Source organism: Bacillus sp. PK6-025 (assembly GCF_056530265.1).
Genome location: NZ_CP096509.1, coordinates 2209959 through 2267629 on the forward strand (window position 1 = coordinate 2209959; position 57671 = coordinate 2267629).

52 protein-coding genes and 1 pseudogene (2 of these 53 cut by a window edge) are annotated in these 57671 nt (G+C 45.5%); 19 read left to right on the forward strand and 34 right to left on the reverse strand.

Translation table 11 applies throughout. The features are described from left to right. Nucleotides 1-3276, reverse strand: partial view of a glutamate synthase large subunit gene (gltB, locus tag M1D67_RS11310; protein ID WP_479831303.1) — the 5' portion only. The gene continues 1290 nt to the left of window position 1, outside the view; only the first 3276 of its 4566 coding nucleotides appear in the window; the start codon lies at nucleotides 3274-3276; its stop codon lies off the left edge, out of view. A gap of 148 nt (nucleotides 3277-3424) precedes the next feature. On the opposite strand from gltB, the gene gltC reads away from it, so the two are divergent. Continuing rightward, nucleotides 3425-4327: a glutamate biosynthesis transcriptional regulator GltC gene (gene gltC / locus M1D67_RS11315; RefSeq protein ID WP_020451722.1), complete on the forward strand. Its 903-nt coding sequence runs from the start codon at nucleotides 3425-3427 to the stop codon at nucleotides 4325-4327. 157 nt (nucleotides 4328-4484) lie between these two features. Here the strand turns inward: gltC and M1D67_RS11320 are convergent, their stop codons facing one another. Beyond that, on the reverse strand, nucleotides 4485-4649 hold the full coding sequence (locus M1D67_RS11320; protein WP_023855739.1) for a hypothetical protein: 165 nt from the start codon (nucleotides 4647-4649) through the stop codon (nucleotides 4485-4487). A gap of 69 nt (nucleotides 4650-4718) precedes the next feature. Next, nucleotides 4719-6635: a di-heme oxidoredictase family protein gene (locus M1D67_RS11325; RefSeq protein WP_079289115.1), complete on the reverse strand. Its 1917-nt coding sequence runs from the start codon at nucleotides 6633-6635 to the stop codon at nucleotides 4719-4721. Between the two features lie 130 nt (nucleotides 6636-6765). On the opposite strand from M1D67_RS11325, the gene M1D67_RS11330 reads away from it, so the two are divergent. From M1D67_RS11330 to M1D67_RS11350, 5 genes are all read left to right on the forward strand, one after another. Next, nucleotides 6766-8340: an alkaline phosphatase family protein gene (locus M1D67_RS11330; protein ID WP_026579594.1), complete on the forward strand. Its 1575-nt coding sequence runs from the start codon at nucleotides 6766-6768 to the stop codon at nucleotides 8338-8340. A gap of 139 nt (nucleotides 8341-8479) precedes the next feature. Further along, nucleotides 8480-8953: a MarR family winged helix-turn-helix transcriptional regulator gene (locus M1D67_RS11335; RefSeq protein ID WP_026579593.1), complete on the forward strand. Its 474-nt coding sequence runs from the start codon at nucleotides 8480-8482 to the stop codon at nucleotides 8951-8953. Continuing rightward, a complete protein-coding gene (locus M1D67_RS11340; protein ID WP_023855736.1) occupies nucleotides 8950-10677 on the forward strand; it encodes an ABC transporter ATP-binding protein in 1728 nt (575 codons plus the stop codon). Before M1D67_RS11335 ends, M1D67_RS11340 begins: the two co-directional genes overlap by 4 nt. Continuing rightward, nucleotides 10674-12497, forward strand: a complete 1824-nt coding sequence (locus M1D67_RS11345) for an ABC transporter ATP-binding protein (RefSeq protein ID WP_026579592.1) — start codon at nucleotides 10674-10676, stop codon at nucleotides 12495-12497. Before M1D67_RS11340 ends, M1D67_RS11345 begins: the two co-directional genes overlap by 4 nt. Before the next feature lie 236 nt (nucleotides 12498-12733). After that, nucleotides 12734-13948 (forward strand): cytochrome P450, encoded by a 1215-nt coding sequence (locus M1D67_RS11350; RefSeq protein ID WP_020451728.1) that lies wholly within the window; start codon nucleotides 12734-12736, stop codon nucleotides 13946-13948. A 46-nt stretch (nucleotides 13949-13994) separates the two neighbouring features. Here M1D67_RS11350 and M1D67_RS11355 read toward each other — a convergent pair whose 3' ends face one another. Continuing rightward, complete coding sequence (locus tag M1D67_RS11355) at nucleotides 13995-14711, reverse strand: 3-ketoacyl-ACP reductase (protein WP_020451729.1); 717 nt, start codon at nucleotides 14709-14711, stop codon at nucleotides 13995-13997. 342 nt (nucleotides 14712-15053) lie between these two features. Between M1D67_RS11355 and ppsA the strand changes: the two genes are divergently transcribed. From ppsA to M1D67_RS11370, 3 genes are all read left to right on the forward strand, one after another. Then, entirely contained in the window at nucleotides 15054-17648 is a 2595-nt protein-coding gene (gene ppsA / locus M1D67_RS11360) for a phosphoenolpyruvate synthase (protein ID WP_479831304.1), read from the forward strand. A gap of 438 nt (nucleotides 17649-18086) precedes the next feature. Continuing rightward, nucleotides 18087-19511, forward strand: coding sequence for an MDR family MFS transporter (locus M1D67_RS11365; protein ID WP_026579590.1), 1425 nt, complete (start codon nucleotides 18087-18089; stop codon nucleotides 19509-19511). 146 nt (nucleotides 19512-19657) lie between these two features. After that, the gene (locus tag M1D67_RS11370; RefSeq protein ID WP_479831305.1) at nucleotides 19658-21697 is read left to right on the forward strand and encodes a molybdopterin-containing oxidoreductase family protein; all 2040 of its coding nucleotides are present in this window, start codon (nucleotides 19658-19660) and stop codon (nucleotides 21695-21697) included. A 40-nt stretch (nucleotides 21698-21737) separates the two neighbouring features. Here the strand turns inward: M1D67_RS11370 and M1D67_RS11375 are convergent, their stop codons facing one another. Further along, nucleotides 21738-22214 carry a MarR family winged helix-turn-helix transcriptional regulator gene (locus tag M1D67_RS11375; protein WP_023855731.1) on the reverse strand — a complete coding sequence of 159 codons (477 nt, stop codon included), beginning with the start codon at nucleotides 22212-22214 and terminating at the stop codon, nucleotides 21738-21740. A gap of 201 nt (nucleotides 22215-22415) precedes the next feature. On the opposite strand from M1D67_RS11375, the gene M1D67_RS11380 reads away from it, so the two are divergent. After that, on the forward strand, nucleotides 22416-23873 hold the full coding sequence (locus M1D67_RS11380) for an MDR family MFS transporter (RefSeq protein ID WP_051303789.1): 1458 nt from the start codon (nucleotides 22416-22418) through the stop codon (nucleotides 23871-23873). Between the two features lie 4 nt (nucleotides 23874-23877). Here the strand turns inward: M1D67_RS11380 and M1D67_RS11385 are convergent, their stop codons facing one another. The 7 genes from M1D67_RS11385 to abc-f all read right to left on the reverse strand — a co-directional run bounded on the left by M1D67_RS11385 (nucleotide 23878) and on the right by abc-f (nucleotide 32027). Continuing rightward, entirely contained in the window at nucleotides 23878-24975 is a 1098-nt protein-coding gene (locus M1D67_RS11385; RefSeq protein ID WP_411202520.1) for a spore germination protein, read from the reverse strand. 39 nt (nucleotides 24976-25014) lie between these two features. Next, entirely contained in the window at nucleotides 25015-26211 is a 1197-nt protein-coding gene (locus tag M1D67_RS11390) for a Ger(x)C family spore germination protein (protein ID WP_128823660.1), read from the reverse strand. Further along, nucleotides 26198-27298, reverse strand: a complete 1101-nt coding sequence (locus M1D67_RS11395) for a spore germination protein (protein WP_128823590.1) — start codon at nucleotides 27296-27298, stop codon at nucleotides 26198-26200. Before M1D67_RS11395 ends, M1D67_RS11390 begins: the two co-directional genes overlap by 14 nt. Nucleotides 27299-27328: 30 nt before the next feature. Then, nucleotides 27329-28435: a spore germination protein gene (locus M1D67_RS11400; RefSeq protein WP_095292022.1), complete on the reverse strand. Its 1107-nt coding sequence runs from the start codon at nucleotides 28433-28435 to the stop codon at nucleotides 27329-27331. A 22-nt stretch (nucleotides 28436-28457) separates the two neighbouring features. Further along, on the reverse strand, nucleotides 28458-30026 hold the full coding sequence (locus tag M1D67_RS11405; protein ID WP_479831306.1) for a spore germination protein: 1569 nt from the start codon (nucleotides 30024-30026) through the stop codon (nucleotides 28458-28460). A gap of 1 nt (nucleotide 30027) precedes the next feature. Further along, nucleotides 30028-30153 carry a hypothetical protein gene (locus tag M1D67_RS11410; protein ID WP_023855724.1) on the reverse strand — a complete coding sequence of 42 codons (126 nt, stop codon included), beginning with the start codon at nucleotides 30151-30153 and terminating at the stop codon, nucleotides 30028-30030. A gap of 146 nt (nucleotides 30154-30299) precedes the next feature. Beyond that, the gene (gene abc-f / locus M1D67_RS11415; RefSeq protein WP_479831847.1) at nucleotides 30300-32027 is read right to left on the reverse strand and encodes a ribosomal protection-like ABC-F family protein; all 1728 of its coding nucleotides are present in this window, start codon (nucleotides 32025-32027) and stop codon (nucleotides 30300-30302) included. Between the two features lie 609 nt (nucleotides 32028-32636). On the opposite strand from abc-f, the pseudogene M1D67_RS11420 reads away from it, so the two are divergent. Continuing rightward, nucleotides 32637-33485: pseudogene (locus M1D67_RS11420) on the forward strand (cache domain-containing protein); the annotation flags it as partial. Nucleotides 33486-33527: 42 nt separating this feature from the next. Then, nucleotides 33528-34478, forward strand: coding sequence for a methyl-accepting chemotaxis protein (locus M1D67_RS11425; RefSeq protein ID WP_411202562.1), 951 nt, complete (start codon nucleotides 33528-33530; stop codon nucleotides 34476-34478). A gap of 44 nt (nucleotides 34479-34522) precedes the next feature. Here the strand turns inward: M1D67_RS11425 and csaA are convergent, their stop codons facing one another. After that, a complete protein-coding gene (csaA, locus tag M1D67_RS11430) occupies nucleotides 34523-34855 on the reverse strand; it encodes a chaperone CsaA (protein WP_023855721.1) in 333 nt (110 codons plus the stop codon). 222 nt (nucleotides 34856-35077) lie between these two features. On the opposite strand from csaA, the gene M1D67_RS11435 reads away from it, so the two are divergent. Then, complete coding sequence (locus M1D67_RS11435) at nucleotides 35078-36406, forward strand: S8 family peptidase (RefSeq protein WP_023855720.1); 1329 nt, start codon at nucleotides 35078-35080, stop codon at nucleotides 36404-36406. A 140-nt stretch (nucleotides 36407-36546) separates the two neighbouring features. Here the strand turns inward: M1D67_RS11435 and M1D67_RS11440 are convergent, their stop codons facing one another. The 3 genes from M1D67_RS11440 to M1D67_RS11450 form a co-directional block, all read right to left on the reverse strand. Further along, nucleotides 36547-36867 carry a hypothetical protein gene (locus tag M1D67_RS11440; RefSeq protein ID WP_479831307.1) on the reverse strand — a complete coding sequence of 107 codons (321 nt, stop codon included), beginning with the start codon at nucleotides 36865-36867 and terminating at the stop codon, nucleotides 36547-36549. A 6-nt stretch (nucleotides 36868-36873) separates the two neighbouring features. Further along, on the reverse strand, nucleotides 36874-37473 hold the full coding sequence (locus tag M1D67_RS11445; RefSeq protein WP_479831308.1) for a TetR/AcrR family transcriptional regulator: 600 nt from the start codon (nucleotides 37471-37473) through the stop codon (nucleotides 36874-36876). 100 nt (nucleotides 37474-37573) lie between these two features. Then, on the reverse strand, nucleotides 37574-38059 hold the full coding sequence (locus M1D67_RS11450) for a MarR family transcriptional regulator (protein ID WP_041817221.1): 486 nt from the start codon (nucleotides 38057-38059) through the stop codon (nucleotides 37574-37576). Nucleotides 38060-38208: 149 nt separating this feature from the next. Here M1D67_RS11450 and yqeK point away from each other — a divergent pair, with 149 nt between their 5' ends. Continuing rightward, nucleotides 38209-38823 carry a bis(5'-nucleosyl)-tetraphosphatase (symmetrical) YqeK gene (gene yqeK / locus M1D67_RS11455; RefSeq protein ID WP_023855716.1) on the forward strand — a complete coding sequence of 205 codons (615 nt, stop codon included), beginning with the start codon at nucleotides 38209-38211 and terminating at the stop codon, nucleotides 38821-38823. A gap of 69 nt (nucleotides 38824-38892) precedes the next feature. Here yqeK and M1D67_RS11460 read toward each other — a convergent pair whose 3' ends face one another. The 9 genes from M1D67_RS11460 to M1D67_RS11500 all read right to left on the reverse strand — a co-directional run bounded on the left by M1D67_RS11460 (nucleotide 38893) and on the right by M1D67_RS11500 (nucleotide 45932). Then, nucleotides 38893-39378 (reverse strand): DinB family protein, encoded by a 486-nt coding sequence (locus M1D67_RS11460; protein ID WP_020451748.1) that lies wholly within the window; start codon nucleotides 39376-39378, stop codon nucleotides 38893-38895. A 30-nt stretch (nucleotides 39379-39408) separates the two neighbouring features. Beyond that, the gene (locus M1D67_RS11465) at nucleotides 39409-41055 is read right to left on the reverse strand and encodes a YndJ family protein (RefSeq protein WP_479831309.1); all 1647 of its coding nucleotides are present in this window, start codon (nucleotides 41053-41055) and stop codon (nucleotides 39409-39411) included. Next, nucleotides 41052-41669: a DUF4166 domain-containing protein gene (locus tag M1D67_RS11470; protein ID WP_479831310.1), complete on the reverse strand. Its 618-nt coding sequence runs from the start codon at nucleotides 41667-41669 to the stop codon at nucleotides 41052-41054. Before M1D67_RS11470 ends, M1D67_RS11465 begins: the two co-directional genes overlap by 4 nt. Before the next feature lies 1 nt (nucleotide 41670). Beyond that, complete coding sequence (locus M1D67_RS11475; protein ID WP_020451751.1) at nucleotides 41671-42570, reverse strand: DoxX-like family protein; 900 nt, start codon at nucleotides 42568-42570, stop codon at nucleotides 41671-41673. Between the two features lie 243 nt (nucleotides 42571-42813). Next, nucleotides 42814-43386 carry a TetR/AcrR family transcriptional regulator gene (locus M1D67_RS11480; protein ID WP_020451752.1) on the reverse strand — a complete coding sequence of 191 codons (573 nt, stop codon included), beginning with the start codon at nucleotides 43384-43386 and terminating at the stop codon, nucleotides 42814-42816. 7 nt (nucleotides 43387-43393) lie between these two features. Further along, the gene (locus M1D67_RS11485; protein ID WP_035338584.1) at nucleotides 43394-44107 is read right to left on the reverse strand and encodes an MBL fold metallo-hydrolase; all 714 of its coding nucleotides are present in this window, start codon (nucleotides 44105-44107) and stop codon (nucleotides 43394-43396) included. 81 nt (nucleotides 44108-44188) lie between these two features. Further along, nucleotides 44189-44662 carry a GyrI-like domain-containing protein gene (locus tag M1D67_RS11490; protein ID WP_023855709.1) on the reverse strand — a complete coding sequence of 158 codons (474 nt, stop codon included), beginning with the start codon at nucleotides 44660-44662 and terminating at the stop codon, nucleotides 44189-44191. Further along, nucleotides 44659-44943, reverse strand: coding sequence for a zinc ribbon domain-containing protein (locus M1D67_RS11495; RefSeq protein ID WP_023855708.1), 285 nt, complete (start codon nucleotides 44941-44943; stop codon nucleotides 44659-44661). Before M1D67_RS11495 ends, M1D67_RS11490 begins: the two co-directional genes overlap by 4 nt. A gap of 53 nt (nucleotides 44944-44996) precedes the next feature. Then, complete coding sequence (locus M1D67_RS11500; protein ID WP_020451756.1) at nucleotides 44997-45932, reverse strand: helix-turn-helix transcriptional regulator; 936 nt, start codon at nucleotides 45930-45932, stop codon at nucleotides 44997-44999. Between the two features lie 208 nt (nucleotides 45933-46140). Here M1D67_RS11500 and M1D67_RS11505 point away from each other — a divergent pair, with 208 nt between their 5' ends. Further along, on the forward strand, nucleotides 46141-46620 hold the full coding sequence (locus tag M1D67_RS11505) for a CcdC protein domain-containing protein (RefSeq protein WP_189396870.1): 480 nt from the start codon (nucleotides 46141-46143) through the stop codon (nucleotides 46618-46620). 40 nt (nucleotides 46621-46660) lie between these two features. On the opposite strand, the gene czrA is transcribed toward M1D67_RS11505, so the two are convergent. The 3 genes from czrA to M1D67_RS11520 form a co-directional block, all read right to left on the reverse strand. Then, nucleotides 46661-46993, reverse strand: coding sequence for a Zn(II)-responsive metalloregulatory transcriptional repressor CzrA (gene czrA, locus M1D67_RS11510; RefSeq protein ID WP_003182557.1), 333 nt, complete (start codon nucleotides 46991-46993; stop codon nucleotides 46661-46663). Between the two features lie 85 nt (nucleotides 46994-47078). Further along, complete coding sequence (locus M1D67_RS11515) at nucleotides 47079-47903, reverse strand: MBL fold metallo-hydrolase (protein ID WP_479831311.1); 825 nt, start codon at nucleotides 47901-47903, stop codon at nucleotides 47079-47081. Between the two features lie 140 nt (nucleotides 47904-48043). Continuing rightward, complete coding sequence (locus M1D67_RS11520) at nucleotides 48044-48295, reverse strand: YnfE family protein (RefSeq protein ID WP_479831312.1); 252 nt, start codon at nucleotides 48293-48295, stop codon at nucleotides 48044-48046. Nucleotides 48296-48447: 152 nt separating this feature from the next. Between M1D67_RS11520 and M1D67_RS11525 the strand changes: the two genes are divergently transcribed. Further along, the gene (locus M1D67_RS11525; protein WP_026579574.1) at nucleotides 48448-49785 is read left to right on the forward strand and encodes an APC family permease; all 1338 of its coding nucleotides are present in this window, start codon (nucleotides 48448-48450) and stop codon (nucleotides 49783-49785) included. Nucleotides 49786-49875: 90 nt separating this feature from the next. Continuing rightward, complete coding sequence (locus tag M1D67_RS11530; protein WP_224146223.1) at nucleotides 49876-50526, forward strand: lysozyme family protein; 651 nt, start codon at nucleotides 49876-49878, stop codon at nucleotides 50524-50526. 133 nt (nucleotides 50527-50659) lie between these two features. Here the strand turns inward: M1D67_RS11530 and M1D67_RS11535 are convergent, their stop codons facing one another. The 6 genes from M1D67_RS11535 to M1D67_RS11560 all read right to left on the reverse strand — a co-directional run bounded on the left by M1D67_RS11535 (nucleotide 50660) and on the right by M1D67_RS11560 (nucleotide 56136). Beyond that, complete coding sequence (locus tag M1D67_RS11535) at nucleotides 50660-51646, reverse strand: polysaccharide biosynthesis protein (RefSeq protein ID WP_411239410.1); 987 nt, start codon at nucleotides 51644-51646, stop codon at nucleotides 50660-50662. Nucleotides 51647-51684: 38 nt separating this feature from the next. Beyond that, nucleotides 51685-52332: a DUF1796 family putative cysteine peptidase gene (locus M1D67_RS11540; protein WP_479831313.1), complete on the reverse strand. Its 648-nt coding sequence runs from the start codon at nucleotides 52330-52332 to the stop codon at nucleotides 51685-51687. Nucleotides 52333-52524: 192 nt separating this feature from the next. Further along, nucleotides 52525-53082 (reverse strand): hypothetical protein, encoded by a 558-nt coding sequence (locus tag M1D67_RS11545; RefSeq protein ID WP_101560981.1) that lies wholly within the window; start codon nucleotides 53080-53082, stop codon nucleotides 52525-52527. Between the two features lie 13 nt (nucleotides 53083-53095). Then, on the reverse strand, nucleotides 53096-54301 hold the full coding sequence (locus tag M1D67_RS11550) for a glycosyltransferase family 4 protein (protein WP_479831314.1): 1206 nt from the start codon (nucleotides 54299-54301) through the stop codon (nucleotides 53096-53098). 168 nt (nucleotides 54302-54469) lie between these two features. Continuing rightward, the gene (locus tag M1D67_RS11555; protein WP_020451765.1) at nucleotides 54470-55003 is read right to left on the reverse strand and encodes a DUF420 domain-containing protein; all 534 of its coding nucleotides are present in this window, start codon (nucleotides 55001-55003) and stop codon (nucleotides 54470-54472) included. A gap of 152 nt (nucleotides 55004-55155) precedes the next feature. Then, the gene (locus M1D67_RS11560) at nucleotides 55156-56136 is read right to left on the reverse strand and encodes a hypothetical protein (protein ID WP_020451766.1); all 981 of its coding nucleotides are present in this window, start codon (nucleotides 56134-56136) and stop codon (nucleotides 55156-55158) included. Between the two features lie 229 nt (nucleotides 56137-56365). On the opposite strand from M1D67_RS11560, the gene M1D67_RS11565 reads away from it, so the two are divergent. Both M1D67_RS11565 and M1D67_RS11570 read left to right on the forward strand, forming a co-directional pair. After that, on the forward strand, nucleotides 56366-56875 hold the full coding sequence (locus M1D67_RS11565) for a GNAT family N-acetyltransferase (RefSeq protein WP_224146218.1): 510 nt from the start codon (nucleotides 56366-56368) through the stop codon (nucleotides 56873-56875). Nucleotides 56876-56919: 44 nt separating this feature from the next. Further along, nucleotides 56920-57671, forward strand: the 5' portion of a protein-coding gene (locus M1D67_RS11570; RefSeq protein WP_020451768.1) for a S66 family peptidase. 214 nt of this gene lie beyond the right edge of the window; only the first 752 of its 966 coding nucleotides appear in the window; its start codon is at nucleotides 56920-56922; the stop codon falls past the right edge of the window.

Sequence of the window (57671 nt, forward strand, 5' to 3'; positions counted from 1 at the left end):
CATGACAACGTCTCTGCCGGTCATTAATTTGCCGTCTGTTTCCAATACGACGCGTTCGCGCAAACCGTTCATCATCAGTGTTTGATGTGCTTCTGCGAGTCCAAGCTCCCACGGAAGGCCGGTATGCTTAATGCTTGTTTTCGGTGAGGCTCCAGTGCCCCCGTCATAGCCGCTGATGACGATGACATCGGCAGTCGCTTTGGCGACTCCGGCTGCAATCGTGCCGACCCCGGCTTTAGCGACAAGCTTTACACTGATCCGTGCATCGCGGTTGGCGTTTTTCAAATCGTGGATCAACTGCGCCAAATCTTCAATCGAGTAGATGTCGTGGTGCGGCGGCGGTGAAATCAAGCCGACCCCAGGCGTAGATCCGCGTACATTGGCAACCCATGGATACACTTTGTTGCCAGGAAGCTGTCCGCCTTCCCCAGGTTTTGCACCCTGAGCCATCTTAATTTGCAGCTCATCGGCATTGACGAGATAATGGCTCTTCACACCGAAACGGCCTGAAGCGATTTGCTTGATCGCGCTGCGGCGGTTATCGCCATTTGCGTCAGGCGTAAAGCGCGCCGGATCTTCTCCGCCTTCCCCGCTGTTGCTTTTTCCGCCGAGACGGTTCATTGCAATCGCCAGCGCTTCATGGGCTTCCTTGCTTAAAGAGCCGAATGACATCGCCCCTGTTTTAAAGCGGCGCACAATCGATTCAGCGGATTCGACCTCTTCAAGCGGCAGCGGCTTCCGGTTTTCATCAAATGAGAAGAGATTGCGGAGAAAACCGATTCTTTCTTCATCAGCTGCTTTCGAATATTGTTTAAACAGGCTGTAATCACCTTTGCGGCATGCCCATTGCAGCGTGTGAATCGTTTTCGGGTTAAAAGCGTGGTGCTCCCCGCCTTTTCTCCATTGAAAATCGCTTCCCGAATCAAGCGTTTCGCTGAATGTATCTTCATACGCTTCCCTGTGGCGGCGCTTCGCTTCTTCGGCAATCGTATCCAGACCGATTCCGCCGAGCTGTGATGCCGTTCCTGTGAAATAGCTGTCTATGACGTCTTTGCTGATCCCAACCGCTTCAAAAATCTGTGCGCCCCTGTAGCTTTGAACAGTGGAAATACCCATTTTGGACATCACTTTTACGACGCCCTCTGTCACGCTTTTGCTGTATTTTGTAACGGCTTCTTCATAGCTGATGGAAAGTGCTCCGTCTTCAATCGCCTGCTTGTATGTCGCATACGTGAGGTACGGATGAATGGCATCCGCTCCGTAGCCGATCAAGGCGGCAAAATGGTGAACTTCGCGCGCTTCACCGGATTGGGCGATAATGCTGACTTTCGTACGTTTTCCCGCGCGGACTAAATACTGATGCAAGGCACTGACGGCTAGCAGCGCAGGAATCGGCGCTTTCTGACCGTCCATTTTGCGGTCGGATAAAATAAGGAGAGTCACGCCTTCGGCGATCGCTCTGTCCACTTCTTTAAACATATCTTCGAGGCCGCTCTTCAAGTCGTCTGTAAAGAGCGTATGAATCGTCTTGCTTTTGAAATCCTTATGCACAAGTCCTTTTAAAGAATTGAACTGTGCGTTTGTCAAGACCGGTGTATACAATTTAATCCGGCGGCAGCTGCTTTCATTCGGATGGAGAATATCGCCTTCCGCTCCGAGCCATGTCAATGTCGAAGTGACGATCTGCTCGCGGATTGCATCAATCGGCGGATTTGTAACTTGTGCAAACAGCTGTTTAAAATAGTTGAACAGCGATTGCGGACGGTCTGACAACACCGCCAGCGGGACATCGTGGCCCATTGAACCGAGCGGGTCTTTGCCTTCTGTAATGACAGGAATTAAATATTTGTGAATATCTTCGTACGTAAAACCGAATGCTTTTTGGCGGGTCAATAGGTCAGGCACAGATTTTTCTTCGGTTTCCTCAATATCGTTTGAGACATGAACCAGTTCTTTACTGAGCCATTCCTGGTACGGAAACTCCCCGGCGATTTCGGATTTGACTTCTTCATCGGAGATAATCCGCCCTTCTTCAAGATCAACAAGAAGCATTTTCCCGGGATCCAGCCGGTCTTTATATAAGATGTTTTCCTGTTCGACATCAATCACGCCGACTTCGGAGGAAAAAATAAGGTAGTCGTCTTTAGTGACATAATAGCGAGCGGGTCTGAGCCCGTTCCGGTCTAAAATGGCTCCGATCTGTTTTCCGTTTGTAAATGAAATCGCAGTCGGGCCGTCCCATGGCTCCATTAAAGAGCTGTGATATTCGTAAAATGCCTTCTTTTCTTTTGACATGTACGGGTTCTCGTTCCACGGCTCCGGAATCAGCATCATTGCAGCATGGGCCGGATTCCTTCCAGCCAGAACAAAGAATTCAAAAGCGTTATCCAGGATCGAGGAGTCGCTTCCGTTTTCATCGAGGATTGGCAAAACCTTTGGCAAGTCTTCGCCGAACGCTTCGGAAACAAACTGCTGCTCCCTCGCTTTCATCCAGTTCATATTGCCGCGCAGCGTATTGATTTCCCCGTTGTGGATCAGATAGCGGTTCGGATGTGCCCTTTCCCAGCTCGGAAACGTGTTTGTGCTGAAACGGGAGTGAACCAATGCAAAAGCTGAGACGAAGTCCTCGTCCTGTAAATCTTCATAGAAAGCATCAACCTGCTCGGGTGTTAGAAGTCCTTTATATACGATGGTATTGCTAGAGAGGCTGACAAAATAGAACGTTTTGTCGTGTTCTTTCGCCCAATTTTCGGCCTGTTTGCGAATGATGTACAACTTCCGTTCGAATGCCAGATTGTCTTTCATCGCTTCATTTGCTCCGATGAATACCTGGCGGACGATTGGCGCGCTTTTCTGTGCGACTGTTCCGATTTTTCCGACATTTACAGGTACAGTTCGCCAGCCGAGCACTGTCTGTCCTTCCTGTTCGATCAGCTCGTTAATGCGCGCTTCGGTTTTTTCGCGCCCGCTGTCATCCTTAGAAAAGAAGATCATCCCGACGCCGTAGCGTCCTTTTTCAGGCAAGTTGAAACCGGCGCAGACTTTTTTGAAAAAAGCATCCGGAATCTGCATCATGATGCCTGCTCCGTCTCCGGTATGCGGGTCACTGCCCTGACCGCCCCGGTGGTCTAATTGGCAAAGCATTTGTAATCCTTTTTTGACAATATCATGAGTAGGAAGGCCCTTCAAATGAGCGTAAAGGCCGATTCCGCATGCATCATGTTCAAATTCAGGACGGTAGAGACCTTGTGCCTTTGGTAGTTGATTATAAGTCATTGTTCCTCTCCCCCGTTCATTTTTCCCGTTTGTCCCCGGTCATAAAATCTTACAAACTCTAATCCTATTGTAGGTTTTCAAATCTATACAAACAATATATAATTTAGATTAAAACTATCTCATTTTGAGATGAGCAGGTGAAACAACGATGGAATTACGCCAATTGCATTATTTTATGGAAGTTGCAGAAAGAGAGCACGTATCGGAAGCGGCCATGCACCTTCATGTCGCTCAGTCGGCGATCAGCAGGCAGATCGCCAATCTCGAAGAAGAGCTCGGTGTTGATTTGTTTGAGCGCGAAGGCCGTAATGTGAAGCTGACTCCGATCGGGAGACAGTTTTTAGACCATATTAAAACAGCGATGAAAGCGATCGATTTCGCGAAGGAACAAATCGATGAGTATTTGGACCCGAATCGCGGGACCGTTAAAATCGGTTTCCCGACAAGCCTTGCGGGCCAGTTCCTCCCGACGGTTATTTCCGCTTTTAAAGAGGAGCATCCTCATGTCGCTTTTCTTTTAAGGCAGGGATCTTATAAATTTTTAATCGAAGCGGTGAAAAACAGGGATATCGATTTGGCTTTTCTCGGTCCTGTTCCGTCAAATATCGCTGAGATTAAAGGGGACATTTTGTTTTCGGAAAGCCTTTTGGCACTCGTGCCGATCAATCATCCCCTATCAGGCCAGCAAAGCCTTCATCTCGGCGATCTCAGAAATGATCAGTATGTGCTGTTTCCAGACGGATACATCCTTCGAAAAATGGCTGTTGATGCATGCAAGCAAGTAGGATATACGCCTAAAATTTCCTCAGAGGGCGAAGATTTGGATGCGATCAAAGGGCTGGTTTCTGCTGATATGGGTGTGACGCTTTTGCCGGAAAGCGCCTTTAATGAAACGGCTCCCCGTTTTACAAAGAAGATCCCGATTGATTATCCTCAAGTAAAGCGCACAGTCGGAATCATCACCCCTAAAAACAGGGAGCTTTCCCCTTCTGCAAAAGTCTTTTATCAGTTCGTAAAGAAGTTTTTTTCTCGCCTTCAGCAATACCAATAGCCAGTATGACAACGAATTCAGCCGGGCGCAAAAGCTTGGCTGTTTTCATTTTATCATAAACAATGATTAATGTCTGAATTTTCTGTCCATTTATTCTCTGCGCATCTCTTCTATTGTAAAAAGTACATCTTATATATGTATGTTTATCCCCTTTTTTTTATGCTGATTTTTCATACTGACGCCAGTTTTTTCTGTCTGGAAACGGGCTCGCCTGCACTGGCTGCAGCCTGGAACCGGCCTTTGACTCGTCAAAACCGCTGAAGTGAATGACATATTCCGTCAGCCGGATCGCGCCGTCACAAAGGACCGAAAAGGCGATCATATCGCCGCTCCCGTGATGAAGTTTTAAAAAAAGCCGCCATTCAGGCGGCTTATCGTTTCATTTTATTCCTTACTTTTTCGGCATATCGGCATGGATTAAATAATGAATCAACGCTTTTTGCTCTTGTTCGGAAAAGCCGCTTTTGGCGTCGATCCAGAATTCATGCCCTTTGCCGGTTACCCTGACCGCTTTTAAGTCGGGCGATTCCGAATTGCTTTTGACGACCTGCTGTCTTAAATCTCTGTCGATCATCGCCAGCAAACTGTTATAAGGATCCGCCTGCTTACCTTTTATGACCGTCTTTGGTAAGCCTGTCTCTTTTAATGAGCTTCCCACTGCAACCCCTCCGTCGTGCAAATAAGGAGCGCGCCAGTAAACGCCGATCAGACTCGGCACTTTGTACCCGCCTTTGGAATCTCCCTGCGCCCAGGAAAGCTTGATCTGTTCGGGGTCAAACCCGGCTGTCGGGACTTTCAGGATCTTCGGTTTGCGCGGCAGAGGCACCGGTGTGTCAGGCGAATGAATAAGGCTTTTCCCGAATATGTTTTCCGTTTTCTTAAAAGACCGGGCCCTTGTCGGCTCGGTTCCGATTTTTTCAACCGAGATGACCTTGTTGTTCGTCAAATACCGGCCGGCATGACAGGATATGCAGCCCGCTTGTTCAAAAACACGCCTGCCGCGCCTGACGGTTTGGCTGTCGGTTTTTTGCCGCGGATCAGGAGGTCTAAGTGTATTTTGCCAGGCGGATACAGCGTTGTTTTCTTCATTCACTTTTCGTCCGGGTGAGCTCACAAGTACGCCGTCGGGCGCCGCCAATGTGATGTTAGGATAGTTTGGCGGCTTGACCATTTGGTTGACGCCCGGTACTCCGGGAGTGGGATCGGCTTTTTTGAAAAACGCAGTCGGACTTTCCTTTTTTTTCGGCTGATACCTGTATGTTGAGACGGGAGCCCTTTGCAGGATCGTCCCGATATAAACATCTTCGCTCATGCCGAAAAGCGCCCGGCTTGCCGGGGCTTGCGAGAGGCTGTCCGAATTTTGCGCATGAACATTATTGCTGAACACAGTCAAGCCTTTAAAAGGACCGGCCATTGCCGAACCGCTCCAGCTGTACGGATGGTCGCCCAATGTATAGGCATCCGGAATCTGCGTGGGATTGCTTTTCATATCGATCGTCGAGTCGAAAAAACCTCTCGGCCACTTCAGGAAAATGCGATCGACCGCATCTTCGAGGCGGTCCGGATCGGGAAGGCGTTCTTTTTTGCCGTTTCTGGCAGTGATCACAGGGCTTTTATCATTCATAAATTGTTGAATATTATCAATTTCGGCATGTGTAAAATAAGCCGCTGAATTTGTCGCCAGCGCCAGCATCAGCCCTGTATTTAAATCAGAGTTTGTCACGCCTTCCATCACCTTCATCGTTTTCGGATCGACTGCGGCGTGGCAGGCCGCACAGCTGATGCCGGCTTTGATTTTTCCGTCAGCGTATTTGAAAGGCATGCCGAGCGGTGCGTATGCCCCTTTTGGAACATCAATGCCGGTGTCGATCTTCTCGCCTTTTTTAAAGATTTTCCCGCCGACCTTAACTGTTTCAGCTAATTCGATGCGCAAGTTCGTCGTCCCTTTCCCTTTCAATCCGGCAATGGCTTTCGTCATGTTGGCTGCTGTAATGGGACCGTCAAGGAGTCCGATGATATCTGTCAAAAACACTTCGTTGCCGAAAGTTTCCTTATAAAATGTCTCCCGTCCCAAGTCGAGAAGGCGGTCATCAACCTTTACAGCTCCCTCCTCTGCGGAGGCGGGCTTGTCCGGTGTAAATGCTCCCCATAGATCGTATCCGTGCACTCGTTTTTCTTTTGAGATGACTTTTTCTTTAGGAGGCATATATACATATTCCGGTTCAAGATGTCTGACCGTGATATAGCCAATTACGGCTAAAATCGCGATGATAGCAAATGCGGCTAACCATTTATGCTTTTTCATCATTGACCCTCCTTTCTAATTGAATAGGATTCCCCAGAGCTGCCGTGAATCATTTAGAACGTATTACCAACTATAACTTCCGGCGTCCCATGCCAGAATATGCATATGATGGGATTAAAGGAATGAGGCCATTTTGAAAAAGCTAAGCATTGTTCTTGCCATTTTTATATGTGCGCTAATTTCATTTATTATATGGCTGAATGCCGGGAATGAAAAATTGGGACTCCCGGATGAAGAAGCAGAGGCCGTCAAATCCTCCAAAAAACCGGTCATTGTCCTGATCATCGACTCTTTGATGGATCAGCCTTTGAAAAAAGCGATTCAAGCAGGCCGCGCCCCGGCATTAAAATTCTTTCTTGAAAACGGTCATTATGAACCTGAAGTGGTAAACGCGTATCCGACCATGTCGGTCTCGATTGACAGCACCCTGCTCACCGGAACTTATCCGAATATCCACCGCGTTCCCGGGCTCGTCTGGTATGATCAGGATGAACAGAGAATCGTGAATTACGGGAGCGATAAAAAAGAAATCGCCACACTCGGCATCAAACAAACGATCGAAGACGGGATATTTTCTCTTAATCACCGCCATTTAAGCCGGAAGGTGACAACGGTCCATGATGATTTGCAAGTGCGAGGAAAACAGTCGGCATCCATCAACGGGCTCATATACAGAGGGCCTGACCGCCACGAATTAAATATCCCGCCCCCGCTCAAAAAGCTTAAATTGATGCCTGAACATATGATGGTAAACGGGCCGGCTCTTTTTTCGTTCGGCCGCTTTGCCCAGCTCGATCCCGATAACCCCCACCACCATATTTGGCAAAGTTATGGCGTTAACGACAAGTTCACAGCACAGGAAGTGGCCTATTTAATTAAAAAGAGGAAGCTTCCTGCGCTGACTGTCGCCTACTTGCCCGATTTTGACCATGATGCACACAAAAAAGGCCCGATGGATATGAAAGGCCTCGAAAAAATGGACCAGCAGCTGCAGCGTATATTGAATGCATATGATTCTTGGCGCGATGCGGCCGAAAAAGCGGTATGGGTCGTCATGGGTGATGGCGGGCAGACAGCGATCGGACGCGATAAAGACAAGGCCGCCATCCGGCTTCATTCGCTTTTTAAAGGATACCGGATCGCTAAAATAAACGAAGCCCCCGATCGAAACGCCCAGCTTCTTTTTGCAGTAAACGACAGAATGGCATACATTTATGTCACGGATCGAAACATGCCGCTGCAAGGTGCCGTCAATGAATTGAAAAAAGACGAACGAATCGCTTTCACAGCGTGGAAAAAAAGCGGCTGGATATATGTTGATTCGAAGCGTTCTTTAAAACCGCTTCGGTTTCGTCCAAAAGGCGGCTATCAAGATCCTTACGGGCAGTCATGGACGATCAGCGGAGATTTTTCTTTATTGGACATTAAAGCAGACGGCGTCTCGATCCAATACGGCGATTACCCGGATGCTCTTGCCCGCCTATACAGCGCCATGCATTCGCATCGCGGACAGTTTGTGATCGCCGACGCGAAACCCGGGTTCCAATTTGCCGGCGAAAAGTCTCCCCTCCATTTTGGCGGAGGCGGCCATGGCTCACTTTATAAAACGGATAGCTTGGCTCCGATGATCATCGTCGGTTCGGAAAAAGTTCCGGAACATCTTCGCCACCTTGAAATGAAAGATTTTTTTATGAAGCTCGTACAATGACCCGGTCATGTCATCAATGATCGGGTTTTTTCTTTTTTATAAGTTTCTTCTTTGACAATCTTTTGTTGTTCTATGTATGATAATACCGTGTTTTAGTTTATTTACTTAATTAATTAAAATGGAGAAGCAGGTGCTTTTTATGAAACAAGATAAAGTCAGCCGCAAGACCGTTGTGCAGTTGATCGAAGCTTTCAACCGGCTGCGGTATGCGGAAATGAAGCAGTCTTTTCCTGCGGTTGAATGGAAAAAGACTGAGGCAAAAGCGCTGATGTTTTTAAATGAAGCAAGCGGTGAAGGCAAAATGGCATCCGAAATCAGCCGCGCTCTGCATGTCACCTCCCCTTTCGTCACGCAGATGTTGAACAGAATGGAAAAAAAAGGGCTCGTTTTTCGGCGCATGGATGAGGATGACAGGAGGATCGTCCGGATTTTTTTAACCGATGAAGGAAAAAAAGCGGCGGACGATGCGCTTAAAGGGCTGAACCGGTGGTTCCTGCAGCTCACTCGGTTTCTGGGCGAGGATGAAAGCAGGCAGTTCGCCGATTTGATTCATAAGTTATCCGAGTTTATCGAACACGGAGAAAAAACAAGTGAAAAGAAGGTTGAAAAATGATCTCACTCTTAAAATATTTAAAGCCTTATAAGCTGCAAGTGATTCTTGTCGCTGTTTTTACTTTGCTGAGCAGTGTGCTTGAGCTTTATTTGCCGACGTTAATGGCAGATGTCGTTGATGTCGGAATCGTGAACGGCGACATGCCATTCATATTGAGAACCGGCGGCTGGATGATCGCCTGCTCCCTTCTGGCCATCATCATGACTGTCGGAAAAGCGTTTTTCGCTTCGAAAACAGCCCTCGGCTTTGGAAGGGATATCAGGCGCAAGCTGTTTGTCAAAGTTGAACACTATTCAATGGATGAATTCGGAAAAATCGGTTCTGCTTCTCTCATTACCCGTACCACAAATGATGTCAAGCAAGTCCAGGATGTACTCAACATGATGCTTTCATTGATGACAAGAGCGCCGTTAATGCTGGTCGGCGGTATTGTGCTTGCCGTGTCCAGAGATGCCAAGCTGTCGATTATATTTCTGGCCGCTCTCCCGATCCTTGCGGGGCTGATTTTTCTCATTACAAGAAAAGCTGTTCCCTTATTCGGCGTTCTTCAAAAAAAGACGGATCGTCTCAACCTTGTTCTCAGGGAAGGTTTGACTGGAGTTCGCGTCGTTCGCGCCTTTAACCGAGTTGATCAAGAAAAAGCCCGTTTTCAAAAGGCAAACGAAGAGTTTCGCGATACAGGCATCGCCGTCAACAGAATCATGGCTTTTCTATTTCCTGTCATGATGATTATGATGAATTTCACGAACATCGCGATTATCTGGTTCGGAGGCATCCGCATCGATCAAGGCAGCATGCAGGTCGGGAACTTAATGGCTTTCCTTCAATATGCATCCATGATTCTAATCGCGCTGATCATGCTTGCGATGACATTCGTGATGATCCCAAGGGCTCAGGCATCTGCCGACCGCATTAACGAAGTGCTGTTAACAGTGCCTTCGATTACCGATCCGAAAGAGCCGCAGAAAGACAGCGGCTTGCGCGGTTATGTGGAATTTCAAGATGTGACTTTTCGTTATGCCGGAGCTGAAAAGCCCGTTCTCGAAAATATTACGTTCAAGGCAAAACCGGGTGAAACGACTGCGATCATCGGGAGCACAGGGGCCGGAAAAACGACGATTCTTCAATTGATCCCGAGATTTTTCGATATTGAAAAAGGGTCTGTGCTTGTCAACGGAACAGATGTCAGAAAGATGGCGCAAAAGGAGCTTCGCGCGAAAATCGGCTATGTCCCGCAAAAAGCTTCAATATTCAGCGGGACGATCAAGGACAATATCCGATTTGGCAAAGAAGATGCAACAGATGAAGAAATTTTGGAAGCACTTGAAACGGCACAGGCTGCCGAGTTTGTGGAAGGCAAGGAAAATGGAATTGAATCTGATATCGAGCAGGCCGGAGCCAACCTTTCAGGCGGCCAGAAACAGCGGCTTTCCATCGCCCGGGCATTGGTCAGAAAACCGGAAATTTATTTATTTGACGACAGCTTTTCGGCGCTTGATTACAAAACGGATCAAAAGCTGAGAAAAGCGCTTCAGAAAACCACCGCTGATGCCGCCGTCATTATTGTTGCCCAAAGGGTAAGCACGATTACAGATGCGGACCAAATCATCGTATTAAATGAAGGAAAAATAGCCGGTATCGGCACCCATCAACAATTGCTTGCTGAAAATGGAATTTACCAGGAAATTGTGGCATCACAGCAGGCCGAGGAGGAAAGCGCATGAGCCAACAACAAAAGCATCACGGCTCGATACCAAAAGGAATGCACGAGACAAAACCGAAAGAATTTAAAAAGACCCTCTTGAGATTGGCCCGCTATTTAAAACCGCGGACCTTCCAGCTGGTGCTCGTTGTCTGTGCTGCAATATTGGCGACGTTGTTTAATGTCATCAGTCCAAAACTTCTCGGAGATGCGACCTCTTCCCTTTTCGCAAGCTTTACAGAAGGCACCGGTGTTCAATTCGGCTTTCTCGGCCGGATCACGATGATCCTGGCAGGACTGTATCTGCTTTCTGCTTTCTTTACGTTCTTGCAGCAATACCTGATGGCCGGCGTAGCCCAGAAAACGATATACGAAATGCGCCAGGAAGTGAATGAAAAGCTGACGCGACTCCCTTTAAAGTACTATGACAAGCATTCGCATGGCGATACGCTCAGCCGCGCCGTCAATGATATTGACAATATTAATACGTCACTGCAGCAGGCGCTGACGCAAATGATTACGTCTGTCATTACCATAGTCGGAATCATCGTCATGATGCTCCTGATCAGCCCTGTGCTGACGCTCGTCGTCTTCATCACGGTTCCGCTCAGCATGCTCGCTGTCCGATTTATCGCCTCATTTTCGCAGAAACACTTCGGCACGCAGCAGAAAGAACTCGGCGACATCAACGGACACGTTGAAGAGATGTTTACAGGGCACCAGGAAGTAAAGGCATTCGGTCATGAAGAAAAAGCGATTCAGCAATTCAATGAAGTGAATGAGCGTCTTTACCAGTCAGGCTGGAAAGCGCAGTTTATTTCAGGTCTGATGATGCCGATCATGACATTCATCGGCAACCTCGGCTATGTGTTTGTCAGCATAACCGGCGGTATTTTCGTTCTTAACGGCACCCTCTTAATCGGAGGCGTGCAGGCTTTTATCCAATACACGCAGCAATTTTCCCAGCCGCTCGTTCAAGCTGCCGGAATCGCGAATACAATCCAATCGGCAATCGCATCCGCCGAAAGGGTGTTCAGTCTTTTAGACGAAGACGAGGAAACCGAGGAGACGCCGGCTTCCATCGATACCGGCGCATTAAAAGGCGATGTATCGTTTGAACGTGTCGCCTTCGGCTATGATAAAAACGTTCCGGTCATCCGCGATTTAAGCCTCCATGCCAAAGAAGGCCAGACAATTGCGATCGTCGGACCGACTGGTGCAGGAAAAACGACGATCATCAATTTGCTGATGCGGTTTTATGAATTAAACAAAGGCAGCATCAAGGTCGGCGGCACTGACATCAGCGAACTGTCGCGCGAACAGGCCAGAAGCATGTTTGCGATGGTTTTGCAGGACACATGGCTGTTCAACGGCACCATCCGCGAAAACATCGCCTACGGACGTGATGGCGCAACAGATGAAGACATCATCAGGGCGGCAAAAGCCGCCTATGCCGACGATTTTATCCGTACCTTGCCGGACGGCTATGATACGGTACTGGGCGAAGATGCCCAAAACATCTCGCAAGGGCAGCGGCAGCTCCTCACGATCGCGAGAGCCATTTTAGCCGATCCGAAGATTTTAATATTGGATGAAGCGACTAGCAGTGTCGACACCCGGACGGAAATGAATATTCAAAAAGCGATGAACAAACTGATGGCTAACCGCACGAGTTTTGTCATCGCCCACCGTCTTTCTACCATTAAAGATGCCGACCTGATTCTTGTGATGAAAAACGGAGATATTATTGAAAAAGGCAGCCATGAAGAGCTTCTCCGCGAGAACGGTTTTTACGCCGATTTGTATAACAGCCAGTTCTCCCGGGAAGAAGCCGTAAGCTGAAAGATCGAGGCCGTACCTCATCAGGTGCGGCCTCGTTTTTTTCATCCATCTCTGAGCTGATGTTCCCGGTGTTGTGAGCATACCTCGCCTTTTTTCCTTTTTCAGATCCGATACTTTCGGCCAATTGACAATTTTTTCATGATATGTCCGTTGAAACCGTTGTAAAAATAGTGATAACGTAAAGATTGAACCGGTTCATCATGTATAAACGATTCATGTTAAAGGAGAGAGTTGACGTGGCAAATTCAAATTCACTTCAATCAAGCAAGCACTATGCCAATTGGATTCCGATGAAAGAAATCAGCTCCAGCAATGACCGGCTGTTTCCGTTCCCGATTTATAACCGGATCAGAAAGACATCTCCTGTGCGTTACGATGATGAGCGAAAATGCTGGGATATCTTTTCGTATGAAGACGTTCAATTCGTGTTAAAAAACCCGAAGCTTTTCTCTTCAAAACGCGGCGGTAATATGGAAGGAAAAAGCATATTAACAATGGACCCGCCGAAACACACAAAAATGAGGGCCATCGTTAATAAAGCTTTTACGCCGAAAGCGGTGAAAGAGCTTGAGCCGCATATCGAAGAAGTGACGGCTTTTTTATTTAACGAAGCGAAACAGAAGGATTTGTTTGATGTGGTGGATGACTTGGCTGCTCCCCTTCCCGTCATTATCATTGCTGAACTTTTGGGCGTTCCGGCTGAAGACCGCCTCATGTTTAAACATTATTCAGACATCCTTGTCGCAGGTGCGGAAGACCGCTCGGCTGAAGCCGCTGAACAGATGTACAAACGCCGTGAAGAAGGCAATCGGTTTTTGGCGGATTATTTTAAAAACATTATCAAGCAGCGCAAAAAAGAGCCAAAAGACGACCTGATTTCGCTTTTGCTACGGGCAGAAGTTGACGGCAAGTCGCTGACAGAAGAAGAACTGCTGAATTTTTGCATCATTCTTTTGGTCGCAGGCAACGAAACGACAACTAACCTGATCGCAAACAGCGTCCGCTATCTCACCGAAGACAAAGCCACACAGGAAGCCGTAAGGCAAGATTTGTCCCTCGTTCCTGTTTTTGTTGAAGAAACACTGCGGTATTATCCGCCCGTGCAAGCAATCGGCCGCACGGCGGCTGAAGACCTTGACATCAAAGGCGTGCGGATTGCAAAAGGTTCCACGGTGATCAACTGGGTCGCTTCAGCGAACCGTGACGAACTGAAATTTGACGACCCTGACAGCTTTAAGCTTGATCGTAAATCAAACCCTCATATGAGCTTCGGCTTCGGCATCCACTTTTGTCTCGGTGCTCCCCTTGCCCGGCTTGAAGCGAAAGTCGCACTCGATTACTTGCTGCGGCATGCATCCGTGGAAAAGGACAGCTCAGAGGAGCTTGAAGCGATTCAAAGTCCGTTTGTCTTCGGCGTCCGTCATCTCCCCGTACGCCTTTCGCAAAAATAGCACGAAAAAAGGACAGGCTGTTTCAAGCCTGTCCTTTCCTGATTGTTTAAGGGTTTGTAGACCACATGCCCGCTGATTTAATAAAAATGCGCGGATGCAGTTTAAGTTGGGCAACCATGTATTCCGCCAGATCTTCAGGCTGCATGACGCGTTCCGGATTGCCGTCTGTTAATTTGGAGTCGATTGCCAAGTCCGTCGCAACCGTGCTCGGTGTAAGAGCACTCACGCGGATATTGTGCTTTCTGACTTCCTGCATCAGCGATTCGGTCAGTCCGAGTACCGCGAACTTAGACGCGCTGTAGGCGCTAGTCCCGGCTGCTCCCCTTTGGCCTGCTGTAGAAGAAATATTAATAATATCGCCGGCTTTTCTTTCGATCATTTCAGGCAGAACGGCGCGTGTTACATTATAAACTCCCATCAGATTCACCTGGACAATATTTTCCCACTCCTCGGGGGATTGCTCAAGAAATCCTGCAAACCCGCCGATCCCGGCATTGTTAATGAGAATGTCGATTTGTCCAAGCTCTCCTTTTACGGATTGGACTGCACGTTCTACAGCTGTTAAATCCTTTACGTCAGCTGCGGCTACAGATACTTTTACGCCGAACGCCTTTAATTCCTCTGCTGCTTTTTCAAGATTCGCAGCTGTACGGCCGATAAGGCCGATATGTACGCCTTCTTTTGCAAGGGCAATCGCTGTTGCGCGGCCGATCCCTCTTCCCCCTCCTGTAATCAGAGCGGTTTTGTTTTGTAAAGATTGCATATGAAAAACTTCCTTTCTATATGTATCACACGTTTAAATTATAGGAAAATAAACTACGTTTTTGCAAATATGACGACTTGCGAAGAATAAACCGCCTGCGCAGCTGGCATCTTCCGCGAACCGACCGGATTAAATCGGCCATCGTTATATTCGATTGCATGAAGAAACAAAAAAAGAACCATGGTTTTACCAGGTTCTTTTAATATTGCATAAAAACAGACGCGATGATATAATCAGATCACGCACGTTTAAAATTAAATGTCATAGATACCCCATCTTACATTTTAAGTCTACCATATCAGAAAGCTCTTGTCAAATTTTTTTTCGAAGGAGAGATGCAGAATGAGTCATTTCGTTCTCGGTTTTCATGAAATGGAAAAAACACAGCTTTTGCTTGTCGGGGGAAAAGGGTTAAATTTAGGGGAATTATCAAAAATTCAAGGAATACAAGTACCAGAAGGCTTTTGCGTCACGACAGCAGGATTTCAAAAAGCCGTCAAAGGAAACGAAACGTTCCAAGCGTTGCTGGCTCAACTGGCCATGCTAAAAGTTGAGGATCGGGATCAAATTAGTGACATCAGCAGGAAGATTCGGCAAATCATTATGGAAGCAGAAATTCCTGCTGATGTTGTGAAAGCAGTTGCTCACTATCTCTCTCAATTTGGCGAGAAACATGCTTATGCAGTGCGTTCTAGCGCGACTGCCGAGGATTTGCCGCATGCTTCTTTTGCGGGTCAACAAGATACCTATTTAAATGTTATCGGCAAGGATGCGATCTTGCAGCATATCAGCAAATGCTGGGCTTCCCTGTTTACGGAGCGCGCGGTCATCTACCGTATGCAGAATGGATTCGATCACAGGCAAGTTTATTTATCCGTTATCATTCAAAAGATGGTTTTCCCGCATGCTTCAGGAATTTTATTTACCGCTGATCCGATGACTTCCAACCGGAAACTGCTTTCAATCGATGCCGGTTTTGGACTTGGAGAAGCTCTGGTCTCCGGCTTGGTCTCTGCCGATTATTATAAAGTGCAAAACGGACAAATCGCCGATAAGAGAATAGCGGCCAAGAAATTGGCGATTTATGGACGAGCACAAGGCGGAACAGAGACAAAGCAGATCGATCCTGATCAGCAGATGTCTCAAGCACTCACTGATGGGCAAATTTTACAGCTGGCACGTATCGGAAGACAGATCGAAGCTCATTTCGGCCAGCCGCAAGATATCGAATGGTGTTTGGCTGATGATACATTTTATATTGTTCAGAGCCGGCCGATCACGACTTTATTCCCGATCCCTGAAGCGAATGATCAAGAAAATCACGTCTATCTATCTGTTGGTCATCAGCAAATGATGACTGATCCCATTAAACCGTTGGGATTGTCTTTTTATCTGTTAATTACTCCTGCACCTATGCGTAAAGCCGGCGGGAGATTGTTTGTTGATGTTGCGCCTAGGCTGACGACACGTGCCGGCCGGGAAGCTTTATTAAACACCGTGGGAGCAGATCCGCTTACAAAAGACGCAATCATGACCGTAATCGAGCGAGATTTTATAAAATTGATGCCAAATGATCAAACAGCACCGATTCCGGGCAACGGTCAAACAGATATGCCGGTGCAATTCGAGAACGATCCGACAATCGTTTCTGATTTGATGAAGCGCAATCAAACATCGATCGAAGAGTTAAAGCAAAACATCCAAGCGAAATCGGGATCGGATTTGTTTGATTTTATACTGGAAGATATCCAGCAATTAAAGAAGATCGTATTTGACCCGCAAAGTACGGCTGTGTTTATGGCTGCTATAAATGCGACAACATGGATCAATGAAAACATGAACAAGTGGCTAGGCGAAAAAAACGCCGCTGATACCCTTTCTCAATCTGTACCGGGCAATATTACTTCGGAAATGGGTCTGGAGCTGATGGATGTCGCGGATGTGATTCGCCCTTATCCAGAAGTGATTGATTATTTGCAGCATGCAAAAGAAGATAACTTTCTCGATGAACTGGTTAAGTTTGATGGTGGAAAGGAAATTCAAGACGCTATTTATGATTATCTCAGCAAATACGGAATGCGGTGTCCCGGAGAAATTGATATTACAAGACCTCGCTGGAGTGAAAAACCAATTACACTTGTCCCCATGATTCTTAGTCATATCAAAAACTTCGAGCCTAACGCCGGCAATCGAAAGTTTGAGCAAGGGCGGCGGGCTGCTTTGGAAAAAGAACAAGAGTTAATTGATCGATTGAAGCAATTACCGGATGGTGAACAAAAAGCTAAAGAAACAAAACGAATGATCGATCTCATCCGGAATTTCATCGGCTACCGGGAATATCCAAAATACGGCATAGTCAGTCGCTACTTCGTATATAAGCAGGCATTGCTGAAAGAAGCCGAACAACTCGTACAAGCGGGCGTTATTCATGAAAAAGAAGATATATACTACCTCACTTTTGAAGAGCTTTACGAAGTCGCACGCACAAAAAAAATAGATAACCAGATCATCAGCAAACGGAAAGACGAGTACAAATTATATGAAAAACTAACTCCACCGCGTGTGATCACGTCTGATGGCGAAATCATTACAAGTGCGTACAAACGAGAAAATTTGCCGCCTAATGCGATTGCAGGCCTGCCTGTTTCTTCCGGAGTGATAGAAGGAAGAGCACGTGTCATTTTAAACATGGAAAATGCCGATCTGGAAGATGGAGATATATTAGTCACCTCCTTTACCGACCCAGGCTGGACACCATTATTTGTATCCATAAAAGGCCTGGTCACCGAAGTCGGCGGATTGATGACCCACGGAGCAGTGATCGCACGCGAATATGGCCTGCCGGCAGTCGTCGGAGTGGAGAATGCGACTGGGCTGATAAAAGATGGGCAACAAATTCGCGTGCATGGCACAGAGGGATATATCGAAATATTGTAATGGTGTCTGTTGCCCAAATAAATACGGGAGTCGACAGTGCATTTAAAAGAACTCTTCAGATTTAGTATCTATCAGGGAAAGGATCCGGAGATAAATTTCTTCAGTCAGAACAGCTGCCAGCAATACAGGTAAATTATACCTGTAATAATCGGCTGATTTGACTGAAAAGATGATCTATGTCCTTCCCTCCCTGTCTTTTCATAATCATCCATACGTTAACTTCAAAAGATGAACCTGACAATTTTATTGTAAATATGGGTGAAACCGAGTATACTCATATAGTTGCCAATCATGAAGAAAAACAATGAACGGCGGTGGAGACACGTTATTATATAAGATGAAAAACGAAAGAAACAAATTGGGACTCCGGATATCTGGGAATCCTACATATCATTTGTCGTCATGTTTTTGGGTAAATTGTATTACAGGAGGTTTGATATGGAGAAAAAGTTTAATTCTAAAGCAATATTAGTCACCTTCATGATTGGTGCATTTTTTGCAATATTAAATGAAACGCTGTTGAACATCGCATTAACAGAGCTGATGGAAGTCTTTCACGTTGATGCCCCGACTGTTCAATGGCTGGCAACCGGATTTATGCTTGTCATGGGTGTTTTAATGCCTATTTCCGCTTTACTGATTCAATGGTTCACGACAAGACAGATGTTTATCGGCGTCATGTCGATTTTTTTAGTCGGAACCATCATCGCCGCTTGTGCAGTGAATTTTCCGATGCTCTTGACGGGGCGCATGATTCAGGCGGTCGGTACAGGTCTCTTGATCCCTATTATTATGAACGCGCTCTTGCTCATTTATCGGCCTGAAGTCCGCGGGAAAATCATGGGGACGTTCGGTTTGGTCATCATGTTTGCTCCGGCGATCGGCCCCACTCTTTCGGGCGTCATTGTTGACATCCTCGGCTGGCGCTGGCTGTTTATTATCGTCATCCCTTTTGCAGTATTTTCAATCTTGTTTGCGGTGAAGTATTTGCAAAATGTCGGAGAAGCGACGCGCCCGCGGGCTGATTTTTTATCGATCGTTCTCTCAACCATCGGGATCGGCGGAATCGTATACGGATTCAGCAGTGCCGGAGAGGCTCCGGAAGGGTTTCAGTCCCCTCTGATCATCGGTGTAATCATCGTCAGCCTGATCAGTATCGTGTTGTTCGTGCTTCGTCAGCTGAAGCTTGAACAACCGTTGCTCGATGTACGTGTGTTCGCCTATAAAAATTACACGCGCGGGGTCTGCCTATTTGTGATTGTCATTATGGCGATGTTCGCTTCCGAAATCGTGATGCCGATGTATTTGCAAGGACCGCTTGGTTTTACAGCCAAAGCAGCAGGGCTTTTACTTTTGCCCGGGGCCTTGCTAAACGGTCTCATGTCACCGGCCATGGGCGCTTTATTCGATAAGTTCGGGCCGAGAAAACTCATCATTCCGGGTACGATCGTTCTCGTCGGCGTGATGTTTTTCTTCAGTAGGATCAATCCTTCGGTGCCGGTCTGGGCGTTTATTATTGTGTACATCATCTTGATGCTGTCGATCTCAGCCATCATGATGCCTGCGCAGACGAATGCATTAAACGAATTGCCGAAACATTTATATCCTCATGGAACGGCAATCGCCAACACGCTTCAGCCTGTTGCAGGCGCACTCGGTGTTTCGGTGTTCGTCAGCATCATGAGCCAAGGCCAGAAAAGCTATCTTGCCGGACAAGAAGCCGCAAGCCCACAAATCGTGCATGAAGCGATGACTCACGGTGTTCACCATGCCTACTGGTTTGCGCTTGCTTTATGCTGTATCGCTTTCTTTACCGCTTTATTTATTAAAAAAGCGGTCGCGCCTGATTTTGATAAAGAATAAACAAAAACTTAAAGGATGTCCTTCCAGGGGCATCCTTTTTTATCGTTGTTCTGCCGCGATTCTTTCGGCTCTTATTTTCAGAATTGACGAGATTTTGTGATATAATGCTAGAATCATATTCATTTTATCGGAAAGGAACGGATTCCATGGAGTCATTTGTTGATCAAAAAGACGGGATTTTCAAATCCGTATGTTCGCTCGACTGCCCGGATCAATGCGGGCTGCTCGTTCATAAAAAAGACGGAAAAATCGTTAAAATACAAGGCGACCCGGACCATCCGGTCACACAGGGCAATATTTGCAATAAAGTCCGCAATATGACGGAGCGTATTTATGATCCCAAACGGCTGAAAACTCCGCTGAAACGGACGGGTCCAAAAGGTGACGGGATTTTTGAACCGATCAGCTGGGATGAAGCAATTGAAACGATTCGCTCCCGCTGGCAGTCGCTCATTGAACAGGAAGGCCCCGAAAGCATTCTGCCCTACAGCTTTTACGGCAATATGGGGAATTTGACGGCTGAAGGAATGGACAGGCGCTTTTTTCACCGCCTCGGGTCGAGCCAGCTTGACCGGGCGATTTGCACTCCTGCCGGTTCTGTCGGCTATAAATACACGATGGGCGGAAGCATCGGCACAGACCCTGAAGATACAACGGAAACAAAACTGTTTATCTTTTGGGGAATCAATGCAGTCTCAACCAACATGCATCAAATCACTATTGCTCAAAAAGCCCGGAAAAACGGTGCAAAAATCGTTGTGATCGACGTTCATAAAAATCAGACCGGGCGGATGGCGGATTGGTTTATTCCGATTCGTCCCGGCACGGACAGCGCGCTTGCGCTTGGCATTATGCATGTCTTATTCGAGGAAAATTTGGCTGATGAACCATTTCTGAAAGAATTTACAGTCGGCCATGAAGAGCTCCGTCGCCATGTACTGCAATACGATCCCGCCACTGTAGAGGCAATCACCGGCGTATCCCGGAATGATATTGTCGAGCTCGCCCGCTTGTACGGCCGCACCTCCCCTTCCCTGATCCGGATCGGCAACGGTCTTCAGCATCATGACAATGGAGGAATGATTGTTCGCACCATCGCGTGCCTGCCCGCGATCACGGGCCAATGGACGAAAAAAGGAGGCGGAGCGATCAAAGGCAACACGGCATTTTTGGCCTATAATACAAAAGCTTTGCAGCGTCCCGATTTACTAAAAGGCAGAACGCCGAGAGTCATCAACATGAATCAGCTCGGCAAAGCTCTCCTAGAAACCGAGCCTCCGATCCGTTCGCTGTTTGTGTACAGCAGCAATCCGGCCGTCGTCGCGCCGGAGGCGAACAAAGTCAGGAAAGGGCTTGAGCGCGAAGATTTATTCACGGTTGTTCACGATTTATTCCTGACGGAAACGGCACGGTATGCCGATATCGTCCTACCGGCTTCTTCCGCTTTCGAAAATACGGATTTCTATACATCATATTGGCACCATTATGCGCAAATTCAGCAGCCTGTTATTGAAAAATACGGTGAGAGCAAGTCAAATACAGAAGTATTCAGACTTTTGGCTGAGGCGCTGGGCTTTGATGATGAACCGCTGAAAGATTCCGACGAAGAGATGGTCAGACAGGCGCTTGACTACCCTGATAATCCGTGGCTCGACGGCATTGACTACGACAGCCTGACTGAAAAGCATTTTGTCAAAGCCAATCGGAAAACGATTTTTCCTGATAAACTGCCAACGCCCAGCGGAAAAATTGAATTGTACTCAAAACTGATGGAACAGCACGGCTATCCGGGCCTGCCGACTCATACCCCGCTTGTTGAAACTGACAAGTATCCGTTTTTATTTGTACCCGGACCGAATCATAATTTTTTAAATTCGACCTTTTCAAACAATGAAAAGCATATCAAATTAGAAAAGGAGCCGAAACTTCACTTAAATAGAAAGGATGCCGAAGAAAAAGGCATCGAAAACGGAGATTTGGTGAAGGTTTGGAATGACCGCGGATCATGTATCCTGCCCGCTGCGGTCGGAGAACACGTCCTTCCGGGTGTGGCCGTCAGCCAAGGATTATGGGCGGATGCAGATGGGAAGCATTATCTCGTCAATGCGCTGACGCCTGATCGATTAGCTGATATGGGCGGTGGAGCAACTTTCTTTTCCGGAAGAGTTCAAATTGAAAAAATATGAACGTGTACAAAAGACCGGTTGAAACAAAACCGGTCTTTTGTCACTTTGTCTTCTTTAAAGTTTTGGCATAATCAGCGGCGAACGCCGTGCTGTTTTTCAAAAATTTGATAATGGTTTGCAGTTCCCCCTCTGAATATCGGCTTAAAAATCCGGCAGATTCTTGCGCCAAGTCTTGAAAGATATGAGAGATCTTCTCCATGTTTTCCGGGATCAGCTCGACTAAAAGACGCCTTCTGTCGGACGAATCCCTGATGCGTCTGACATAGCCCGTTTTCTCAAGGCGGTCGATCACGCCTGTGATCGCTCCCGTTGTCAGCCCGCTTTTTGCGGCAAGCTCCCCCGCTGTTACTTTCCCTTCCCGCGCGATAATCTCAAGGCATTTATGATCCGTGGCGTTCAGTCCGATTTTCTCGCCGATCGCCTCGTGCAGAAAAATGGTTGCGGTGCTGTGAAATCTCAACTGCTGTATCAGCTCGTTGAGCAGCCCTTCTCCTTCAATATGATTTGTTCTTGACATCGGTAACACCCTTCTATAAAATCATTATGTCTTAGCAGCTAAGATATTTATTTCCTGATATAAATGATCATAACAGGATGAAGCGTCCATGCCAAACGCTGCTTTAGAACGAATTTATTTAAAGGAGAATAGATTGATTTGTCACAAACTCAAAATCAAAAATTAGGATTTGTTGTAGCAGGGCTTTTGCTTGCTATTTTGATGGCTTCGATGGACAATACCATCGTTGTCACGGCAATGGGAACAATTGTCGGCGATCTTGGCGGACTCGACAGCTTTGTCTGGGTTGTATCTGCCTTTATGGTCGCTGAAATGGCCGGCATGCCGATATTCGGCAAGCTGTCGGATATGTATGGAAGAAAACGTTTTTTTCTTTTTGGCAGCATCGTGTTCATGGCGGGATCAGCATTGTGCGGAACGGCTACAACCATTGAGCAGCTCAGCATTTACCGCGCGATCCAAGGAATTGGCGGAGGCGCGCTCATTCCGATTGCTTTTACCATCATTTTTGATATTTTCCCGCTGGAAAAACGCGGTAAGATCACTGGACTTTTCGGCGCTGTTTTTGGCCTTTCGAGCATTTTCGGACCGCTCATCGGCGCCTATGTCACTGACTACATCAGCTGGCACTGGATTTTTTATATGAATCTGCCGCTCGGTATGGTTTCTTTTGTTTTCATTCTTCTATTTTACAAAGAAACGAAACAGCATGAAAAGCATCGCATTGATTGGCTAGGGGCGATCACGCTCGTAGGAGCGGTCGTCTGCCTCATGTTTGCGTTGGAGCTCGGCGGCGAGAAATACGCCTGGGATTCGAATGTCATCCTTACACTTTTCGGAAGTGCAGCCGTCTTATTGGTTTGCTTCCTCATGATCGAACGTAAGGCCAGTGAACCGATCATTTCGTTTCATATGTTTAAAAACCGGCTGTTTGCCGGCAGCACGCTTGTCGCTTTATTTTACGGCGGGACATTTATTTCAGCTACCATCCAGATTCCGATCTTTGTTCAGGGTGTTTACGGAGATTCTGCGACAAACTCCGGGCTTGTTCTTTTGCCGATGATGCTCGGCTCTGTCGTATCAGCCCAGCTTGGCGGATTCTTAACGACAAAAATGAGCTACCGGAACATTATGCTCATCTCCGGACTGGTTCTCGTCAGCGGGTTTTCTTTATTAAGCACGCTTAACATTGACACTCCGCGTTTATTATTAACCATTTATATGATTGTTGTCGGCTTGGGAGTCGGTTTTTCTTTCTCTGTATTAAGCATGGCGGCTATCCATCATTTCGGCCCGGAACAGCGCGGCTCAGCGACTTCTACGAGCAACTTTATGCGCTCTCTCGGCATGACGATCGGCGCCAGTATGTTCGGCATGATTCAAAAAAACCAATTTTCAGAACAGATGGAAGATATGTTTAAAAGCACAGGCGCTTCAAATCTCGCCTCACCGAATGATGCCAACCAGATTTTGTCTAGTGCCCGGGCATCAATGCCACCGGATATTTTAAATCACATCACCGAGGCGCTGTCACATTCGATTGTTCATACGTTTACTTGGGCAATTTTCCCCGCAGCGGCCGCCTTTTTGCTCGTGTTTTTCATGCCGAATGACAGGGTGAAACCGAGAGCTAAGAAGCAAGTGAACAAAGCGGGCTGAACATCTAGCTTTGCAAAGGTTTCTTTTTCCTCATTTTCGAAATCAATAAAAGCGGAACCGGCACAATGCCGAATAAAACCACCGCAATGTAGCTGATCATGTTGCCGAGAGAAAAAACGCCATCGAGGTTTTTGGGCGTCATCGCGATAACATACATCACCGGAAGCAGACCGAACATAATCGGTCTGCTCTTTTTTTTGAAAATTTGCGACAGCCCCAGCGATGCGGCGTAAAATGAGACGGAAAAAGTCGCAAACAACTGCATAATCCAGATGACAAGGAGCAGCGATTCAAAACGTTCAAATATTAAGCCGGGCATTTCAAAACTGCGGATGAGATCAAGCGTCGGCCATGTCAACGCGGTTACCCCGTCGACTGACAGCCCTCCGATCACGAATACGACCGTCGTTAAGTAAAAGAGTATCGCAATGCCGATTCCCATGACAACGACTTTGACACCATCTTTCGGCTTTTTCATAAACGCCAAAAGAAACATCATTACTTCTGCGCTGATAAATGAAAGCATTGTCGCTTTTGTCCCCTTTAATGCCGGCATGATGCCTTCCCCGAGGACTGGCCGCAGGTTATCCAGTTCGAATATGCCAAAACTCATAAATACGACGGTTAAAAAGAAAAGGATTGTAATCGGAAAAATGATTTCAAATAAACGGGCAAGCGATCCCATACCGTCTTTTATCGAATAAAATCCGACCCACATCATCGACATGACGATCGCCCAAATCGGTGTTTGCTGCAGCAAAAAAAAGGTGATGACTTCTGCCATAATTCTTGCTTCAAAAGCCGCAATCATCACAAAATGCTCAATAAACAGTAGGCTGATCACAATACTGAGCCACTTTCCGACAATGTTTTCCCCATATTGAAAAAATGTTTGCCCGGGATAATCCTGGCTTAATTTTGTCATCACCACTCCGGCTGCCATTGTGATAATTCCGCCTAATAGGACGGAAATCCATACATCCGGCGTACCGGCTTCTTCTGCAGCGGTTCTTGGCAAGGTGAGAATCCCGGCAGCCATAATATAACTGACTAAGACAATAATGGCCTGAGAAGTCGTAATTTTATCTTCGGAACGGATCATTGCGTATTTCTCCGCCTTTCGTGATTAGAAGTGCTTCTGTTACTGATCCCCAACGGTACCGTATTCTTTAATCGTGATTTGCACATGAAATGTAATCGGTATATCGGTAAAGGTCTCATCCCAATTTTTCTTTAGTTTTTCCCAAAGCCTCGGATGCTTGATCCTCAGCTCGTTCCCGAATCCGGCAAGATCTGCTTTGTATTCGGTTTTCATTTTTTTTGTAATGTCCTCCATCGTTTTTTTCACCGTTTTCTCGGTTGTTTTTTCGACCTTTTCTAAAAATTTGTTATCAAAAGCTTTTTCATTCGTGCTCCAGTTTTCCGCAAGATAACCATCTGACTTTACGTTCACTTCAAAAGAAAGACGGTTTCCTTTGACGATAGGCTTGATGTCGCTTTTAATCGTTTCGACACCAAATGCGGTCACTTTTTTTTCTTCCGGGTCATAACTTTTAACCGTGCCTCCAATTCCCATTCCGGTGATCCACATTACCCCTTCTAAGTCATGTTCATCCAAATAACCGATCAGCTTATTGGTTTTTCCGTTGATCGCGGCTGCTCCTGCATATTTGACTTCCCCATCGGTACCAATAACATTTTGAAGCAGATAGCTCGTTCCTGACCTCATTTTGCCTGTCAGTTTGGCAAGTGTCACAGGAGGAAGAATTTTTTTCGCTTTATATTCATTTTCGACGATTTTGCGCAGTCGAAACGCCGGCATTTCACCGGTTTCCTTCAGCTCAAGCGTGTCTCTCGCCCGCCCTCTTGTGACGATCACCATACTGCTCGGCCTGATTTCATTATCGCGGAGAGGCTGATCAAGCAGTTCTGCCAGCGAATAGGTGCGGAGAAGCTCAGCGGCGATGACAATCACCTTTAAATGAGGACTGAATACAGGCCTGTCCTGTCTCAATGCTACTTCAGAGTTAATTTGCTGAAGCGAGTCCCCCGTTCCATAAACGTTAATATACGATTTTTGATCAGTGCTTCCTCCGGTCGATTTTGAACCGGCCGCCTGTTCGTTCACGTATTGATAGATCATCGTGATCCGATCTTTTTTCGGGTAATTACCTCCCATTTCGTCAAATTTTTTTTCGAGTTCGGTTTCTTTGCCTTTGTCAATCCCCATCGCAAATGTAAGACCCAGCTCTTCAATTTCATGGCTGCTCCAGCATCCGGTTAATAAAAACAAAAGTAAAGCAATCGTTAAGTAGCGAATGGTGTTAATTTTCTTCAAACTTTCTCCTCCTTACTTTCGATATCACCAAAAGCATGAGCGGGATGAGCCCGACTAAAAAGATGGCGCTGTTGCCGATCAGATCTCCCATTTGAAAGAGCTGGTCGATATTTTTAGGCGTCATCGCAATGAGATAAATGACCGGAAGCAAGCCGAATAATATCGGTTCCATCCTCCTCTTCAAGAGTTGTGACAGACCTATAGCAGCAGCAAAATAGCTAATCGTAAAATTGGAGAATATTTGCATGATCCAGATGACCAGCAGCATGGACTCAAACCGTTCAAAAATCAGCCCCGGCATTTCAAAGCTTCTCATTAAATCAATCGTCGGCCAGGTCCGTGATGTCACTCCATCGACCGACAGTGCACCGATGACCATAATAACGGTGATCATATAAAAGATAATCGGGAAAGAAATGCCCATTAAAGTAGCTTTTAACGCTTGCTCGGGCTTTCTCATAAAAGGAACGATGATCAGCAGAACTTCTATGCCTGTATAAGCAAAAGACGTTGTCTTGACTCCTTGCATCACCGGCACGATCCCTTTCCCGAGAACCGGACGCAAATTGTCGGTCTCGAATATGCTTGCACTCATAAATATGACGACAAGAAAAATGAGAACTGTAATCGGAAAAATGATTTCATAAAGTCGGGCAATCGGATTGATACCGCCGATTATTAAATAGATCCCGCTCCATAAAAAAACCATCGCCATCGCCCAAAGCGGCGTGTCTTCCAGTAAGTAAAATCCCATAACCTCTGTAACAGAACGGACTTGGAAACTCGACGTTGCGAGAAAATAGCAAATCAAAAGCAGGCTGAAAAGCCCTCCCGGCCACTTGCCAATAATATCGCGGCTGTATTGATATAACGTTTTTTCGGGGTACTCCATGCTTAATTTCACCATGATGAAACCTGCCAATAGAGCAATCAATCCTCCAAATGCAACAGACAGCCAGACATCCGGCGTCTTAACCGCTTCCACAGATGTCCGCGGCAGTGTCAAGATACCAGTTCCCAGCAGAAAATTCGTGATGACGATGACGGTTTGCGAAACGGTAATTTTGTCTTGCTGACTCACCATCATGGAGAAATCCCCCCTTTCCTTTTTCAATCATCAGCCTCTGTCAGTTCCTTGTTTCCTCCTTTTTATTTTTGAAATCACCAGCAGGACGAGCGGTGTCATGCCGCCTAAATAAACGCCGCTGTTTCCAATAAAATCTCCGAATGCAAACATGTTGTTGATATTTTTCGGGATCATGGCCATGAGATAAATCACCGGAAGTAAAGCAAACAGCATCGGCCGAATATTTGTTTTAAAGAGCTGGGCCAGGCCTAATGCTGCACCATAAAAAGAAATGACAAAGGTGGAGAACAGCTGCATGATCCAGATGACCAGCAGCAAAGACTCAAACCGTTCAAATATCAGACCGGGTATTTCAAAGCTTCTCATCAAATCAATCGTCGGCCAGGTTCGTGATACCACCCCGTCTATAGACAGGGCGCCGATTACCATAACGACGGTGATCATATAGAAAAGCAAAGGGATGGCGATCCCGATCACAACCGTATGAATGGCCTTGCGAGGCTGATACATGAAGGGCATCAGGATCAAAATGATTTCAATACCTGAAAAAGACAATGCGGTCACCTTTATTCCTTTTAAGACAGGCCCTATTCCCTTGCCAAGTACAGGACGCAAGTTGTCCACATCAAAAATTCCGATACCCATAAACACGACCAGCAGAAAAAGAATAAATGTAATGGGGAGCACGATTTGGAACAATCGGGCGATCGAACTTAAACCGCCAACGATCAAGTATAATCCCACCCATAAAAAAATCATGACAATGGCCCAGCGGGGGGTTCCTTCCAGTAAAAAAAAGCGGATGATTTCAAGCATCGAGCGGACCTGAAAACCGGAATGGGCCAATAGATAAGATACGAAAAACAAGCTGATCAGGCTGCCGATCCATTTGCCGATGATGTCCTGACTGTATTCATAAAAGGTTTTATCAGGATATTGATGGTTGAGCTTTACCATGATGACCGCGGCCAAGAGAGCGACTAAGCCGCCTAATATAAGCGTGATCCAAACATCAGGGGTTCCGACCTCGTCAACAGACGTTCGCGGGAGCGTCAGGATCCCTGTCCCAAGCAGGAAATTGGTGATGATAACAGCTGTTTGCGAAGTGGTAATGCGCTCTTCGTGCCTGACCATCATAAGTGTCTCCCTCCTTTCTCTGCTACTGACGTGTCGAATCGTCTGTTTTTAGCATTTTCGGCCGCTTTTTCATCATCTGTATCGGCATGCGAACGATGAAATCTTTCCAATCGCGCAATCGATAAGGGACAGCCGGGCTTGCGTATGGAACACCAAAGCTTTTCAGCTTCACCGCGTGGCTGGCAAGCATGAGGAAAAACAAAATCACCCCGTACAAACCGAACGTGGCTGCACAAAACATCGCCACAAATCTCAGCATGCGTAGCGAAATACCGGCGCTGTATTGCGGAATGGCAAATGAAGAAATCGCGGTAACGGCGACAACGATGACCATAATCGGGCTGACAATGCCTGCCTGTACGGCAGCCTCCCCGATGATGATACCGCCGACGATTCCCATCGCCGGACCGATTGGTTTTGGCAGCCGGAGGCCGGCTTCGCGCAAAATTTCGATCGCCACTTCCATAATGAGCGCTTCGATCAGCGATGGAAAAGGTACACCCACCCTCGTTCCGGTAATGGAAATCGCAAGTTCACTCGGAATCAGCCCGGGATGAAACGAAATAAAGGAAATATATAAAGCGGGTCCAAGAAGCGAGATCATCGCTGCGCCAATTCGCATGATGCGGATCAGTGAACTCGGGAGCCAGCGTTCATAATAATCCTCCGGCGATTGCAGAAGCATACTGAATGTAACCGGAACGATTAAAACAAAAGGCGTCCCGTCTAATAAGATGGCCACTCTGCCCTCCATTAACGCACTCATCACCCTGTCAAGACGTTCAGTGCTTTGCACCTGCGGAAATGGACTGAGATAATTGTCTTCGATCAGCTGCTCGACAAAACCTGATTCGAGCACATCATCGATATCAATCTTTTCGATTCTTTTTTTGACTTCTTCCACCAGTCCTGGTTCAGCCACGTCTTTAATATAGGCGACGACAAGATTTTTGACAGCTCGCTTCCCAACTTGAAATTGAACCATAGACAAATTTTGATTTTTGCCGTGCTGCCTCAAAAGGGCTGTATTTGTGCCAATTGTTTCCGTAAAGCCGATGCGCGCCCCTCTGACCAAGGATTCAGATACGGGCTCTTCAATGTTCCTTGTATTTTTTTTAACGGTTCCCAGCAATAAAACTTCCGCTGAACCGTCGATCAGCAGTATGGCCGTACCCATCAACACTTCCGGCACCACTTCGCTGACATGCTTTGCCACTGATACTCCGCTGATTGATAAAATCTGCTTTTGGATTAAGTCCGGTATATTGCTGCTTAATGAAGAAAGCTCAATGTTATATTCTTTGGAGAAATCATCCATAAGGGATTTCATAATATGTTTGTCAATCAGGTCTTGATCTGCAAGCATTTCAACAAAAACAATCGCCGCCCGAATGCCGGTGCGCCCTAAGTTGAATTCTCGGAAATGAACGTCTGAGTTATTCTCCAAGGCTGTTTTGACCGCTTGCAGGTCGTGATCAAAATCGCCGGTCAAATACCCCGTTGATTCCAAAGCCGGCACTTCATTTTTAGGTTTTTCCGGCTTGTTGGACGATTGTATCAATCTGCGCGTTTTTGCTTTCCACCATCTCATATCAATCATCCCCTGCCGTACGAAGCCACAGAAATACTTTTGATATGGCAAACGGGACGAAAAAAACAAAAAAAGCCTGCATCAGGACCATCCAGTCCGGAAAATAGGAAACAATCGTTTTCCACATGTTGATCACCCTTTTTTATTGCTGTAGTAAGACCATCATTTTTATCCTATTATTACCTTGGGTGCCATCTCTAATGGGTGGTAATTTAAACCACGTCATACAAAAAAGAACCATCTGTGTTAAAAAACACAAATGGTTCTGTCTATTTATTCTTTTTCTAAAAACGCCCGTTTGCGTTTGGCCAGCTCTGAAAATTCCTGATCCAATTCATGATATCTCGGGTCTTGGGGTGTGAGTCCGGCTAATTCTCCGAGAACGGCGGTCATCCGATTTTCGATGCGAAGCCGTTCCTCTTCATCGCGTTTTGCATGTCGCTGTTTCTTTCTGTTCCGATAATCTTTCAATCCGGTTTCGACGCGTATGATGCGCCCATTTTCAAATACGAGAAGTTTGTTACACAATTGATCTGTAAAATACAGGTCATGCGACACAATGATGATCGTGCCTTGAAACTCAAGCAATGTCTGTTCAAGCTGCTCTCTGCTTGGCAAATCAAGGTGGTTGGTCGGTTCATCCAGAATCAGCAGATCATAATCCTTTAAAATCATACCTGCCAGTTTAATCCGGGTCCGCTCCCCGAGGCTGAATGTCCCGATTTCATCATGAAAGCGGTTTTCTTTGATTCCCATATTGGCCAAAATGGTCCGCGCATTAGCGATTTCGGCTCTGTCAGACAAATTCAGTACTTCAGCTACTGTTTGATCAACGCTTAAATCACTGACATCCTGGCTTAAATATGCGGCCTTTACAGATCGGCTCTTCCATAGCGTTCCGGCTGTTGCAGGTTCAGCATCCAACATCATCTTCACAAGGGTCGTTTTGCCGCAGCCATTGTCTCCGATAAGCCCTATTCTCTCGCCATGTTTGACATAAAAATGGCTGTCTTTGAATAAGGTGCGTCCGTCAAACGCTTTTGTCAGGCCTTTCGCTTCGATAATCCGTTTGCCCCTTTTTTCTCCCGATGAAAATTGAAAATTGACAGATTCTGCTTCTTGTGGCTTTTCCGCTTTGTTTTTTTCAAGTTCCTGTTCAAGGCGTTTAAGCTTTGATTTGACTTGGTTATCGAGCTTTTTGGCTTTTACCCGGTGGTATTCTTTAAACCCCAGCTGCCTTCGTTCTGACCGTGATCCCTGTTTTGTTGAGTCACGGTGGGCTTTCTGCGACCAATTTTGGAGCGTTGCAATCTGTGACTCGATTCTTTCTTTTTGCTTTTGCTGGACTTCATATTGGTGCAGACGTTCTTCATATAACCGTTTTTTCTCCTGCCGGTATGCACTATAGTTTCCTTGATAAGTGTGCAACTTCCCATCTTCCAGCTCAAGTATTTTGGAAACGGATTGATCCAAGAAATAACGGTCATGAGAAATAATCAATACAGCCCCTCGATATTGTTGCAGTTCTTCAAGGAGCCAGCTGATTCCTTTTAAATCCAAGTGATTGGTGGGCTCATCTAAGATGAGGAGGTCAGGCATCGTTTTCCAGACGTGCGCAAGCGCAAGCTTTAGTTTTTCTCCCCCGCTCAAATGACTGAGCCGCTCGGAATTCCAGCTTTGGACCTTTGATAAGCCAAGACGGCTGGTCAACTGATATAATTTCCCGCCCTCATCGTCTGTTAATATGCTGTTGAAGTCATGAATGGAGTACTCAATCGACTGGAGCAGATAGCCGATTTTAAGCGTCCGGTCTGTTTGAACAGTGCCTTTGTCAGCTTTTATATGACCGCTCAATATATTTGCGAGCGTTGTTTTCCCCGCTCCATTGTATCCGACCAACCCAATCCGCTCTTGATTGGAAATGTCAAAATCGATGTTTTTTAAAATCGTTTGCTCTCCAAAGCTTTTTTGCAAACCTCTTATTTTCATTAAGATCGTCATACCGTTCACCTCTGTTTTTATTTTGGCTGACAACAAAAAACCTCTCGCGGAAACCCGGAGAGGATATCATGCCAAAATATGCACCGTGAAAGCGGTATGAACCGATCCCATTTCTTTGCACGACAAAAAACATGCAAATTTCAGAAATTGATGCAAGGTATAAAAGGGCATACTCATCCTATTCTCCAAGTTTCCGTTTTTTCATATTAAAAAAAACGATGGAAAATAAGATTACTGCTTCATGTCCCCTATACCTATTCCTTTCACTGTATTTACCGATTAGTATATAAACGAAGGTAAACTTTGTCAACAGTTATGCAGCCCTTTTTTCAGCCAATCCCGAAAACTGTTGCCTTCGCCTTAGTTGAGCATTTTATTTTGAAGTCTAAATTTTAAAATTTGATGCAAAAGTGTGAAAATTGTCCGATATTAATCTCGTAAGCCTATAAAAAGGAGTTTTGGCGAATGAAAAAAATAGTAAATTGGATCAAGCATCCATCTCTTTCCAAAAGATTAGCGGTCTCATTTTTATTGATTTTAACACTCCCTGTTTTAATCCTTTCAGGTGTTTCCTATTATACGGCGGGAAGTTCGATTGAAGATGAAATCATGAGAAGCGCAAGAAACAGCGTGGATCAATTAAACGAAACGATCGATCAAAATATCGAAAAAAAAGCGGATGCTATTACATATTTCAGTGAAGTGATCAAAGAAAAAACATACAAGGATAAAGGCCAGACTTCGTTAAGACAACAGTTTGAACAATACGCCAGACAAAATAAAGATGTAGAAGCCGTGTTCACAGGCTCTGCAGACGGTGTCTACGTGCAGCATCCTTATACGAAAATGCCTGACGGCTATAATCCCGCGGAAAGGCCATGGTTCCAAGAAGCGGTTGAGAAAAAAGGCGAAATCATCGTCACTGATCCATACACCTCTGCCGCTACCGGCAACACGGTCATTACCATCGCCAAGCAGAATGAAGACGGGTCAGGCGTCGCGGCGCTCAGCTTGAATATCGATGAGCTGATTAAAGCGACAAATGATGTCAAAGTCGGAAAAGACGGCTTTGCTTTTATCTCAAGTGCATCTAAAAAATATATCGCCCATCCGAAGATTAAAGCCGGAACTGAAGGTGAAGGCGGTTGGGTTGACCAAGTTTACGGCAAAGAAAAAGGTGAATTCAAATATACTTTTGAAGGAAAAGAAAAGCAAATGGCGTTTGCAACAAACAAACTGACAGGCTGGAAAATTGCCGGGACAATGTTTTCCGATGAGATAACAAACGCCACAAAGCCCGTCTTTTATATGGCTCTGATCGTCTTTTCAGGGGCTTTGGTGCTAGGCGGAATTCTCATTTTCTTTATCGTCCGCGCGATCAGCAAACCATTGAATCAGCTCGTTCAATCTGCAAAAAACATCAGCAGCGGCGACTTGACACAGCAAATTAAAGTCCGTTCAAATGACGAATTCGGGCAGCTCGGCACAAGCTTCAATGATATGGCGGAATCGCTCCGCACACTGATCGGCACCATTCAGGAATCGGTTGAGAATGTCGCCTCATCTTCAGAGCAGCTGACAGCAAGCGCGGAACAGACGAGCCAAGCGACAGAACATATTACTTCTGCGATCGAACAGTTCTCTAACGGGGCCGAAAGCCAGAATGAAAAAGTCGAAACCAGCTCGCAGCAGCTCAGCCAAATGAATGAACATCTGAGCGAAATGACCGAAGTGTCGGAATCGATTACTGAATCATCGATCAAATCGACAGAAATCGCCGAAACCGGCGGAGAACTCGTTCAGAAAACGGTCGGCCAGATGAACTCCATCGATCGATCTGTCAAACAAGCTGAGAGCGTCGTCAAAGGTCTCGAAGGCAAATCGAAAGATATCACATCAATTCTCAGGGTCATTAATGGAATTGCCGATCAAACGAATCTATTGGCATTGAACGCTGCGATTGAAGCGGCCCGCGCCGGCGAGTCAGGCAGAGGCTTTTCCGTCGTCGCCGAAGAAGTTCGAAAGCTTGCTGCCCAATCAGCGGAATCGGCAAAAGAAATCGAAGCGCTGATTCAGGAAATCGTCAAAGAAATCGAACATTCTCTCAAGATGTTTCAATCGGTCAACCATGAAGTCCAATCCGGACTCAAAATTACCGAGAAAACAGAAACGAGCTTTCACGAAATCAGCGGCATGACGAATGAGATCGCCGGCAAGCTGCAAACGCTCAATGCAGCGGTCGAACAATTGTCGAAAGGCTCAGAGGAAGTCTCCGGTGCCGTTCAGGAAATCGCCGATGTTTCAAGGGAAAACACAGCTGGAATACAAGATATTGCAGCATCAGCGGAAGAACAGCTGGCTTCAATGGAAGAAATCAGTACGTCTTCTGCCACACTTGAACAAATGGCGGAAGATCTGCGAGATTTAACGAAAAAATTCAAGGTGAAATAAAAAAAGAGGCTTCCTTCTGGTAGAGGGAGCCTCTCTTTTATGTATCAGCTGATCTTCGTTCCATTGGGCGCTTCTTGATCAGGCGCCAGCAAAATAACGTCGCCTTTTTCCGGCACGCCGCCAAGAACGAGAACTTCCGATTTAAACCCGGCAATCCGCCGCGGCGGAAAATTGACGACTGCCGTCACCTGCCGGCCTATAAGCTTTTCAGGTGTATAACGCTTTGTGATTTGAGCGCTCGAACGTTTGACGCCAATCTCTTCTCCGAAATCGATCTCAAGCTTAATAGCCGGCACTTTCGCTTCAGGAAACTCTTCCGCTTTTAAAATTGTCCCAATCCGAATATCCAGCTTTAAAAAATCTTCGATTGTTGCCATGAATTCAGCTCCTTTGGCCGCTTTCTAGAGGGTGATATTGACATGTCTAGAATATCATGTATTTTGGTTCGTTTAAACCCTGGACTTCCGTTGCCACTTTCAGAAGCGAATGGGAAACAGGCCTCTTTTGCCGCCGTTTTAGGACAGCCAACTTTACGGGAACCCCCTTTCATTCATAGATTAAGAGGAAGAATAAACTATAAGAGATGAGGTGGAACTAGGATGTTCGGTTCCTATATGGTTCAAATGGTAAGGTCCAACGCCCATAAACTGGACCGGCCGCTGAGAGAAAGCGTGCTGAAACTCTATAAACCTTTTAAATGGACGCCTTGCTTTTTACACGGATTTTTCGAAAAAATATTAATGAAGAACAAAAAAATACCGGTCATTATTGAATTTGAAAAAGACAGCCACCATAAAGGCTATCAATTAGTCAATGAAATGATCGGCAGCAAGAGAAGAAACAAAATCAAGCATCGCTTTTCCAACATTAGCTGCTGCAGCGCGGAAGTCACCCCTTCTTCTTTGCAATCACTTCTATCTCAATGCGGTGACATTCGCAAAATTTATTTAAATCGCAAAGTGAAAGCGCTCCTCGACGTAGCGGTTGAATCAAGCCGTGCCAAAGAGGTGATCAGAAACAACCAGACGCTGACAGGCAAAGGTGTTACAATCGCTGTCATTGATACGGGCATATACCCTCACAAAGATCTTGAAGGCAGGATCAGGGCTTTTCAAGACTTTGTCAACCAAAGGACAGAACCGTATGATGACAATGGCCATGGCACACACTGCGCCGGCGATGCTTGTGGAAACGGAGCTGCCTCATCGGGTCAGTACCGGGGGCCTGCTCCTGAAGCGGAACTTGTCGGTGTAAAAGTATTGGACAAAATGGGATCCGGCACGCTGGAAACTGTCATTCAAGGGATCGATTGGTGCATTCAATTCAATGAGGAAAACCCTGATGATCCGATCGACATTCTTTCAATGTCATTGGGGGCAGATGCGTTACGCTACGAGAATGAGGAAGAAGATCCGGTCGTTAAAGCTGTTCATGCAGCATGGGACGCAGGCATTGTTGTATGTGCGGCAGCCGGAAATTCCGGTCCTGATGCGCAAACGATTGCCAGCCCTGGCGTCAGCAGCAAGATTATTACAGTCGGAGCTTTGGATGACCGGGATACAGTCAGCCGGGAGGATGATGATGTTGCCTCTTATTCAAGCAGAGGGCCGACGATCTACGGTCAAGTTAAACCGGACTTGCTGGGACCGGGCACAAATATTACATCGCTTCGTTCACCTGGATCTTTCCTCGATAAGATGCAAAAAGCAAACAGAGTCGGCACAGATTATATGATATTATCCGGAACCTCGATGGCCACGCCGATCTGCGCAGGCATTGCAGCCCTTATTCTTCAGCAAGCCCCAGGGACAGGACCTGATGAAATCAAACAACTGTTAATAGACGGAACCGATTTATGGAAAGATCGCGATCCAAATGTTTACGGTGCTGGATACATCAATGCAGAACAATCGGTTCCGCAAGATTAAAGACCGTTCGCCCGTTTTAGCATAAAGCGGGCGAATCTTACATAAAAGATTTAAACCGCAGACCTTCTTTTTTCAAGTATGAGCGGTATCGTCAAATACATGGCATACGCGAAGACCATCCAAACCGCAAATCCAATCACCTAGCCCTGTGAAAGCGCCGGGAAGATCAATGAATGATGCCATAAAGAAAATGTGTCGAGAAACAAACCGACTGCCGACCCTACAATGCCAAACTTAACCGCAGCAAACCTCGATTTGTCAACTCGCCGGTAAGCGAGGATCACGGCATATAGTAGGGCAAAAGTTCCGGCTTCAAGAAGCAAAAAGCGGAGCATAAAAGAATCTTGGCCGGGTTCGGCAAGAACCGCACTGCCGAACAGCATAAAAAACACGGTGGCGCCAAGCCAGACAACGAACGAAAAAACAAGAGCCAAACCGAGTTTTTCAGTTAACATCTCCATCTCCCTTTACTCCCCTCCATGCTGTTTTACGGCGGTTTCCGTCAGCATCTGCAGAACCGCCTCTAATTCCCCGTAGACTTTTTCAGAGGAAAATCCCGAAGACATCAGCGACTGAAGAGCAAGACCGTCGATTAGTGCGTTTAAAAGAATGCCCCACGTGCTGAAAGAAACCCCGTCAACAGGAGAACGCTTCCACATCTCGGAAAGCTGTTCTGCCAACACCGCATTTTCCTCTTCGAGAAGTTCTCCAATCTGCTCGTTTATCTTTTCATTTCGAAAACCTAAAACGGCTAATTCTAAAAAAAGTTGATGGTAATACGCATCTTTCCGTGTTCTTGATTTCGCCGATGACAATCCGTCTTTTATCCTTTCGGCAGCGGGTCTATCATTTGCTTTCAACCGTTCCCACGACGCGCGGCAAAGGTCGCGGACCACTTCAAACACAAGCTGCTCTTTTGTCCGGAAATGATAGTAAACCGTTCCCTGTGTCACCTTTGCTTCTTCAGCAACCGCCTTTAACGTCAGTTTGTCCAGACCCTGTCCGGCAATGCGGCGCTTAGCTGCCTCAATTAACGTTTCTTTTGAAGTCACATTCGGCCTCGCCATTCACTTCACCTCTTAGTTATCTGAATAACTAACTCATTAATTCAACTATAATCTGGAAGGGGTTTCTTGTCAATCGCTCATTCAAGTTAACATAATATTATTATTGTTTCCTATCTGTTTCTGTCATAAGTGTCAGACCTTGAAGAAATTTCAAAATAGCTCCCTGTTCTGCTGTTGAAAACGAATCGAGAAACCTCTGAAACTGTTCCGCTTTTTGCTGATGGAGCTTTTCATGAAGTTCATACACTTGTTTTCCGCTGGGCGTCAGCCTGAAGTAGATCTCTTTTTTATTGTCCGTCAATTGAAACCGTTTAATGAGGCCTTCTTGCAGCAGCTTTGAACTGATTTTTGTAATATTTGCTTTTGACAAATTCATTTTTTTGGCGATGCCTGTATTATTAATCGGTTCATCATCACCGATACAGCTGATGACATGGATGGTCGTCATATTCCCCGGGAGCCGTTTAACATCAGATTCTGCCGCCTGCTTTAAAAATGCCTTGAGATCAGTATCCGCTTTTTGTTCGTTCAGGTGCAGGAGTTTAACATACATATCATAGATCAGCTGTTTTGTCAGTTCAGACATAGTCAATGGACAGTCCCTTCTTTTTATTTTCCGGTTAACAAAATATTTTAATGGTATGTTTTAGGATTTGTCAATGTTATGATAAGGTAAAATCAGATAACAAATGTGTTTTGTTTATCATGAAACAACCTCAAAAAGGAGAATCTCTGATGAATATTGAAGGAATAGAGATGGAAGTTCGTTGCACAGGTGATGTATGTTCAGATGCCCTTGAATTTTTGAGACGCCATAACCACGAAAAAACAGCCGAACATTCGATAAGAGTGAAAAAAGCGGCGGAAGAATTGGCAAAGCGTTTTCATGTTCCTGCACAAAAAGCGGGAATAGCCGGTATTATGCATGACATCAGCGGTGTCATCCCTAATGAAAAAAGAATTGCGGCTGCTGAGGCGCTCGGTATTGATATTCTGCCCGAAGAACGGATATTTCCGATGATTATCCATCAAAAACTGTCGAAAGTGATGGCGCGGGACCTGTTTCAGGTGGCGGATCAAGATATTTTAGATGCAATAGAATGCCATACAACGCTTAAAAAAAATCCCTCCCAGCTCGACCTTGTCCTGTTTTCAGCGGACAAAATAGAATGGGATCAGACAGGGACTCCGCCTTATATCAAGGAGCTTTGTGAAGCGCTTGAAATTTCTCTGGAGCACGGGGCGTTTGTTTATATTCAGTATTTGTGGAAACAAAAAGATAAACTGAAAGTTGTCCATCCCTGGCTAAAAGACGCCTATTATCACCTGAAAGCAATAATCGAAGCTTGACCCAGGCAAAATGAACTGCGGCTTAGGGTGGGTGACCGCCTTAAGCCGCCATCTTGCCTGACAACACCGTTAGTTGACGCCTTTTGAAGGGTCCCACGATTTCTGCTGTTTTCGGATCGTGACGATTTGTCCCAGATGGTAAGCGTTATGAAGAATGAGAAGGGACAAAATCTCCGCCCAGGTGGAATGCGGATCATGCTGGGCCGGCTCCTTCAGCATCTTCTCTTCGCATGCCGAAAGCGCATCGATCCATTCGTTATAGATCGTATTCAGTTCCTGCCGGCTTTCTTCCCAGCCCAGTCCGCTTTTGTTTACAAACGTATCATCGATCGTATAATCAAAAGCCGGAACGGGAATTCCTTTAAACCACTTTAAATAGCGCTCGTTGTAAAAAATCAAATGGTTGGCAATTTCTAAAATCGAATTTTCCGAACCTTCCCCTTTTTGCCTTGCCTGGCTTTCCGTAAGATCAGCGGAAGCCGTTTGAAAACAAACAAACCAAGTCGTTTCGTTAAAGCATGCTTTAAACTGTTCAAGCAAAATGTTTTTTAGCATAAATACCCTCCAGTTCGATTCGATTTTTGCCTAGCTTTCTTTTGCTATTTTCGCCCTATTGACGGCAGAATCCTTTTTTTCAATATGATATTGAATGTCGAGAAACCGTATGCCGAACAGCCACATGCAGTGATGAGCGCAGAGCCTCTTTCGTCCCTGCTCTTTGATGATAAAGCGTTCGGCAAGCGGCAGTTTAAACGTACCTGTTCCGGTCGAAAGGAAAATGCCTTCATCACCCCGGTCAGATCGTTTGTCACTGCTCGTCAAAATCAGGCAGCCGTCCTCTGCTTTCGGCTTTAAAATGCCTGTCATATTGGAAAACGGCAATGGCAGTGCAATATTCATATATGTGATGTCATCATGGGTATGAGCAGAATAAAGCGCCACGAACACAGTCTCGCCTTCCTCGTTCGTTCTGACCCAGGCGCGCACATTCTTCCTGCCGTCTTTGGCTGAATCAACACCGATAATCTCGCCCTCCATCGTTTGCCGCCCGGTCTTTGTCCCCAAATGAATTTGCCCTGTCATTTTTGAAATCAGCTGATACATGTGCGCAAGCGGCTTAAACCATGGACGCCAGGCGATCTCCGCTGTTAACGAATAATCGGCAGTATGCTCATAGAAATCGAGAATGAGAGGAGAAACCGTCTCAAGCTGAAATCCGTTTCTCTGAAATGCGCTCATATCATCGGCAAGACCTTGGTAAGACGAATCGCTTTGTAATCGGTGCCGTTGTAAAAAATCGGCTCCGATTCTCCATGACCCGTAAATGTTGCTCATCATTTCGCCTTGCCTCCTTTCACAGTCCGGCTCAGGAGATTCAAGACGCCAGCCGGTCAGCGCTGGAATAATGACGCCAAAAGCGTTGACAAGCCCGTGAATCCAAATCATTTCCTGAATTGTAAAAGTCGGCCGGCCGCGATAAACACCGTAAGAGTAAATAAGTGAAAAAGCAATGGTAATCATCAATGTAAAAGACGAAAAGATCACAAAGCGGCGAGCCGCGCTGTTTTTGAAGGCCGCGATCGAGACGAGAAAGCCGCTGCCGTATATGGCCGCCAAATACAGCGCAACGGCGAAGACATCAATGGTTTTCGAAAACGATATGCCGACCGCAATGAAAAGCGGAGACAGCATGATGAGCCATGTCACCGCTGTATAAAAAAGGCCTTTCTTTTTCAGCTTCCTTCCGAGCATTCCATTAAAAATCGGAATGAGAAATGCAGAATAATGAAAATGCACCGCTGTCAGCAGCACGATCAGCGGGCTGAATTCCATGACCTGGAGATTCAGCGTATAAGCAAAAAGCCAACCCCCTCCGAAAGGAAGGTAAAGCAGACCGCTGTCAATCGATGCCTCTTCAAGGCCCTTTCCTCCTCTTTCCCAGAGACGAAGGACGCCGTATAAGGCGATCATCCCCGTATAGCATAGCCAAATCGCTGAAAAAAGCGGGGAATGGAACAACAGGGATAACGAAGCCGCACAAGCCGCATAAGGAAAGCACGCGCTGATCAGCCGAAACATTCCGTTTTCATGCTGAGTAAGATCGAGTGCGGCCGGAACAAAAAATAGCATCGCTAATAAAAGCAGCGCCTCTGCTGGCGGGATGTCCGGCGCTTTGCCGGCGAAAAAAACCGCATAGCAAAGAACGCTTACAAAAAAGCGGCGGAATTTCATGCCATCTCCTCCTCCCTGTTAAACGTTCCTCTGTAGGCAAACAGCGTTCCGAACAGCGGATTTTTCACATGAACATCAATCGTAAAACAGCCTTCTTCTTCGTCATACGATTCATTCACCCTGGAAATACCGTATAAACACTTTGCAAGGGGCAGCTTTTTACTGAATAAAGGCAGCCATTGTCTGACAGAAGTAATCGACAGTGATCCGTCAGCTTCCGCCTTAAACCGCAGGCTTGAAATTAAGATTGGCGGATGTCCGAAATAGTCGATGATTTCTCCCCGGCTTTCATCATAGATCATGACAGCATCAAAATACCTTTGTTTATCACGAAAAAAGAAAGTCCTGTTCCAAACGGCTGCCGGTGTATCATTTTTCGTCAGCCGAATGTGATTTTCAATCGTGAACGGAATGTTCCTCCCTCTTTCGGGAAAAAAACAGCGGAAGACCGTTCCCGCTTTAAACAACAGCCTGATCCAGTACGAACCGCCGGATATTTCCGTCATCACTCCTTTTCCTCTGAACGCGCTTTCTTGGGTGAGGTGATACCGTTCCTTGAGTTTTGGGTGAAGAAGGTGAAAATCCTCGATCACCCGTTCATACATCGAAACCAAATCAACGCCTCTTTCTGATCGTATTACCCGCGTTTGGAATGCCGCAAGCGCTCACATAGCCGACAACGGACAAGATGATAAGCGCGGCATTAAGCACGACCGGGTTAAAAGGTTGGGCAAAAGATGCGAGATCAGCCATTCCTGCAGATACCGAAAGCAGCACAAGCAGGGCGATATGCAAAAGAAACCACTTCCTTTTCCGACCTGGATAAAGCCATAACACGCCGACCATCACCTCGGCCATGCCGATCAGTTTCAGGAGCATTTCGGGATGAAAACGGCCGCCCGTGAAAGTCGAAAGCATGCTGATTTCCTCAGGATGAACCATCATGAGCTTTGGCACAAGCCCCTGGTAAATCCAGACGAAAGAAAACAGCAGACAAACGAGCCAATAGATCAATGTTTTTTGAAAAAGCAGCCTTGGATGGTGTCCTTTTTCAAGCCAGATCTTCAGCGCAGCAAAGCTCCAGGCCGTCGCCCAGCCGATGAGCGGCCTGAATGCCTTATCTGCAAGCCGGCCCAGCCTCCCGTAACGGGTGTCATAATCGTATTGTGTCATAAACGTGATCCCGGTTTCGCTTTCGCTGTATTTCCAATATCCTCGGCCTTCGCGAATGACAGAAAGCGGGTGGTTTGTAGCGAACTTGAGTGACGAGACTCTGTCTCCCGTGTCTTGATATACGTTTCCGACAGACACTCCTGTACCGGAAATTTTTAAACCGAAGCCGATTCTCGTTTCGTATAAAAACCTTTGCGGTTCACCCGGTCTGCGCTTTAAATAGGTAATGTCCGTAAATCGCAAGTCCCATTGCCGATGGAGGGCAGGATCTTGAGTATAGCGCCATAGCCGCTCCATATCTGTCTGGATAGATATTTCTACGTAAATCGGAGTTTTTTTCATTGCGCACGCCCTTTTGTGAATATATTCACAATAACAGCATAACATGGAACACATCATGTGTGAACCAATTTTTGCATATCCAGTCTCTCTTTGCCGACATAAAAAAATCCTCGGCTGTTAGGCCAAGGCAATTAATGGCTGGTTAAGCCTTCTCATACCTATGACTCAAAAAATGGAAGAGCCATACGACAATCATACTAAATTTTCGAAAAAATGTAAACAATTAAGGAAAAATTCCCTTGTTTATTCGGTCTGATAGATAGCGATGCCTTTTAGGAAGGCACGGATTGTCAGATCAAAACTTTCTTCCACATCATAAGGAAGACCGAACGCATCTTGTTGCCTGAGTGTTGCAAATCCATGCATGATGCTTCTCAAGCCTCTGACCGCATGGATCGCGGAGTCATTGTCTAAATGATAGTCTTTCAGAACGGAAAGCACCAAGGCGAGGATTCTGTCTCCTGCTTCGTCAAGCCGTTCATCTTCATCAGGCATTGCAATAAAAGTTGCTTCATAAAGCCCCGGCCTGTTTTTGGCAAAAGTGACATAGGCGTGAGCCATTCTGCTGACAGCCTGATCCTCTTCGGCTCCCTGGACAGCAGAAGCCATGTTTTCATAAAGTATCGTCAAGCCGTAAAGTGCGAGTTCTTTCCGTAAGTCGTTCAATCCTTTTATATGATTGTACAGAGACGGAGATTTGACATTCAGCCTTTTGGAAAGAGAAGCAAGCGTCACTTCATGAATGCCTTCCTCATCAGCCAGAAATGCCGCAGCTTCCAATACTGCTTCTTTATTCAAACCGATTCGTGGAGACACGATTTCTTCATCCTTTCCTGTTCAATTTGATATGTGCTTCGTTCACCGCTTTTGTCATCGCTTGAACCGGATCATGGACAAGATTGCCGTGGCCGGCGGCAAGCGCCTTCGGTTTTAAATCTAACAGCTTTTGCGCGCTTTCTAAAGCGATTTCTTTGTCCCACGTGGCCAAAGCCGGAAAAGGAAATGAAAGCTTTAAATGTCCTGATACCGTCATGCCGCTTCGCGTATGGTACGCGTCACCGACTATGAGAAGACCGCTTCTTTCATCCAAAAACGAAATGCTGCCAGGCGTATGCCCAGGTGATGAAACAGTCAGCAATGAACCGATCCTGTCTCCTTCCTTTAAAAGGATATCAGGATTTGTCTTGATGTTTTTCGGAACGCCTCCTTTGATTGTTCCGCGCTCCCCTTCCAGCATCTTTGTATCACCTTTTAACAGACGCGCATCCCGTTCAGATATGGACACTTTCACACCGGGAAGGCTGTAGTACAGCGCGTCAAGCGAACCGACATGGTCGCTGTGGGCATGGGTCAGCAAAATCCGTTTAATCGGCTTACGGAGATGATCCGCAGCCTTTAAAATCCCTGTTTTGCTGATCGGAATCCCTGTGTCAATTAATGTAAGGCCGTCTTCTTCATCTGCTAAATAACAGTTGACAGGAAATAGGCGCGGAAAAAAAGTCAGCTGGTAGACCGATTCAAATCGGGTAATCCTCATCGCTTTCACCTCTTCGATCAAAATAAAAAACTAATACCGTTAGTTTTCATTTTAAAACTAATGGCATTAGTTTTGCAAGCATTATTTTTTTCGATCGACAGCAACATAGATGACAACTTGGGCATTTTCGGGATTTTCTGCTTGTTCATCATAAACTTCAAAATCTCCGGTATAAGTACGAAGATTTTTTTCATCCCATGTCCAAATCTCTTGCCAAGTTTCAAACACGACCTCCGCGATCCTCCCCCGCTTTGAAACAAAAACGGCATATTCGGATGCAGGGAGCGAAATGAGATTGGCCGTTTTTTCTTGCTGATCAACGAACGTTCCGATTGAAAATGTATATGTCCCGTGTTCGTCCGTCTCATAATCTGAATAAAGTGCGATCGTGTCTCTCCTAATGTCCTGGCGTTCAGTATGCGGAAATTTTTCGCGATATAAACTCCACATGGAAGGAATTTTACCTTTTTCAGATACTTCATCCCGGTTGCTTGTCACGGTCGATATCCCGCTGAATAACTTTGCCTTCTGTTTTTCGAAATGAGAAAAGCTCATCTTCTCTGCCCGCCTTTCGTTTGCGTATCCGACGCCCACCGTTTTAAATGAGGGAGCGTCCGCTCCAAGAGCGATCTCGCTTCGGCCTCGGTTTTTCCCTCTTCTTTTATATAAGGAACACAGATGTCAATCATCTCTTTCAATGTTGCATCCGGATGTGTATATGCTCCGTTTTCATAGCAGTACATACAGTAGTCGCGATTCTTCCCCCCGTCTTTTTCTGTGCCGAAAAGTTCGCTTGTCATCGGCATGCCGCAGCTTTGGCAAACATGATGTTCCATGTTTCATTCCTCCTTTTTCTTCATCATACAAAAAGAAACCTGACAGCATCGTGTCAGGTTTCGTATAAATGTACAATTTGATTAGCCAAGTTTTTTATTTTTTGACGGATGCGGGGAGGTGTGAGAACTTCAATATGTGTTCCAAATTGGAGCAGAAATCCGTACAGCCATTGATCTTCCGGATAAGAAACGGTTGCCACGCATTGTCCGTTTTCATAAGTGAGAGCTTCTGAGCCAAACCATTCTCTCGCCAAAGACTCTCCCGACGGTTTAATGAGAAGGGTCAACTCGGTCATATTGTCCGGTTTGTACCATGATGTTTCCCAAGGAAGTGAAGACAGATCAACTTCCTTTCTTTCAAACTTTTCTTCAAGCATCTGCACGTCTTTCATACGCAACAGTTTAAAGAAGCGAAACGCCTGTCTCTTTAGGCAAAACGCATATAAATACCAGTGCCTTCCCTTTAGGACGAGGGTATGCGGCTCAGCTTTCCTTGTTCCGGTTTGCCCCTCTCTGTTCACGTATGTAAAGGAGACCGCCCGCGTGCTGTCTGCCGCTTCATCCAACAAACGGATCTTTTCTTTGATGACAGGACTTTCTCCCCAGGAAGAGATGTCAACAAACCATTTTTCCGTTTTCTTGCGGAATTCCGGCATTTCTTCTTCGGAAACGAGAAACCGGATTTTTTCAAGGGCAGAACCGTGATGAAGGACTTCATACGTCGAAGAAACGCTTTCCAAAGCCGTCGTAATGGCAGCCAGTTCGTCTGCAGAAAGCAGTTTATTTTCGAGCCGAAACCGCTCCATGATGCTGATCCCGCCTCCCGCTCCCTGTAAGGTGACAATCGGAATGCCCGCCTGGTTGATCGCCTCGATATCCCGGTAAATCGTTCTGACAGAGACTTCGAACATGCCGGCAAGCTCCTTTGCCTGCACTTGGCGTTTATTAATCAATAAAATCACGATGGCCAATAGCCGGTCAATTTTCACCGCAGATCCCTCACATTCATCTTACGCTGTCAATTTTCATTCTAAAGCACACACCATTTTGGAATATCATGACAAAAAAGGGGATCTCATCACCCAATTATTTAGAAAATCACTTTTCCTGTTACGATTTATACAGTTTGGACATATACTCCATAAAAAAGGAGGTTTTAAAAACATCATATATTATTTTTTACAGTTTTTCGCCATTGTGTCCTTCGTCTATATCAAGTTCAAACGCTCAGTCGGCTATCAGCCTCTAAAGCCGGCACGCATGCTGTTCCGGATCATCCTCTTTTCGGGAATTTTCGTTTTTCTGCTGACGATGAGCGCACTTCACCCTTTATCATACTTCTATGATCTGATTGGGATCGCGCTCGGACTCATCTTGACCGCCTATGCGCTGAAGCATGTGTCAATCGAAAATCGGGACGGCATCCTTTATTTCAGAACGCATTTATGGATTGAATTGATCGTACTTTTGTTATTTTTATACCGGTTTCTTTACCGGATCGCCGAGATCGGCCAGCTCCAGACTGCGGTTTCAAACGGGGGTTCAGCAGCGTACGGCGCCCTTTTTGCGCAGGACCCGGCCACGATGATCGGTTTTTTTGTACTGGCCGTTTATTATGTCGGTTTCTCTTTTTTTGTTTTAAAAAAAGGAAGAAACGAAGAAAAACGCTCAGCGTAAAAGGCAAACTCGGGATGTGGAGTTTGCCTTTTCATAAGCTTTAGTCATGCTGTGTATGATCGATCATCTGCTGAAGTACATCGAGGACATGCTGGTCTTCCGGAGAATAAAAAATGGAAGTCCCTGCCCTTCTTGATTTAACGAGACGAAGATTTTTTAAAAACCTGAGCTGGTGCGAAACGGTTGACTGCAGCAGACTCAGCTTCTCTGCTATTTCATTGACCGAATGTTCGCCTTGTGAGAGCAGGTGAAGAATTTTGATTCTCGTAGGGTCTGAGAGCGCTTTAAACGTCTGTGAAACGAGAAATAAAGTTTCTTCATCTAACTCGGCCCGCACCTGTTTTTCTGTTGTTTCCTGATTGTGCTCACTCATGCTTTTCACCTTTTCCGCGCAACTTTTACCTTCATATCATATACCAAAACATACCGGTTGAAAAGTTTTATAGCCAGGGAACAGATCAAGTCGAAAACAGCGTTCCCAGAAGCGCTTCTGCATACCTTGCGGCTGACAGCTGTACACGTTCTCCGGCATGGTTTTCCACAGAGCGGCGAAAAGCGCCGTACAGCCGGTTGAATGGAACATTTTTTAATTGATCAGCTATTTGCTCCACTTTGCCGGCAGGAAGAGGAATCAAATTTGGATAGCTGTACATAAAACTCACCCATCTGCGATCTTGAACGACTTGGATAATGTCTCCTGAAAGGAGGATTCCCTTGCCTCCGTTTCCGTTTGCCCAATGGCAGACCGCTCCCCCTTTAAAATGGCCGCCGAGCCTGTGCAAGGTCAACCCGCTTGACAGCTTGAGGGAATCGCCGGACCAAAACACAATCCGGCTGCTCGGCCGCTGCACCCATTGTTTGTCATCTTCATGAATGTAGATCGGAGCATCAAACATTTCAGCCCATTCCGTTTGTGCAGCATAATAATGCGGATGTGATAAAGCGATCGCCTGGACTCCGCCCATCCGCTCGATATTCTCAATCGTCCGCTGATCCAGGTATGTGATACAATCCCACAGTAAGTTAAAACCGGGCTCCTGTATCAGGTATGCCGATTGACCGATGCCGAATTCGGGGGTTGTCGTCAAACTGTATAATCGCTCTTCTTCCAATGCGATTTCGTTTTGAAACCTTCCGCTTTGCTTCATTTCTTCCAGCGTTGTCCAAGCTTGCCCTGAATGATTGACATACTGTCTTTCTTCATTGCAAATAATGCATTCCGCCGGCTCTTTCGTAGCAGCGTCACATTGAACACCGCACGTCGTGCAAATATAGTTAGTCAAAATTGCTCCTCCCCTTTCAAACTATATTTTACCATCTCCTTCACATGTACATGATTTTTTCGCTTCTATATATTGCGCTATCTAGGCTGATCTGTCCGCATCATCCTGAAACGCGAAAAAAGCGTCCGCTGATCCGGACGCTAGCTGCCTTTTTGCTGATACATATGTTCAAGCTGTGAAAATGAAATATCGCCGGCCGCACAATCTACAGCGGCATCGACTACCCGATCAAAGCGATCGGCCGAAGCGCTTTTCTCTTTTAACCGTTGTTCATAGCGTTCGAGCTCTTCCTGCTGTCTTCTTAGATCCTCTTCTTTTCCATCATAATCAGATGCATTCATCGTCTCCATATTTCTTTTGACGGCTTCAACATAGCCTCTCAATATATCCATACCTTCATACTCCTTGCCTTTTTTCAAAGGGTTTGCAATTGTTGCTATTTTTATACAGGAAAAAGAGGTTTTATACAGTTGCTCAAGCGCAAAAAAACAGATAAAATATGTCTTAATTTCTGTATTTTTTACATAAGGGGATTTAGAAGTCATTGAAAAACGAAACTGCGCTTAAACGAAGCCTTACACTCGGCCCGCTCGTTGTGATCGGCCTTGCTTATATGGACCCGCTCGTCGTATTTGATTCATACGGAGTGGTCGCACAACTGACAAAGGGGCACGTTCCGGCGGCATACATATTCACTGTTGCCGCACTCCTTTTGACCGCTTTGAGCTACGGCAGCATGGTCAAAGCCTATCCAAAAGCGGGATCGGTTTATACATATGCATATGAAAGCATTCATCCGCACGCAGGATTTTTAGCCGGCTGGACGATCATGCTAGACTATTTATTTTTGCCGATGGTCAATTTTGCGATCGGCAGCGCTTATTTGACGGCGGCTTTTCCTGAAGTGCCGCATGGCTTTTGGGTCGTTCTGCTCGCTTTATCGATTACCGTTGTCAATATTTTAGGCATTAGACTAACCGCAAATATTACAGGGCTGTTCGTCGCTTTTCAAGTGATCGTCGCCCTGACTTTTGCCGGATTTATGATCGCCGGGCTCGCAGACGGCCTCGGGACGGGCGAGCTGGTTTCAGCCGATCTGTTTTTCCGTTCTGATATCGAGCCTTCCCTGATTGTATCAGGAGCGACGATTTTGTGTTTTTCGTTTCTTGGCTTTGATGCGATTTCCACCATGTCTGAAGAAACGGTCAACCCGAAGAAGAACATTCCGTTAGCCATCTTTTTAACAGTAGCGATCGGCGGAACGCTGTTTACGGCGATTTCTTACTTGATGCAGCAAATCTATCCGTCCTATGATAGCTTCCAGCATGCCGATTCGGCATCGCTGGAAATAGCCCTATATACAGGAGGCGCTTTTTTAAAGTCCTTCTTTTTGGCGGGCACGATGGTCGCTGTCGTTTCATCCTCGCTTTCTTCGCATGCGAGCGCTTCGAGGCTTTTGTATGCGATGGGGCGGGACAGCTCTCTTCCGAAACGCTTTTTCGGCTATGTGCATCCGACTTTAAAGACGCCGGTGTTTAACATTATGTTCATCGGGCTGATTTCATTGACGGCCATGATCGGGGAACTCGAGGTCATCTATTCATTCATCAGTTTCGGCGCGCTGATCGGATTCATTTTTGTCCACCTGTCTGTCATCGGCCATTACTACATTCGAAAACAGGAAAGAGGCTTTTTAAAAACGCTTCGCTATTTGGTTCTGCCCTTTTTGGGGGCCTCTTTCTGCGGCTGGCTGCTGCTTAGCATCAGCAAAAATGCGCTCATGATTGGAGCCGGCTGGCTGATTGCCGGTTTTATATACTTTTTGTTCAGAATCCGTACTCTTCCGAACGTCACATTCGGCTTTGACCGCGATCCAAGATAGAAGGATATCGCTTGGTCTTCTTGAAGATATATGTCATAATAAATGAGGCTGTATACTGTTTTGCATCAGGGCGCTACAGAGGTGAAACCATTGAAGAAAAAGAAATCGGGATGTTTAGCCGGAGCTGGCTGTTTGTCTTTTTTTGTGTTTGTTCCCTTGATCATTTTCTTTGCCATCTCCGGTCTGGAACAATTAAAATGGCTTCCTCTTGACACTGAATCTAACATTCTTGAGAGATTAAAAGATTACAAACCTCTTGTTGAAGAAGAACTCGATGAACAGGATCTTTCACAATACACCGCTCTTTTATTGGGCATGATGTATCAGGAGTCGAAAGGCAGAGGCGGTGATCCGATGCAGTCGTCGGAATCTCTCGGTATGAAGCGAAATGAGATTGACGATCCAAAAGCAAGCATTAAGCAGGGTGTGCGCCACTTTACAGCAATGTATAAAAAGGGACAGAAAAAAAGCGTCGATATTGAAACGATCATCCAAAGCTATAATATGGGATCGGGTTATATCGATTACGTCTCAAAACACGGCGGAAAGCACTCAGAGAAGCTGGCAAAGGCATTTTCCGAGGAACAAGTCAAAAAGAACCCCGATCTGTATAATTGCGGCGGAGATACAAACAATTTCCGCTACCCTTATTGCTACGGGGATTACTCTTACACGGAAAAAGTAATGGAACGCACAAAAAAAGTCGAAGAACATATCGAAGGGTTAACACTTGAACATTGACAAAACGGCAAGCCGGGTGAATTTTCGTCCGGCTTGTCCTGTTTTCGAGGAGCGAACAGAAGCATCGCCTGCAGCCGCATGCCATGCCTGTCATCAGTTCGCGTATTCTCCGTGAACGCTTCGGTCCATCCTTCTACTCCAAAAAACCGCCTTCTTTCAGCATTTCTTTTACTTTCTTTTTTGAGATTAAAAAGTCTTTTGAGCTCAAATGATCAGTTTCTAAAGGCTGACAATCCGCATACTTTTTATGAAGTTCAGGCATTTTGATTGCAGGAAGCACCACCGCGAGGTCATTTGTAAATGAAACAGCATGCTGCCGTTCATGAGGTGAAATCAGCAGTTCATGAAGCTTCTCCCCCGGCCTTGCCCCCGTTTCTGCAATGGACGTTTTTTCGTTTCCGTAAGCTTCGATCAGCACTTCAGCCATGTCTAAAATTCTGCAGGCCGGCGAATTCATAATGAAAATTTCCCCGCCTTGACCGCTTTCAGCCGCTTTTAATAAAAGCCGGATCGTTTTTTCCTTCGTGAGGAAGAAACGGGTCATTCTTTTGTCTGTGATGGAGACCTGGTTCTTTTTCCTGATCTGGTCTTTAAAAAGCTGAAGAACACTTCCGCTGCTTCCGAGCACATTTCCTCCCCTTACACAAATAAAATCCGTGTCTGAATAGAGATGGTTCGCATATACGATCAACTTCTCGCCGATCGCTTTCGTCATTCCGTAAAAGTTGGCAGGGTCAGCCGCTTTGTCAGTCGAGACGTTGATGACTTTTTTAACCCCGTTTTCGATCGCTGCTTCAATAACGTTTTCCGTCCCTGTGACATTCGTTTTTAATGCTTCAAGCGGCTGTTCTTCACAAACCGGCACATGCTTCAGCGCAGCTAAATGAAAGACATAGTCGACACCTTTTAATCCTGTATTCAGCGCTTTCCGATCTCTGATATCCCCGATGAAAAACGTCAGCCTCGGATCTTCAATCTGCCTTCTCATTTGAACTTGTCTTTCTTCATTTCTGGAAAATACAATGAGCTTTTTAGGATTTAAGGATAGCAGCTGAAGAATGAGTTCCTGGCCCCATGAGCCTGTTCCTCCAGTAATGAATATCGTTTTATTTTCAAACATTTCTTTTCCTCCTCTGGTAAACTCCAAAAAAATCCGGTTTAAACGAGAGTGATTCCTTTAAACAACGATGCCCATAGATCATTGTTTGACTCCCATATCTCTTTGTCCGGCAGTTCAACAGTGCAAGTCTTTTCTAATGGCCAATTTTTCTCTACAATCCCATTCACCTTCGAGTGCTTCACCAGAAGAACGCTAAAGTCGTGCTGAACCAAATCTGATAATACAAGTTCAAGTTCCTGTGCTTCTTTAAAGCTGCCTTCTCCTTCTGTCCTGACAAATAGGATGCGATTGCCTGTTGAAACTTTCTCCAAAAAGCGGTTAATCCTTCTGTTGTACTTCTCCATCACTTCAGAATAAGTGATCAATTGATCAAGCGTATTTTGATCCGCGTCAAAGTCGTGAACAGAGCCAATGTTATAAAAGTCATCTAAAACATAGATTGTAGATCCCTCTTCTTTTTTTTCACCTGTATTATAGCCAATGACTCTGATATTTTTAGAATTCATAAAGCCGGTGAAGCGATTTCTAAGAAGCCGATTGAGATCTGAGAGAGAATTCGTGGTAACCCAGTCCAGAGGTCCTGCAAAAGGCCTTAAATCATTGTTTCTCAGCTGAATAGCCGCTAAACAAAGATGTCCCATACTAAAAACGGCATCATATTGACCTTTAATGTCTTTTAAATTCATCTATCAATCACCTCATCGTTCCCCTCCTATTTTATGTTCTTCTTTAATAGGAAAAAGATATACTGCTGATAGTATTGTATGCCTCGTAACGGAAAAAGGTAAAAGACAGCTACCTACTGCATTTAATTTCAATTTGAAATAATAAGAATACAAAAAAATAAAAAGCCTTCGGATTGCGAAGGCTTTTTATTTTTAATTGTTTTCACTTTCATTACGATTTTCTTGAACTGCTTTAAGCACCTTTACAGTTTCGGGGCTTGGGATTGTGTGGTCTTCGGGCAGTGATTCTGTAAGTGTTTCTACAACTGACCGTTCCAAACTTTCAGTAGAGCTGGTAACCGTATTATTGTCAGTCGATTCTTTAAACGTTTCTAAAGACTCTGCCGTTTCGGGATCAGACACTCTGACTTCTTTACGCACTGACTCGATGATTTCCTCTAAAACATTGCGATCAATTCCTTGAGCTGCAGCCCCTAGAATATCTTTTAAAACTTTATTATTATTCTCCAAAATGCTGCTATTCATATCTTCAAAAATATCTTTTAGCTCTGCTATTAAAGGTTTAAGGCTCTCATCGACAGATTCACTCACATCTGTATCTGATTCTGCGGATGCCGTTGAGCTATCTTGCTTCTGGCTATTCCGCTCTTCGGTGAATTCGACCAGCAGATCCACATATTTTGCCCACCATTCAGCATCTATTTCTTTGTTTAAACCTTCAAACAAGTGATTAATAATTAAAGATTTCATTCAATTTCACTCCTTATTTCTCATTTTGATAAATATCAAGGACCCTAGTGACGGCTTCATCCATATCCCAATGCTTCCTAGCAAACTCCCTGGCGTTATTCCCCAATTGATTTCTAAAATCATCGTCTTCCAGCAATCGTTCTAAACTATTTGCCAGTGCATTCACATCTCCCTTTGACACGATAAGGCCAGTCACTTCATGCTCTACCATTTCCGGCAAACCTCCAGCATCACTGACAATTGCAGGAACCCCGGCAATTTGAGCTTCAATTAAAGATAAAGGCTGGTTATCCAAAAGACTTGGAAGAACATATATATCAGCGAGGGATAACAAGTAAGGCACATCTTTCCGATTTCTCAGAAATTCGACGTTATCATCAAGCCCCTGCTGCTCGCTTTGAATTCTGAGTCCGGCGAGCTTTTCCCCTTCTCCTGCCAGCCAGCATACCCAATCGTCTCGACGGTTTTTTAATAGAGCTAGTGATTCAATTAAGTGATGTATACCTTTATTTTCAATCATTCTTCCGGTAAAAAGGATCACTTTCTTATCCGTTAAAGGCATATCAGCTGCCTTTGTGTCCATCCGTCCCAGAAATCCGTCAATATTATAGCCGTACTGAGAAACAAGGATTTTTTCTTCCGGCACTTCAAATTCTTCCGTCAAAATATCTTTAAGCCAGTTGTTTGCAACAATCGCCGTATCGCCAGACATCGCACCTATTGTTTCTAGGTGGTCAAAATATGCCTTTGCAACATGGGAAGTCGACGATCTGTGGATGGTGTTGAGCTGATCTCTGATTTCATATGCGACACTGCCGTGAAGCGACGTGACAAGCAATTGATCTTTAGGCATAACACGCTTGATACATGTACTTGAAATGATATCCTGCGCATGAACTAGATCATATTTGTCAAGTCCCAAATAGGCAGCGCCCAGCTCATAGACATAGCGCTGAAGCTCAGTATAGCTGACCAATTGATTTGCGTATATTTCCGGATACTTCTCTTCGCTCATCATTGCTTTAACTAATGGAAGCAGCTCATCTTTTTTGACGCTGCGGTTTTCATCTACGATATGAACGATACTGCTCTCTTCTCCATATCCGAGCAAATCCACTTCATGTCCTAAGGACTCCAGCTTTTCTTTTAATTGCTCCATATATGTCCATACACCACCTACATGGGGTATATTCCAATAAGTGGCAAGCAAAATTTTCATATCCATCTCCCTTTTTCATTTCTATAAAAAGCTCTAATTATTTATATTCCTATTTCCATATCTTGTGTAGACGATCATCTATTTCAGCATATATTTTTGTACCAGAGGAAAATCGCTTTTAAAAGAGAAGAAGTTGCGGGAACAAAAAAAAGCCGGATTCTCCGGCTTTTAATAGTATGGGGAAATCATCATATAGACGAGAACACCTGTCAGGCTGACATACAGCCAAAGCGGCATCGTCCAGCGGGCGATTTTGCGGTGGCGTTCCACCTGCATGCTCAGGCCTCTGAACAACGTAAACAAGGCCAAGGGAACGATTAAAGCGGACAAGACAATGTGTGTGATCAAAATAAAATAGTAGATCGGTCTTATAATCCCTTCCCCGCCAAAATGAGTGTCAGGCATTAATGAATGGTAAGTTAAGTATGAAACAAGAAAGATGAACGTTGTCGTAAAAGCGGCAAAAATAAACCGCTTGTGCGCCTTAATGTTTTTCTGTTTAATCATGATCAGTGCAGCCACTAAGAAAATGAATGTGAAGCTGTTGCAGACTGCGTTCAAAAGCGGCAGAAAAGTCAAATCCAAATGAGCGAATTTGTCGCTTTTCGGCATGAAAAACAAGAGGGCAATGACACCGTTTATGATAATCGTCAGAGCAACAACAATGCCTGTATAGTTTTTATTTTTTTGTGTATGTGTCATATCGGGCAATCTCTCCTATTTGTGCAAGCTATCAAAATCGTATTCAAATTCAGGAGGAATGTCAACGTTTTCGGCTTTTCGTCAGAATTTAGTCACAGAATATACAAAAATTCCCCTCCTCTAGAACGAGGAAGGGAACCAAGGCGGATGCCTTAGAAATTCATAGCATCTTTAGCCATTAATTTTTCGAATTCTTCTTCAGTTACGATATCTTCTTTATTCGGTTTATGCTCAAACTTTACGTCACCATCGATATTTTTGTAAGTTGTAGATGCCGTGATGCCTAAAGATTGAGGTGCTTTTTTGCTGTCAACAGACAAAGAGATATCAGCATTTTCAGTCAGAAGATTTTCTTTGTCATCGATTGTTGATGTCACATCGAACTTTTTGAATGTGACGTCTTTCAGTCCGTCTTTAATCTTGTTCAGCTCGCTCTTCGGAACAGCTTCTCCGCTCGCTTTTCCGGCGATTTCGATGAACTTGACGACCGCAGCTTTAATTTCTTTGTCACTAAAGCTGAAAGCGACTTTTTGAGCAGCACCCTGCTCTTTTTCTTTATCTGTCAGATCCGCTTTTTCAAACTTATCTGCAGGCAGATTGTCTGCAGCTTCTTTGATGGATTCCATCAATTGTTTTTGAAGTTCATCCGTGTCTTGAGATGAAGTTTTGTCATCTTCAAGCGGGAATTCAAGGTACTTGCCTTTGACGCTGTCAAAATTCATGCCGGCTGTTCCAAGGAAGAAGCCGAAGCTGTCAAGAACGCTGTCAATTTTGATGTAGCCGACTTGTTTCTTTTCGTCCATATAAACCGGAATATCGAAATCAAGCGACATGTTTTGGACTTTCAGCTTCGCTTTAATCACAGCCTCAGACTGTTTCGTTTCAGCATTCGTTTTTCCGCTGATCGTTAATGTTGCATCGTTCAGCATATCAGCAACTTGCTTATCTTCCGCTCCAAGGTTGGATGCGTCAACTTTCAAGCCGATATCACTTGAAAATTCGTATGATTTCGCAGAAATCAGCTTTTTATAAGCCGTTGCGTAAGATCCTTTTGGATCAGCCTGCTGACATGCAGCTAATACAAGAACAAAAGCTGACATCAGCATCAATAGAGAAAAAATTCTTTTCTTCAAAATCGTACGCTCCTTTTGTCATGGTTTTTCTGGGATTAGGAGGATCCATTGTCTCGTATCCTAGGTAAATATACCAGAAGTCATATGAATTCTATCACAAAAAAATCGTAGAATGTGAAATTTTTGTTTAAAATTACATTAAAATTTAATTCTAGCACCCCATTTGCAAATTGCCGTTCTTTTTACTATAATCGAAAACTGTATGTTTTAATGGAAAGGAGCAAGTTTTATGATAACGGATGAAGAACTGCAAAAAGACAGCTCCGGCTTGCAGAAGGAATTGAACGAATTGCAATTTCAACTGTTTCGGATGCGTGAAAATATGAAGGATATCTCCAAAGATTCGCGAGTGCTCGGTATTGATCAATCGAAAGACGATGAATGGATGATTGTCCATTCGATTGATGATGGCCGGACATGCAAGATCATGTTAAGCGATTGCCAGTCGCCGTACCGCGGAAGATGTGATTTTTCTCTTGTCGCTTCCTACAAAGAAGAAAAACGCGCGATCCATATCGGGGATATTAAAGGGCCGGCAAGCTACGGTTATGGTTCCATCTGCATGAAATATTTAAAAGAAAAAGCCCGCGAGCACAACATACCGGTCATCACGGGGGACATTGCTGAAAGGGATTGGGACCATGTGGACCGGCTGATCCATTTTTATGAAAAGCATCATTTTGAAGTAACGATCGACCCCGGTTCAAAATCCGGTGAAATTCAGTGGCAGGATCTTTAAAAGTATGGTGAAATAGATAGAAACAATGAAAGGTGTGCCCGTTCATGTTTCCAGAAAAACTACAGCCCGGTGACGAAATCAGGGTGATTGCCCCATCGAGAAGCCTGTCACTTCTCAACACCGATAAGATCGAAAAGGCGAGAACGGTTTTAAACAATCTCGGATTTCGAATCTCTTTTTCCGCACATGCTAATGAAATTGATGAATGTTCTTCCTCCAGCATTCAATCGAGAGTAAGCGATCTCCATGATGCCTTTTCCGATCAACGCGTCAAAGGAATACTCACTGTGCTCGGCGGGTATAACAGCAATCAGCTGTTATCACATTTGAATTATGAACTCATAAAAGCCAACCCAAAAGTGTTCTGCGGCTTTTCAGATATTACCGCTCTTTCAGCGGCGATCTATGCAAAAACCGGGCTTGTCACCTATTCGGGACCTCATTTTTCAAGCTTTTCAATGGGGTATGGACTAAACTATATGACAGATTACTTTTTGAAGTGCTGTTGCGCAAGCGGTGTCTACGATGTTGAACCATCATCGATGTGGTGTGAAGAAATCGAAACTGAAGAATGTCCCAAACAAAACAGCGGCCCTGTTGTGATCAACGAAGGCTCAGCAGACGGAAAGATCATAGGAGGGAATTTGTGCACATTGAACCTATTGCAAGGTACGGAATATTTCCCTGACATCAAGAACGCCGTATTGTTTCTTGAGGATGATTGGGAATCGCCGGCAGCGTTTTTTGACCGCGATCTGCAGTCCTTGCTTCATCTGCCCGATTTTTCCGGTGTCAA

Bases quoted from the DNA above. Each gene is read 5' to 3' on its own strand.
- gltC (WP_020451722.1), top strand. From the start codon at position 3,425: ATGGAATTACGCCAATTGCATTATTTTATGGAAGTTGCAGAAAGAGAG.
- M1D67_RS11320 (WP_023855739.1), bottom strand. From the start codon at position 4,649: ATGATCGCCTTTTCGGTCCTTTGTGACGGCGCGATCCGGCTGACGGAA.
- M1D67_RS11325 (WP_079289115.1), bottom strand. From the start codon at position 6,635: ATGATGAAAAAGCATAAATGGTTAGCCGCATTTGCTATCATCGCGATT.
- M1D67_RS11335 (WP_026579593.1), top strand. From the start codon at position 8,480: ATGAAACAAGATAAAGTCAGCCGCAAGACCGTTGTGCAGTTGATCGAA.
- M1D67_RS11340 (WP_023855736.1), top strand. From the start codon at position 8,950: ATGATCTCACTCTTAAAATATTTAAAGCCTTATAAGCTGCAAGTGATT.
- M1D67_RS11345 (WP_026579592.1), top strand. From the start codon at position 10,674: ATGAGCCAACAACAAAAGCATCACGGCTCGATACCAAAAGGAATGCAC.
- M1D67_RS11355 (WP_020451729.1), bottom strand. From the start codon at position 14,711: ATGCAATCTTTACAAAACAAAACCGCTCTGATTACAGGAGGGGGAAGA.
- ppsA (WP_479831304.1), top strand. From the start codon at position 15,054: ATGAGTCATTTCGTTCTCGGTTTTCATGAAATGGAAAAAACACAGCTT.
- M1D67_RS11365 (WP_026579590.1), top strand. From the start codon at position 18,087: ATGGAGAAAAAGTTTAATTCTAAAGCAATATTAGTCACCTTCATGATT.
- M1D67_RS11370 (WP_479831305.1), top strand. From the start codon at position 19,658: ATGGAGTCATTTGTTGATCAAAAAGACGGGATTTTCAAATCCGTATGT.
- M1D67_RS11375 (WP_023855731.1), bottom strand. From the start codon at position 22,214: ATGTCAAGAACAAATCATATTGAAGGAGAAGGGCTGCTCAACGAGCTG.
- M1D67_RS11380 (WP_051303789.1), top strand. From the start codon at position 22,416: ATGGCTTCGATGGACAATACCATCGTTGTCACGGCAATGGGAACAATT.
- M1D67_RS11385 (WP_411202520.1), bottom strand. From the start codon at position 24,975: ATGATCCGTTCCGAAGATAAAATTACGACTTCTCAGGCCATTATTGTC.
- M1D67_RS11395 (WP_128823590.1), bottom strand. From the start codon at position 27,298: ATGATGGTGAGTCAGCAAGACAAAATTACCGTTTCGCAAACCGTCATC.
- M1D67_RS11400 (WP_095292022.1), bottom strand. From the start codon at position 28,435: ATGATGGTCAGGCACGAAGAGCGCATTACCACTTCGCAAACAGCTGTT.
- M1D67_RS11405 (WP_479831306.1), bottom strand. From the start codon at position 30,026: ATGAGATGGTGGAAAGCAAAAACGCGCAGATTGATACAATCGTCCAAC.
- M1D67_RS11410 (WP_023855724.1), bottom strand. From the start codon at position 30,153: ATGTGGAAAACGATTGTTTCCTATTTTCCGGACTGGATGGTCCTGATG.
- abc-f (WP_479831847.1), bottom strand. From the start codon at position 32,027: ATGACGATCTTAATGAAAATAAGAGGTTTGCAAAAAAGCTTTGGAGAG.
- M1D67_RS11425 (WP_411202562.1), top strand. From the start codon at position 33,528: ATGGCGGAATCGCTCCGCACACTGATCGGCACCATTCAGGAATCGGTT.
- csaA (WP_023855721.1), bottom strand. From the start codon at position 34,855: ATGGCAACAATCGAAGATTTTTTAAAGCTGGATATTCGGATTGGGACA.
- M1D67_RS11435 (WP_023855720.1), top strand. From the start codon at position 35,078: ATGTTCGGTTCCTATATGGTTCAAATGGTAAGGTCCAACGCCCATAAA.
- M1D67_RS11440 (WP_479831307.1), bottom strand. From the start codon at position 36,867: ATGGAGATGTTAACTGAAAAACTCGGTTTGGCTCTTGTTTTTTCGTTC.
- M1D67_RS11445 (WP_479831308.1), bottom strand. From the start codon at position 37,473: ATGGCGAGGCCGAATGTGACTTCAAAAGAAACGTTAATTGAGGCAGCT.
- M1D67_RS11450 (WP_041817221.1), bottom strand. From the start codon at position 38,059: ATGTCTGAACTGACAAAACAGCTGATCTATGATATGTATGTTAAACTC.
- yqeK (WP_023855716.1), top strand. From the start codon at position 38,209: ATGAATATTGAAGGAATAGAGATGGAAGTTCGTTGCACAGGTGATGTA.
- M1D67_RS11460 (WP_020451748.1), bottom strand. From the start codon at position 39,378: ATGCTAAAAAACATTTTGCTTGAACAGTTTAAAGCATGCTTTAACGAA.
- M1D67_RS11465 (WP_479831309.1), bottom strand. From the start codon at position 41,055: ATGAAATTCCGCCGCTTTTTTGTAAGCGTTCTTTGCTATGCGGTTTTT.
- M1D67_RS11475 (WP_020451751.1), bottom strand. From the start codon at position 42,570: ATGAAAAAAACTCCGATTTACGTAGAAATATCTATCCAGACAGATATG.
- M1D67_RS11485 (WP_035338584.1), bottom strand. From the start codon at position 44,107: ATGAGGATTACCCGATTTGAATCGGTCTACCAGCTGACTTTTTTTCCG.
- M1D67_RS11490 (WP_023855709.1), bottom strand. From the start codon at position 44,662: ATGAGCTTTTCTCATTTCGAAAAACAGAAGGCAAAGTTATTCAGCGGG.
- M1D67_RS11495 (WP_023855708.1), bottom strand. From the start codon at position 44,943: ATGGAACATCATGTTTGCCAAAGCTGCGGCATGCCGATGACAAGCGAA.
- czrA (WP_003182557.1), bottom strand. From the start codon at position 46,993: ATGAGTGAGCACAATCAGGAAACAACAGAAAAACAGGTGCGGGCCGAG.
- M1D67_RS11520 (WP_479831312.1), bottom strand. From the start codon at position 48,295: ATGGATATATTGAGAGGCTATGTTGAAGCCGTCAAAAGAAATATGGAG.
- M1D67_RS11535 (WP_411239410.1), bottom strand. From the start codon at position 51,646: ATGTTTGAAAATAAAACGATATTCATTACTGGAGGAACAGGCTCATGG.
- M1D67_RS11540 (WP_479831313.1), bottom strand. From the start codon at position 52,332: ATGAATTTAAAAGACATTAAAGGTCAATATGATGCCGTTTTTAGTATG.
- M1D67_RS11545 (WP_101560981.1), bottom strand. From the start codon at position 53,082: ATGAAATCTTTAATTATTAATCACTTGTTTGAAGGTTTAAACAAAGAA.
- M1D67_RS11550 (WP_479831314.1), bottom strand. From the start codon at position 54,301: ATGAAAATTTTGCTTGCCACTTATTGGAATATACCCCATGTAGGTGGT.
- M1D67_RS11555 (WP_020451765.1), bottom strand. From the start codon at position 55,003: ATGACACATACACAAAAAAATAAAAACTATACAGGCATTGTTGTTGCT.
- M1D67_RS11565 (WP_224146218.1), top strand. From the start codon at position 56,366: ATGATAACGGATGAAGAACTGCAAAAAGACAGCTCCGGCTTGCAGAAG.